The sequence below is a fragment of the Bacteroides ndongoniae genome (assembly GCF_900108345.1).
Taxonomy (GTDB): Bacteria; Bacteroidota; Bacteroidia; order Bacteroidales; family Bacteroidaceae; genus Bacteroides; species Bacteroides ndongoniae.
This window is the reverse complement of record NZ_FNVV01000013.1, coordinates 57,672-114,070: the sequence shown is the minus strand read 5'-3', so window position 1 is coordinate 114,070 and position 56,399 is coordinate 57,672. Positions and strand designations below refer to the sequence as shown.

Below are 56,399 nucleotides of genomic sequence, written 5' to 3'. Positions count from 1 at the left end.
TGCTGTGATGTGGTCCGGGTTTATCTGCATCGGGTACGCAACGGAAAGAACCCGTTCTTGCCGGATAAGAACCATATCCACCATAAACTACTTGCTGTCGGAATGCAGCAGCGAAGTGTCATGATTATCGTCATATCCGTATCGACCGTATTCATACTGTTTAATATTCTTCTCTCCCTTTATCTGAATGTAAACTGGATCGTACTAGTCGATATCCTGATATGGACTTTCACCAATATCCGACTGACGAAACGTATCGGACAGCTTCAGTCGAGACAGGCAACCAACAAATAAAAATCAATGAAATATGAAAATCAGATACATTTTACTCTTATTGACCGTGGCTTCCCTGCTAGGATCATGTGCCGCGCCGAAAGTCGCTTATTTTACGGACCTGAAACCGGGTATGGCAGAGCAGGTTCTTAATCCATTGGAAATCAGGGTACGTCCCGAAGACAAGATTTCCATATTGGTCAACAGCAAAGACCCTTTGTTGATGGACCTTTTCAACCTTCCGATTATATCCCGACAAATCGGTATAAGATCAGAAGCATCCAACAATCAAGGAATGTCAGGATACACGATAAACAAGGATGGAAATATCGATTTTCCCGTGCTGGGGCATATCCATGTGGCGGGAATGACACGCGAGGAGATTGCCTTGTGCATAAAAGAAGAGTTGATCTCGAAAAACCTCGTAAAAGATCCGGTAGTAACAGTGGAATTCATGAACCTGACCGTTTCCGTGTTGGGTGAGGTCGCCAACCCCGGACGTTTCAATATCGACAAGGACAGGCTGACGCTCCTGGACGCTTTAAGCATGGCCGGGGACCTTACCGTCTACGGGAAACGGGAGAACGTGCTGGTACAGCGGGAGGAAAACGGCAAAAAGACCCTGTACCGGGTCAATCTGAATTCGGGATATGACCTTTATGCTTCTCCCGTGTACTACCTGCAACAGAACGATATTGTTTATGTCGAACCTAACTCGGTCAGGGCAAGACAATCGACAGTCAATGGGAACAACGTGCGGTCTACCTCTTTTTGGTTATCGTTGGCCTCGCTGCTGACCACCATTACCGTGTTGATCGTGAAATAAATATAGAATCTGATATGGCCGTAAATCAAAAGAATACAAAACCGGGACAGCCGGATGATTTCCTGCGGATACAGGATCTGTTGTACCTGTGCCTCGCGAGGTGGAAGTGGTTCGTCCTGTCTTTGGCGATAACGACAGGTGTTGCTGCTGTCTATCTGCTGTGTACCCCTGCCGTATATACACGCACTGCTTCGGTGTTGATCAAGGAGGATTCCAAAGGCAAGTCGGTTTCCCCGGATCTGGAATCCTTTTCGGAGTTTGGGTTGTTCCAGTCCAGCACCAATGTAAATAACGAACTCATCACCTTTCAGTCGCCGGCTTTAATGACCGAGGTAGTTAAACGATTTCGTTTGGATATGAATTACTTCGTTCCGGGGAAATTCCACCGTCAGGTGGCCTATGGACTGACATTACCAGTGGATGTAACGATAAGTGACTTTCCTGAAAACGAATCGGCTGGGTTTACATTGGAAGTACAGCCAGACAGCACATTACTCTTATCCGACTTTACACGTAACGGGACGGAGCTCGACGGAAAGGATATAAAGGGCCGCTTGCTCGACTCCATCACTACGCCATTAGGGAAAATCATTATCCATGCAACCCCCAATTATGTGAAAGGCGAGACATACACATTGTATGTAGGTAAATCCAGTTTGTATGATGCTGTAAACTCCTGCTCGTCCAATCTGTCCGTTTCATTGAATAATGAGAAAGCGTCAGTTATCGACCTGTCATTCAGGGATAATTCTGTACAACGGGCGGAGGATGTATTGAGCATGTTGATTTCCGTTTATAATGAGAACTGGGTGAAGGACAAGAACCAGATCGCTATCAGCACCTCGATGTTCATCAACGAGCGTTTGGGCGTAATCGAACAGGAACTGGGCAACGTGGACGAGGACATTTCATCCTACAAGTCCGAACATCTGTTACCCGACGTGCAGGCGGCTTCGAGCATGTATATGGCGCAGAGCAGCCAGACGAATGCGCAGATTCTGGCTTTGAACAACCAGCTCTACATGACCCGCTACATCCGGAACTATTTGTCCAATGACGCCAACCGTACCCAACTGCTTCCGGCCAATTCCGGCATTGAAAGCGCCAATATTGAATCGCAGATTGCCGAATACAACAAACAACTGTTGCAGCGCAACAGCCTGGTTGCGAACAGTAGTACGGAAAATCCGCTGGTCGTTGATATGGATCAGGCCCTGGCATCCATGCGTGGGGCGATAATCAGGTCTATCGACAATCAGATAGTAACCTTGAATTCGCAGATAAAAAGTTTGCGGCAGACGGAGCAACAGACAACATCACGTATAGCAGCTAACCCTACACAAGCCAAATACCTGCTCTCGGTGGAACGCCAGCAGAAGGTAAAGGAGGCTCTTTATTTGTTCTTACTGCAAAAGCGTGAGGAGAACGAACTCTCACAGGCATTTACGGCCTACAATACCCGTATTGTTGCCCCGCCCCACGGTAGCATGTTGCCGATGTCACCCGTGCGCAAAAACATCTTAATGGTCGCGTGTGCTTTGGGACTGCTTATTCCGGTAGTCATTATCTTTATATGTGAGAACATGAATACCCGTGTACGGGGAAGAAAAGATCTGGAAAGCGTAACCGTACCGTTCATCGGTGAAATTCCGCTGTTCACAAGAAAGAAGAAAGGAATATTCAGAAAGAAACCACAGGAAGTCAGGGCCATTGTTGTCAAGGAGGGCAGCCGTGACATCATCAACGAGGCATTCCGTGTATTGCGTACCAACTTGGAGTTCATGACTGGCAAGGATAAGGCATCGAATGTCATCATCGTGACCTCGTTCAATCCGGGCAGCGGCAAGTCGTTCCTGACCATGAATATCGCCGTGAGCTTTGCCATTAAAGGGAAGAAAGTGTTGGTAATCGACGGTGACCTGCGTCACGGCTCTGCGTCATCCTATATCGACTCTCCTACCAAGGGGTTGAGCGACTATCTTGGCGGCAGGATTGACAATCTCAATGAAATAATTGTCACCAATCCGAAACAGAAATATCTGGACATCCTTCCTGTCGGCACCATACCTCCCAACCCCACCGAACTGTTGTTCGACGACCGGCTGAAACAGGTAATAGATACCGTAAGGGAACAATACGAATATGTGCTGATTGACTGTCCGCCCATCGAACTGGTGGCCGACACGCAGATAATCGAGAAGCTGGCTGACCGTACTATTTTCGTGGTTCGTGCAGGATTGCTTGAACTGAGTATGCTTGCTGAACTGGAGAAAATCTACGGGGAGAAAAAATACAAGAACATGTCCCTGATCCTGAATGGAACCGAGGGAAGCGGTGGTCGCTACGGATACCGTTATGGCTATCGGTATGGTTATCACTATGGTTACGGTTCGGAATATCACTATGGTTCCGATGAAAAATATATAGAGTAAATCGTTGATTATCAAGCAATTAAATACGGAGTAAGAATGTAAATTTGATTTCCCTATTGTTTCACTAAAAATCACAACTATGGCACAGAACGATTTTACAGAAGACAAAGCGACCTTATTCGGTGCGGGTATGGTTACTGTAGGTGTATTTGGTAAAACAGCATTGATTACCAAAGGAGTCGGAGTGGTTGCCGCAACAAAAGCCGGAGTATTGGCTGGTGGATTTATCTGTCCTCCTGCGGCTATCTGTATCGGTTTAGCTTGTGTTGGGGCCGGGTTGATAAATCATTTCGGCAAGCGAAACTGGTGGTGAAGTTTATCACCGGGACAATCAATTCATTCCCGGATTCCGCATATATGTCATGTGGAATCGGGAATGATTAAAAAGTTTTATGTCATTATATGTGGTTTTTTAAAAAAAGGGAAAAACAAAATATAATAAAGCTAATCGGTTTTACAGACTATCATTCGCATATTCTTCCGGGCGTGGATGACGGTGTACAAACGATGGACGAATCTTTGGAAATTCTACGTTTGTATGAGGAGCAAGGGATCAAATCCGTATGGCTCACACCGCACATCATGGAAGACATTCCCAATACGACTGCCCATCTTCGCGACCGTTTTGCAGAATTGCAGGCTGCTTACACAGGTGGCGTACAACTGCACCTTGCAGCGGAAAACATGCTTGACAATCTCTTTGAGGAACGGCTGGGAAAGAATGACCTGCTACCTTTAGGCGAGAATGGCGACCACCTGCTGGTGGAAACCTCTTATTTCAGTCCTCCGATGGGCTTGAAAAATATCCTGCTTCGCATCAAATCTAAAGGATACCACCCTGTTCTCGCCCATCCGGAGCGTTATGCTTATATGGATGAATCGGATTACCGACAGCTAAAAGACATGGGTGTGAAATTCCAGATTAATCTTCCATCAATAGCGGGTATGTATGGCAACCGGATTAAGAAAAAGGCCATGTTTCTTATGAGAGAACAGGCTATTGCTTATATAGGGACAGATATTCACAGTTACAGTATATTTCAAAAGTTCATTTGTACAAGCGTTACAAGAAACGTACAAAAACTGCTTGATTTATAGTCAAGATTATTGCGGCTATGGATAGCCAAGCTATAACAAAAATTCCTATTAATAAACAACAAGATGACAAGCGGAGAAAAGGCTCTTTATCATTCCATTATAGAGCAGTTAAAAGATAAGGAACTTTCCGATAGCCAAAAAGACAATTTTGTGAAAAAGCTGGATGAACTGTTCAAAAGTATGAATGACCAATCAAAAGAATTTCAATTAAACTCAATTTTATGAAAGCATGTTTTATGGGCTTGGGCTATATCGGATTGCCTACAGCCATTATCGCAGCAAAGCACGGAGTACAGGTAACGGGTGTTGACATCAACCCCAAAGTTGTAGAGCTGACCAATCAAGGTAAGCTCCACATCATTGAACCGGGGATGGAAGAAATGCTGCAAGAAGTTGTGAAAAACGGGACATTGCACGCAAGCACGAAGCCGGAGACAAGTGACGCTTACTTTATGGTTGTTCCCACCCCGTTCAAAGGTAATCATGAGCCTGATATTTCGTATGTAGAGGCGGCAACTCGTGCTGTACTTCCTTTTCTCAAGGAAGGTGACTTATATGTAATTGAAAGCACATCACCCGTTGGTACGACTGATAAAATGCGTGACTTAATTTTCGCTGAGCGTCCTGAATTGGAAGGTAAAATTTATATCGCCTATTGCCCCGAGCGTGTACTTCCGGGCAATGTGATTTATGAGTTGGTACATAACGACCGTGTCATTGGCGGTATGAACGAAGAAAGTACAACAAAAGCAATCGAGTTCTACTCGCAGTTCGTACAGGGGACGCTGCATCGGACTAATTGCAAGACCGCTGAAATGTGCAAACTGACTGAGAACAGCAGTCGTGACGTGCAGATAGCTTTTGCCAATGAACTTTCATTGATTTGCGACAAGGCAGGGATTAATGTTTGGGAACTTATCAGGCTTGCCAACAAACATCCGCGCGTAAATATCCTGCAACCTGGCTGTGGAGTCGGAGGTCATTGTATTGCTATCGATCCATATTTCATTACAGCGGATTTTCCGGTTGAAAGTCGCATAATTTCTACAGCACGCGAAATCAACAATTATAAATCGTTCTATTGTGCTGAAAAAGTAAAGAACGCCATGTTTGAATTTGAACTGAAAAATCACTGTAAGCCTGTGGTAGCAATGATGGGGTTGGCATTCAAACCGGACATTGACGATTTGCGTGAATCTCCAGCAAAATATATCACAACTAAAGTAATGCAAGGATGTAATAATGCCAACATTTTAGTGGTAGAGCCAAATGTGAAAGAACATAACGTGTTCAAGTTGACAGACTATAAAGAGGCTTATGACAAAGCCGATATTGTTGTGTTCCTTACAGCCCATACACCTTTCAAAGAACTACCGTGGAAAGATGATAAAGTGATACTTGATTTCTGTGGAATATTTAAGCAATAGAGGTAGACAATCATTAAGTTTACCAAGACTTACCCTCCCAATAAACGTACACATATACTGATTGCAGATTTACAGAAAATCTATTGCTTTAAGAAGATGACATTAAGCCAAGTTTTCAAATCAAGATTGTTGTCAAATATTTGGAATCAGTTTCTCCTTTATGGTTTCAGTAGCATTATACCAATTCTACTAATTCCATATTTGTTGAACGTTATAGGAGTAGAAAAATACGGTCTTGTAAATTTTGCCATTATATTTAGCTTTTACTTTCAGATATTCAATGAGTTCGGTTTCGATTTATCTAATGTCAGGCATGTCGTCAATAATAGAGACAATCAAGAAAAATTGGGAAGGATAGTTTCTTCTATTCTGCAATGTAAGTTTTTTCTCATACTCTGTTCTCTATTTGTTTATATTTTAGTTGTAGGGTTGATTCCTTCACTAAGGAATGAACTCACGCTTTATATATTAGCCTTTATTCGTTTGATAGGGGTTGTCATTGCTCCCTATTGGCTTTTCCGTTCAATGGAGGACATTAAATATATAACACGTATCAGCGTGCCAATAAAGCTATTATGTATATTGCCTATTTTTTTAATCGTTAAGTCTACTGATGATTATGCATTGGTGATGTTGTGCTATGCTCTTGAAACATTTGTTTCAGGTATTGTCGCTTTATTCATTGCCCAAAAAAGATACGGGATCAAACTTCAAATAGTCTCGGCACAAGAAGTGAAATTTTATCTTAAGGATAGTATTCCGTTTTTCTCATCAACTTTTTTGATGAGAGCCTATAAAACAATGAATACCTTAGTGCTTGGCTTTATTCTTGGAGATTTTGCAGTCGGATTATATACAGCTGCGGAAAAACTTCATAATGCGTATTCATCATTTGTTTCTCCGCTTTTATCTCAGATATTTTACCCATATTTCACAAGGATAAAAAATATGGGTAGAGCGACTAAGATGGTATTGCTTTTATGTATTGCCAATACAATCGCTTTAGCTTGTATATATTTCTTATCACCGTATCTTATACCGATTTTTATTAAGACTGAAACAGCAAGTATAACCACGTATTTCAACCTATTCTTGCTTTTATTGGCGATTAGTGTGCCAGCTGACATGTTCGGTTTCCCTTATTTGGGCGTACTTGGAAAAATCAATGAGGTAAATATGACAACCATTTATTCTGCAATCATATACATCATTGTTGTCCTTGTCTTGATTCTTACTCACAGTATTAGCATAGGAAGTGTTATTTGGGCTTTGATTATAGCGAACGTGGGATGTTTGGTTTTGCGCCTATATTTAGCCAATAAAGTAAGAGTTGGTAATGTTGATAAACAATAGGATATACAATATAGATACTAATTCTCGACATTGGGCTATTTCTTTAGCCTTAATTGTAATCTTGTCTGTAATAATGACATTTATTCCTTTTGTAGGACTGTGTTTGTCATTAATGTTTTTCAGACAAAGGTTTGCCCCCATTCTATTTATTATCTTTTCTTTCTATTTTGGTTGGTTTTATGAGCCACAAATGGATTTGTTGGTTCATTATGAGCATTTTCATCGTATTGCCGACAAATCATTGGTTGAGCAATGGATGGACTCTGGAACATCAAAATATGGCAAAGAAATATATCCTGTATTATTTAAATATTTCATTGGTTTAATTGCTGATAACCGGAATTTTTTCTCTGCTTGTGCGTGTGTGGTATATACTTCTCTATTTATATTTGGAGTCGTAAAACCACTCCAGCCATTATATATGCAGAAAATGTCAATTCCTGCATGGCTACTCTTCCTGGGAGTGATTTTTACTGTAGAATACTATTGGTTTCTCGGTTTTCGCTTTTGGAGCGGAGCATTTGTTTTTACTGGCTTCTATTTGAGATACCTTAATTCAGGAGCCGTTAAGTACCTTTGGTTATCTGCGTTATGTATTTGTTTTCACTATTCACTACTCGCCTTATGTGTCGCGGCTGTATTAAACCTACTCTTGCGATATAGGTTTAAAGTGTACTATTTAATTCTTATCGTATCATTCATCGTTCGCTTTGCGAAAATCGCGTTTGTCACTAATATCGCACAATTTGGCATATTTGAAAACTACGTCAAAGAGAGCGTTAGGAATCAAAATATCATACAGTCTGTTGGAAAGTATGCAGAGGAAATACGCGAGTATGGTAATCAGTTCTATTTGCTTCGTGAAACAATTGCCGTTTTCGGTGTCTTGGCTGTGATCTATATACTATATAAAAAAATAGGGAAAGAATTTTGGGAGCAGAATGTCAAATTCTGGGGGTTCTGTATTCTCCTATTGTCTTTTGCCAATTTCGGATATGTCAGTTTGACTTTTTATGATAGATTCTTCAAACTTGCCGTGCTATTCTTATATGTTTTTACATATATGTGGGTTATGGATATTCAATCCAAATTGAGTTTTAAGTCCCAGCTACTAATAACTATGGTTACAATTATACCGGTATTGTATTTCATTGTTACACCATTAGTTGAACAGAGGCACATGTTGTTCCAACTAAACTTATGGTTTAGTAATCTATGTTCATGATGAAAAATTTTGTAATCTGAATTTCTCATCGTGCTGATGTATGGTCTATGGATAGCTACCAATACGAACAACCAAAAAGGCATAACATCAGAAAACGAAAATAGATTAACCGTTGATGTTCAATGTTCTTAATTATTTTAATCATATCAATTGAAACACTAACAATGAGGGTATTAATAACTGTTCCCACTAAATCCGGATATGGAGGAGTAACTAATTATTATTTAGGGATTAAAGAGTATTGGAAAGAAAATATTGAATATTTTTATTTCGGTCGTAAGCCTTGGCGTAATATATTTTATCCATTTTTAATTATCCGTTTTATAATCCGATTGATTTGCTTTAAACCTGATATAGTACTACTTAACCCATCGCTTGGAGATAAAGCCTTAAAACGAGATTTTATATATTTAAACATTTGCCGATTTTTCAGAAAGAAAACATCCGTATTTATTCATGGTTTCAATTTCGAGTATGCTAAAAATGCAGATTGGAAATGGATAAGTGCCAATTTGAATAAGGCCTTGTGTATTTTTGTGTTATCCCAAGATTTCAAGAATGAATTGATAAGGAGGGGGATAAAATCTGATATACATCTAACTTCGACAAAAGTACCCGATTATTTTATTTCAGGTTTTGACCTTTCGATGAGACAAGGAAAAGCCGAAAACATTATGTATAGCGGGCGAATAGAAAAGGCCAAGGGTGTATATGAAACAGTCGATACATTTTCAATACTTAAGTCACAATACAAGGATCTGACATTGACCTTTGTCGGTGATGGCTCAGAACTTCCTATGTTGAAACAATATGTTGAGAATAAGAAAATAAAGGATGTCCGTTTTACTGGAGAGTTACGTGGGGAAGATTTTAAAAAGGAATACATTAACGCCGATATGTATTTGTTTCTAAGTTATACGGAAGGTATGCCAACTGTGGTTTTGGAAGCAATGATTTTCGGACTCCCTATTTTTACCAGAAAAGTGGGTGGCCTAATAGATTTCTTTGAAAATGGAAAGATGGGATATATATCAAGTTCGTTAGATCCGGCAGTTTTTGCAGAAGCAATGAAACCATATATCGAGAATCCTGCTAAAATGAGGAGTGTATCAATATATAATTCCGAATATGCGAAAACCCATTTTGTTGCATCCGTTGTTGTCCGAAAATTTGAAAATACACTAAAGAAATATATTGAGCTATGAATATTCTGAGAATCAAGAAGCTAATATTTTTACACCTCCAACATCTACCCATGAAATCAAGGGCATGGAGACCATTAGTTTGCAAATGGGGTGGAGTGCAGATAATCAGCCCCAAAAGAACGTTTATCGGTGAGGGCGTCATATTTGACACAAATTATCCACAAGATATTTTTATCGAAGAAGGTGTTCGTTTGACATCGGGGGTGAAAATAGTAACACATTTCATGAATCCTAATACTGGAAGTTACGACAGGGGGAAGGTTCATATCTGCAAAGGCGCCTATCTCGGAATGAATACTTTGGTGGTAAAACCTGTAACAATTGGAGAGCGAGCTATAATTGGAGCAGGTTCTGTTGTGACCAAAGATATACCAGCCAATGAAGTTTGGGCAGGAAATCCCGCAAAATTTATAAGAAAACGGTAGGATTAATTCATATGGACATTATATCATTCTATAGGGTAGAACGTTGGCTATTTGAACGCCATATTCCGGTTTTGCCCAAAATCGTACAACTATTGATTTTTCTCATTTTCAATTCAAAAATAACCGCTGATTCAAAAATAGGAAAAGGGTCATACTGTGTGTGCAAAGGGATTAGCACTGTCTTAATACCGGGAACAGAAATCGGAGAAAATTGCGTATTAGGATTGCGATTTTCTACTGTACGGCAGTTTCCATATAAAGAAGTTCCTTGTCTAAAGAATAATGTTTGGGTGGGACCTAATGTTATTATTGCTGGCCCTGTTGTAATAGAAGATGATGTGGTAATCGCTGGAAATTCATTTGTCAACCGAAGTGTTCCCAAAGGTGCTATTGTAGCAGGATGTCCGGCAAAGATTATTGGCTGGAGAAAGAATCTTGATTATGCGATTGAGACAAACCCAAAGTATAAAGATGGCCGTATGCCATTCTTGACAAAATGAATAACACCAATGAATGATATTGCAGATGCTTTTTATAAGCTAAAAATTTATTGTGAGACTGAACATTTCAAGGGTTGGGATCCGTATGATGGTCTCAACTCTAAAATTTTTCAGGCAATTCCGCTGCTGAAAAAGTCTGTATTGTGCAGATTGATGGTCATACAAGGTTTCAAGCGTTGCCCTTTCAATATGAGACGGATGGCTTTCGTTCCGAAAGAGTATAACGCAAAAGGTATCGGGCTGTTCTTGTCCGGATATTGCAATCTGTATAAAGTTGTGGAAAATCATCCGCAATTATCCGAAAAAATGGGAACGTTGGAGATGATAAAGGCTCGGATTGAAGAATTGGCAGAGTTGCTTATATCCTTACAATCTAAAGGCTACAGCGGTGCTTGCTGGGGGTATAACTTCGATTGGCAGGCACGCCGTCTGTTTCTTTTTCCCAAATTCACGCCCACAGTAGTTGCTACAAATTTCTGTGCCACGGCACTGATGCAGGCATATGAAATAACTAGGAACAAACACTATTTGGAGATTGCATTAAGTGCAGCGGATTTTGTAATAAAAGATTTGCATCGCACGCCGTATAATGGTGGCTTTCTCTTTTCTTATAGTCCGTTAGAGGGTAATGACACTGTGTTCAATGCTTCGCTGCTCGGTTCTCGATTGTTGAGTTATTGTTTTTATTATACACAACAGGAGGAATACAAAAGACTAGCGGAGCTATCCATTAAAGCCTGTTGTTCCGGGCAACGGGAAGACGGGGCTTGGGTATATGGAATGCTCCCCGTACAGAATTGGGTAGACAGCTTTCATACAGGATATAATTTAGATGCGCTGATCGCTTATCAAGAGTTGACAGAGGATCATGCTTTCAATGGTTACATCGAAAAAGGTTTCGACTACTATGTCAATCATTTTTTCGAAGCGGACGGAACTCCTAAATATTATGATAACCGAATGTATCCTATTGACATCCATTGTCCAGGGCAGCTATTGATAACATTGACCCGCCTACATAAGATGAAAAAATATGAGGAACTTGCCAAAAAAGTATTGCAATGGACAATCCGAAATATGCAAGATAAAAAGGGGTATTTCTACTACCAATTAAAACCTGGCATCAGTTCTAAAATCTCGTATATGCGATGGAGTAATGCATTTATGTTTAATGCAATGTCGCATTATTTACTCGCAATATAAAATTTCCAACATAAATGAATAAAGTTTCTTTAAACGGAGTCGAAATATATCCGTTCGATTCCGAACAGTCTTTGTTGTCTTTTGTAAACGATAATAAGGGCATATTAGTAGCCATAAATGCTGAGAAAATTTTACATGCTACAGATCAGACACGAGGAATTATCAATCGGAACATAGGGTATTGCGATGGAGCCGGCGCACAAATGGCTCTCAAACAAAAAGGTTTTGAAAATGCGTGTAAAATTCCCGGTTGTAAGTTGTGGCTCAAAATTGTAGCTCAATTTTATAGAGAAAAGACTTTTTATTTGATAGGTGGTAAACCTCAAATCATAGAAGAAACTGTGTCTAAACTGCGTAAAGAATATGCAGGGATTCACATTATCGGTTATCGGGATGGATATATCAAGGCAAACGAGGAACGGGAAAGACTTATAAAAGACATAACCGAAAAAAGACCTGATGTGGTATTTGTGGCTATGGGGTCTCCTAAACAGGAATTACTGATGGAAGAAATACAGCATAGACACAAAGCCATCTTTCAAGGATTAGGCGGCAGCTTCGATGTATATACTGGCCATGTGGAAAGGGCTCCTAAATGGTGGGTGAACCACAATCTTGAATTTGCCTATCGGTTGCTCAAAGAACCGAAAAGAATAAAACGGCAAATTCACTTGATAAAGTATGCCTGGTGGCTGATAACTAAAAAATTATAGAACAATGAAGAAGGTAATGCTGGTCTTCGGGACTCGTCCGGAGGCCATTAAGATGGCTCCGTTGGTGAAGGAGTTCCAAAAAAAATCAGCAGACTTTGAAACAATCGTCTGCGTGACGGGGCAGCATCGTGAAATGCTCGATCAGGTGTTGCAGATATTCGATATCAAGCCGAATTATGACTTGAACATCATGAAGCAGGGGCAAGATCTGTATGATGTAACCGCCCGTGTGCTGACCGGGATGCGTGATGTGTTGAACAAGGCGAAACCTGATGTGGTATTGGTGCACGGTGACACAACCACTTCTACTGCCGCCGCACTCGCAGCTTTCTATCAGCAGATCCCTGTAGGTCATGTAGAAGCGGGCCTGCGTACCCACAACATATACAGCCCTTGGCCGGAGGAGATGAACAGACAAATAACAGGGCGCATTGCCACCTATCACTTTTCTCCGACCGCTTTAAGCAAGAAAAATCTGTTGACGGAAGGTGTGCAGGAGGACAAGATAACCGTAACAGGGAATACGGTCATCGATGCCCTTCATATCGTTGTTGATAAAATAAAGACTGACGGAGCTCTACAACAAGAACTTGCCGGGGTGCTGGAAAAAGCGGGTTACGATACCTCACGGCTTGCTGATGGCAAGAAACTCGTTTTGATAACCGGACACCGACGTGAAAATTTCGGAGACGGATTCATCAGCATGTGCACAGCCATTAAGGATCTGACGGCAAAATATCCATATGTGGACTTTGTCTATCCGATGCACTTGAACCCCAATGTCCGCAAACCTATCCATGAAGTATTCGGGGAGAATTTGAATAGTTTGGGAAATATGTTCTTTATCGAACCATTGGAATATCTGAGTTTCGTGTTCCTGATGGAAAAAGTGACCCTTGTCCTTACCGACAGCGGTGGTATTCAGGAAGAGGCTCCGGGGTTAGGCAAACCGGTACTGGTGATGCGTGACACCACCGAACGTCCGGAGGCGTTGGATGCAGGAACGGTAAAATTGGTAGGAACCGATTATAACAAAATTGTCTCCGAGGTATCGATTTTATTGGATGATGCATCTGCTTATGAGCAAATGAGTAAAGCCATTAATCCTTACGGTGACGGAAAAGCGTGTATGCGTATAACGCAAACACTTAATGTTCGGTTGTAACTTTTGTATTTTCTTGACACATTCACCAGAAGAAATATGTTAGTACCGAAGGTGAATGTCGTATTGCAGGCGGACAAAGACATCGGCAGCATAACAGAGGCAGACATTTGGCTCAATTGTATGGACGGCAACGGTAACTTCTTGTCTGTGGCTGCGGAAGACCATACCGGCGACGGACATTACATTGCCACCTTGCCGTTAGACTACAGCCCGGTAGAGCCTTTCATCCAAGTTCACTTGAATGAAATGGTCTATGATTACCTGTCCATTCCGAATTTCAAAGCGGGACAGGAATGTCAAATCTCGCTTATACTCGGTACGGACGGGCTTCGCACACCGGGAATAGGAGCTGAAATCGACGACTGGGAAGTTGTGGAAGGAGATGTCACATTCGTAAAATGACAAAATATAATAAATGACGCCTGCTGGTTTTGTTATCATTGGCAGGCGTTTCACTTTTTATCCCTCATTCAGGAATCCCGGCATTTACCGAGTGTTCCGCTTGTTCTGCACGTCTTTTTCCCATTTCGATGTGAAGGATTTACCACAAAGGGCTTGGAGAAGAAGAAACACATAGCAGAACTGAAAATCCGACCTAGCTAAAAAGAAAAACAGATTTCTTATTTATGCCTTCAGACTCCGGACAAATTAACTCTATAGTTTTTTGAGCATTCCTTCGTTCGTATTGGGATTTATGGTTATTTTTGTAATTCAATCAATAATATGACGATAATGGCAAAGACATACCAAAGGACTAAATTACAAGAAGTCACGATCAGAGGATATAAATCCATAGCCTATGACAGACCTGTGACCTTGAAGCTGGGTGATGTCAGCATCTTGTTGGGTGCCAACGGTGCAGGCAAGAGCAATATCATCAGTTTTTTCCGGATGCTGAGCTACATGATGAGCAAGTCATTCGGGAGATATGTGGAAATATCGGGCACGTCTCATGCCTTGCTGCATTACGGCATTAAACGGACACCGGTCATGTCCGGAGAACTGAAGTTTGCCGACAGCAATTCCATGGATGTTTATGGCTTTTCATTGGCCAATGCCACTCCCGACAGGCTGATTATCACGGAAGAGCGGATTACATGGCATCGCAAGGGGGAGAAAAAGCCCTATGAGATAGCACTGGAACCGAATTTCAAGGAGTCCGCTCTCGCAGAGTGTGAGGATCCGGTTGCCAAAACTATTTTCCAGATGCTTTCTTACTGCAAGGTATATCAGTTTCACGATTCATCGACAGAGGGGCCGCTACGTCAGGCTTGTCCCGTCGAGACGGCCAATTACCTCCAGTCGCACGGAAACAATCTGCCTTCTTTCCTGCTGTTCCTGCGGGAGAACTACAAGGATGCCTACAACCGGATTGTTGACTATGTCCGTGACGTAGTTCCCCAGTTCCAGGACTTCTATCTGGAGCCCGTGGGTGGTATCATTTCTCTCCGGTGGATAGATAATTCTGCCACGGACTATCGTTTCAATGCCTACCAGTTCTCCGACGGATCTATCCGTTTCATTGCCCTGGCCGCCTTGCTTCTGCAGCCTGCCCAGACAATGCCCAACGTCATCATTTTGGATGAACCGGAACTTGGCTTGCATCCCTATGCCATCAGCCAGCTGGCAGAAATGATTAAGGATGCGTCCATACACGCACAGGTCATTATTGCCACGCAGAGCAAGGATTTGGTCGATCATTTCGACATCGGCGATATCTCTGTGGTGGAAATGAACAAGGAAACGCAGGCAACCTCTGTCACTCACCTTGACGCCAAAGAATATCATCTTTGGCTTCAGAACTATACGGTGAGCGAACTTTGGGACAAAAACATCATAGGAGGACGTCCCGTATGAAAGCGAAGATTATTCATGTCCTTTGTGAGGGACAGACGGAACAGGGATTTGTGGAGGAAGTGTTGCGTCCCTACCTGCAAGCGCAAGGTGTGGCAGGTGTAAAAAGCATCCTGATTACCACTAACAAGAAAAAGAATGCCCGTGGTGGAATGCTGAGCTATGCTCAGGCGGTGACAGACCTAGAACTGTTGCGGAAAATGAAGATGGACGGCGAATACGAACGTCATGTTTTCACAACGATGTTCGACCTCTACGCATTGCCGGATGATTTTCCCGGTTATGAAGCAGCCAAAGCAATCGGTGAGCCTTACGCCCGTGTCGCAGCATTGGAAACGGCGTTTGCTGAAGCAATCAACGATAGTCGTTTCATTCCCTATATTCAGCTGCATGAATTTGAAGCTCTGCTCTTTTGCGGTATTGACTATCTGGCAAAGCGTTACCCCGGTTGTGAGAAACGCTGCGAACAGCTGAAAAAAGACCTGGAGAAAACCAGCAACCCCGAGCTGATAAACAATAGTCCGGAAACGGCTCCGAGCAAACGTATTATCAAGGCGATAGAAGGAGACAAAAAACAGCATTACAACTACAATAAGCCGGCTACCGGCAAAGATGTTACCAAAAGTGTCGGCATGGATGAACTTCGTGCCCGGTGCAGTCACTTCAATGAATGGATAGAAAAGTTGATAGACTGCTGATTCTGTAATCAGATAATATCAAGGTTCTGACAGACAGGTTCGAGTGTTTATCTCAAAAATGGAAGAGATGGGGATTATACAGAAAGAGGGTGTAGGAAGAAATACTCGCTATATAAAGACTGCGAGTTTCCCATCTTTTAATTGAGAAGACAATTTTTGCTCTGTCCAAAAAACAAGTTTTTGGTCAAAAAACAGCACAAATAACTGATTATCAATTATTCTTTCAATGCCCGAAAATCTGTTTTTTTGTACGAAAGAGTTCTTTCACTTTTCTATCCCTCATTCCGGAATTCCGGCATTTACCAGATATTACTAATTAAAAAATTTAGATAAGTAACGAGATGCTAGATTTGATTAGTTGCTCGTAAGGTATAAGGCATCGACATTCTTCTGTTATTTAGTCAGTTGAAAAAATGTAACAATTATTTCTCTGATACCTAATACTTTTTCTATTTACACCATCCACGGATTCTTATACGGATCATAATCCGTCTGGAAAGTAGCCAGTTGCCAGTCGGTGACAGGTTTCTTCGAGTCATCGACTTTGCGGGGAATCTGCGGATTAAGCCGTAGTTTGGCGGCATCATTGAGCCATTTCATGCTATCCTCGTAATCGCGCATGCGGACAACACTGACATTATTCGGAGCAATGAGTTTCGTGAGTTCGTAGATGGCCAGCCGGACCATGTGCTTCTTGAGATTGTAGTTGCGGGGGTCATGCAACGAGAGGTTCTGCCCGACTTGCGGTGTGTCCGCGTTCACATCCGTTTCCGGGTAAAATACCCGTCCGTCATAAACGACATATTCGTGTTCCGACAACTCATAGGCATTGTATGATGAATCGTAATCGGCTATGGCTCCCCAGCAGTCGGAAACCATCGGGTCAAGATTGTAATCGAAACCTTCAAGCGTCATCAAAGTATAGAATGCTCCTTCATACTCGACGACTGCCCACAGAGGATACTCGACAGGCTGCCATAACGAGGCTTCCGCCTCGATCCAACCGCCGACCAACGGGATACGGACATCATCGAACTTGTACCCGTTTTCATTAAGACAAGTATAAACAATGCCGTTATAATTCACTTTATCTCCCGGATAATAGGTGTTGAACTGGGAATAATTTACAACTTGTCCCGCATCGACACGGATATCAGAACTCTCTTCCCAATAGACAACCGTTGCCGGCTTGCGATAGCCGCTGACGGAGCGTATCACCTCATGGATTTGTCCCTCGAAATAGACATGCACACCCACGGGATAGGTAATCCGACGGTCGTATTCGGCGATATATTTTCCTTTTGCAAGTTCCTTTTCAATCTCGTAGTTCTCCGACAAATATTCCACGATACTCATCTCCGTCGATTCTTCCGCCTGGATGAATCGTGCATCATTGCCCCGCGTGAGTTGTGCCAGGGCTTCCGGAGTAATTATCCCAAGATAGTCGTCATTATTGAGAAACCGTCTGTACATATCCTTGTTCCGTTATTAGTATGAAAATCCTTCCTGAATTACCGATGTGGATACCACATACCCGTTCCCGTCGCCTCCGCTCTTGAACTTGTACCAGCTGTCACGCAGGTAGTAACAGAGCAGGTAGTCAAGGCAGTCGGACAAGTGCCCGTACCGTTCATATTTGACACCGGTTTTCGGGTCGGTGGTCTTCTGTTTGCTCTTGGTACCGTCCTCGTTACGAAGCTGGTAAATCAGATCCTGGGTAAGTTTGCGACATTTGATATCGATTTGTATCTCCCAGCCTTCATAGCCCCCGAATACCTCGTTGACGAACTCGCACCGTGTAGCCTGCGGAGGCTGCTTGCGTAATAGCTTTACCTTCGGTCGCAGGATTCCTCTGCCGAAAGTGTCCGTGATGATGGTATAGTTGTTGATGCCGTCCTCGTTGGTGGTGGAGCGTTGTAACCCGGAAGGGTCACCGGTCACATCCACTCCGCCGATATGCTTGTCCCGGTAAAGTTTTAAGCGTACTTTCCGTGCCAACGCAGGTGTGTTGTTCTCCTTTTCCTCCGGCTTGCCGAGTATCTCTTCCAGTATATAGACCTTCCTGTTTTCATAGTCTATTTGTGCGGAGAGCACCGACATTTGGGGGGCAACATTGAAGTCCCACACCGTGATGAGCGGCTTGGTCGGATCGTATGCTTTTTCTTTCAGTCCGGTAACGAGATGCCGGGAGCCGTCGAAACTGTTATAAATCGCCATATCGTTGGCTTCCACGAAATCCCAGTTGCCATAGAGCAGGCGTTCCTTTGTCGCCTGATCCCGGATCTTGTTCAGGGCCGCCTCGTACACCTGACGGAAAGCGATATTCGGGTTGTCAAACACGGAAAAAGGTATATACGCTTCACCCTCGCGGCAGATGACCTTGTCTCCGTTTTCGTCCTGCACGAAGCGGGAACGCACCCAGTTAATCGTCGGATTGGTGGTGAGCAGCATTCTCGGAGTCTTGAATGTCTCATGGGTTCTCCAGCGGAGACGGGAGAACAGCACTTCGACGGCCCGTTCCGAGATTTCCGACACCTCGTCCACCATGGCGATGGTGTATTCCGAAGAGCCGAAACGCTCGAAGTTGGGGTCGCTGGGGATATCCGCCATCTCCTTCATGATGATGACCGAGTCATTCCAGAATGTGAGCGTGCCTTCGAGGTTGTTTATCTTGTAGTTTGTATCCTCTTTCAGTCCCCAATCCTTCAGAATCGACTTGATGGTATTCCATGTCGATTCCTTCAACGACTTGAGTGTCTTACGGGCCACCACCGCACGGATATTCTCGAACCGGATACATGAAGACACCAGCCAAACGCTGCCGATATACGATTTTCCGCCGCCGGCCGCTCCGCCTCCCAGTATCAGCTGCGGCAGGTTCTGCGACTTGCAATGCCTGCATTGGGGCCTGTACTGAGGGTTGCCTTGCTGGTCATAGCCGATAAGGATTTGCTCGATCTCCCCGCCACAATGGGGACAATAGTTCGGTTGCAACAGTTTCCAGAGTTCATACTGCCGTGGGGACGGTTTGAACTCGATGCGCAGGTTTCTGGGTGGTTTGAGCCTGTTGACCGCCATTAGATTTATACAATCTGAATGGTTATGTCCCTTTCGGACTCGAGTATAGCATACAGTTTTTGGAATGTAGTACGGGATTCCAAAACTTTTCCCTTGACCGTATTCTTTCCCACGATGATACAGCCGGCGGAATCGACTTCGGTATTGCCGGAATGGATCAGGATGCCGAGGAAATGCGGCACATCATGCAGATATGGCATTTTCTTCTTGTACCTGGGACTGTACTGAAGAGTGACTTTATAAGTCCCGGCAGGAATGGCAGTCTTGGCATAGACCTTTTCCTTGCAGGTACAGGAACGGCCGCGAGGAGTATCCGGACAGGTTGCCGGAAGTTCCCTCACGGCATCTTCGATGGTATTACAGAAAAATTTGCCGTCGATGGACAGGTCACCTATGGTATAGGTCTGACCTTTGAATTTGCGGTTGAGTGTCAGCTTCATACTTCGATACTATTTGTATCGAAAGAGTAGAGACGGACGCCGGCTAATGTTTATTATATGTGTTTGTAAAAGGAGGATATTTCAGGAAATGATGTATCTTTGTGAACGGATTGACAGTATTTAATCAAGAGTTAATATGACAAAAGCGGATATCGTCAGGGAAATAGCAACGCAGACCGGTCTGGAGAAGCAGGTCGTGTTACAAGTTGTCGAAGGATTCATGGATAGCGTAAAGTCTTCCATGATAAACGGCGAGGAGGTTTATCTTCGCGGCTTCGGCAGTTTCATCATCAAGCACCGTGCGGAAAAGACAGCACGCAACATAAGCAGGAATACCACGGTGATAGTGCCTGCCCACAATATCCCGGCATTCAAGCCGTCAAAAGCCTTTGCAGGAAGGATGAAATCAGACAAATAAGGTGATTATATGCAACAGGAGCGTTATTCAGATGATCCTGTTACTTTATACAGGGCAACGAGGTTGGCATTGTCCGATTGGAACAGGAAACGGCCGTTGCTTAAAAGGCATTCGTGGATGGTGTTGTCATTAGGATCCGACTCCAATAAAGCCCCCGCCTTGTTTTCATCGATAAGAAGCATTTCTATGCCTTGTACGGTGGCGGCAGTTGCATCAGCAGGAATTTTCAAAAGTTCATCCATCAGATTCATGTCGTTCATAATATCTCCGTATTTGGCTTGAGTCCCGTCAAGCATTCAATGTACCAAGACCAAAAAGCGTGGGACATAACCCGTAGCACCGAGGTTCTGGTAAACCTATCCGCAAACAAGTTAAGCCCACGCAAAAGCATAGGCGAAAACTGTTTGTCCTGCGGATAAGTGAAATTTACCAGATTTACGCATTATATGTATAGAATGAAAACAACATCCAATAAATTGATAACAAATATCCTGTAAATCAAAGTTTTATAATCTTATTTTTATTTTCGGTTGTTTTCAGTACTTTCAGTAGATTGGCTCTTGTTTGGTGCAATTTTGTTTCTCATTTGTTTCTCAAATTCGATACTTATTCGTATATTTGCAGTAGAAAAAATGAGAAAGGAATCCCTATGGCACGAGTTAAGAATCATACAAAAGTCAAAGAGCCAATTCGTCTTCGGATGAAGTCGCTGAGCAATGGCAGCAAGAGCCTGTATCTGGATATATACCGCGACGGAAAGCGGACATATGAATACCTCAAGATGTATATTATCCCGGAAACGGATAGCAACTCCCGCAGGCAGAATCAGACGACAATGGACGCCGCCAATGCCATCAAGTCGAAGCGTATTATCGAACTGACCAGTAATGAGGCCGGGATTGTATTCCGTAAGGACAAGACTTTCCTGCTGGATTGGATGCAGGTTTATATGGAGGCTCAAGAGAGTGCCGGTAAGAAAGATGGCAGTCAAATCAAGATTGCCATGCGCATACTGAAAGACTATGCCGGAGAAATGGTCACACTGGATCAGATTGACGGGGACTTTTGTCGTGGCTACATCACTTATCTGCTGACGGAATATCATCCGAAAGGCAAGGACATATCGAACTACACGCTTCACAATTATTACCGTGCGTTGAACGGTGCGTTGAACTCTGCCGTCAGGAAGAAAAAGATGAAGGCCAACCCTTTCAACGAACTTGAGAAGTCGGAGAAAATCCGCAAGCCGGAGAGTATGCGGTCGTACATGACCATCGAAGAGGTACAGGCGTTGATTGACACTCCTATGCCCCACGAGGAATACGAGATTGTAAAATGCGCATATCTGTTCTCCTGCTTTTGCGGATTACGCATCAGCGATATAATCAAGCTGAAATGGAATGACGTGTTCGTTGACAGGGGACAGTACCGTTTGGCCGTGTCCATGAAAAAGACCAAAGAGCCTATTTACCTGCCCCTCTCTCCTGAAGCGTTGAAGTGGATGCCGGAACGTGGGGGCAAATCATCAGAAGATAATGTGTTCGACCTGCCGTCCGCCAATACAATCAGAATGCAGCTCAAACCTTGGGCGAAAGCAGCCGGAATCTCCAAGCGGTTCTCCTACCACACCAGTCGCCATACGTTTGCCACCATGATGCTGACGCTCGGAGCGGACTTATATACTGTCTCGAAGCTGCTCGGCCATGCCGATGTGAAAATGACACAGGTGTATGCCAAGATTATCAATAAGAAAAAGGACGAGGCTGTGAATCTTGTAAACGGTTTGTTTCACTAATTGAAGGCATTCTGTGGTCCATGTCTAATTTACAAACATATATTTACGGCATTTCTCCGGTTGTAAATGCAACCGAAGTTAATGCTTCCATCACATATTATAAACTCAAAAAGGTAAATCGACATGAAAAGACCTGAAGACGGCCTTCTCTCTTTTTGGAGGGAGCCAACACCTGCAGCACTTCGCTGCGGACAAGGATGTGGCGAATGAACTTTTCGCCCTGCTTACCGAAGCAAAAACAGTTTATCTCCACGATGTTGTGTTGGGTGGTAAACAGTACCACCGCTATGTGGACGATTTCGTAAACGGACACCGGTACATAGACTGTGACCATGCGGCCTGCCGGAACTGCCACGAAATGAACATCCACATTGTCAAGGGGCTGCTGACCGAGTGCGCCAGTTCCGTCCAGCCCTGCTTTGCCGCACCGGATTTCACGTTTAATGAGTGCATGAAGTTGAAACGGATGTATGACACCTCGGAATCGTTGTCTCCGCTTGGTCCGCCCCGTATCAACCGACCTGCGGCTCTCTCTCTTTCTTTTGGTTGTAATTTTACCCCGGAACAGATGAAAAGTATAGTGGCTTGCGCCAATACTTATCATCTGTTCTGTGTTTCTGTACGCATTGAAGACATGGAGGCTCTCTTCGCCTGCAAGAAGGGCTTTTCCATCCGCGTGAACAATATCCGCCGTGTGGTAATCCTGTTCGATGCGCTTCTTGAAAACTCGTTCATCCAATCTCGGTGGCAGAATGTTCTCGGCAAGGGCGCATTCCTGCAGTCCAAGGACGGGACACGCTCCGTTTCGGTGTCAACCCTGTCTTCCGCGCTGTCATCCATCAAGAACAACATGACATCGGTCGCATACAGCATCCGAAAGGTCATTGATCGGCTGAAAGAATGACAGAAAGTGACAAGAAGCGAAGTATGTGAAAGGTAAAAGCATGAGAGTTACAATGACACGTGCATAGTATCATTCCCCAAATCACGGCATCTTCGTTTACAGGACATACCTTTGACCTCCGTTAGCGCGCTGCATAACGGAGGTTTCATCTCCATTGTCAAAAATCAAACTGTGTTATTATGCCGAATAGAATGACATTCATGGAGCGGATGAGCGGACGGCTCGCCGCCATCGAATCGGTACTGAAGAAATTGGAACCGGTCGAAAGTCTCTTGGAGCGTATTACGCTGCTGGAAAATACCATCTTCACGACCAAGAGAGTTTTCACATTTCAGGAAGCCTGCATGTATATCGGGGTTTCTGAAAGTATGCTGTACAAGCTCACATCGAGCAAGGAGATACCGCACTACAAACCGCGCGGTAAAATGGTTTATTTCGCCAAGGAGGAATTGGACGAATGGCTGTTGCAGAATTATGAACCTACCATGAACGAGGCAGTGCGCAGGGTGACGGAAGCCGCCGCCACAGAACCGTTCCTTAACAAGAGACGCTATGGAAAACGAAAGAAGGATTGACCGCACAACCAGCATGGGGATGGATGAACACCGCCTGTCGGACATCCTCCATGCCTCGCAAATCAAGGCGACGGACATTTATGAGACCCCTCCGCAAATCATCTGGATAGATAACTCAACGATTGCCACGCTCGGCAATTTCAGTGCATCGACTGGCAAGGCGAAATCGAAAAAGACGTTCAACGTCTCTGCGCTTGTCGCCGCATCATTGGCGGGGAAACAAGTATTGAACTACCGTGCACATCTGCCCGAAGGCAAACAGCGTATTCTGTACGTCGATACGGAACAGAGCCGTTTCCATTGCCGCTCGGTATTGGAGCGTATATTGCGGCTGGCCGGGTTGCCCACGACGACCGATCCGGAGAATCTCGATTTTTTCTGCCTGCGTGAATATTCGCCGTCGGTGCGTATCGAGGTCATCGACTATGCGCTGCGCCAACAGAAAGGCTACGGACTGGTCATCATCGACGGCATTCGCGACCTGATGCTCGACATCAATAATGCCGGTGAATCGGTGGAAGTCATCAACCGGATGATGGAATGGTCTTCGAGATACGACCTGCACATCCACTGTGTGCTTCATTTGAACAAAGGGGACAACAACGTGCGCGGACATATCGGAACGGAGATGAGCAACAAGGCGGAGACCGTGCTGGTCATCAGCAAGAGTAACGAGAATCCCGGCATCAGCGAAGTCCATGCGCTCCATATCCGGGAAAAAGAGTTCAAGCCGTTTGCATTTACCATCAATGAAACAGGACTGCCCGTCATTGCGGAAGTACACTCGTTTGGCGAGCCCCCGAAGCCCAAGGCAAGAACGGGGTTTACGGAACTGAGCATCGAACAGCACCGCGAAGCTCTCTCTGCCGCATTCGGGGAAAAGCCCATCCGGGGATTCGACAACCTGCTGCAGAGCCTGATGGTCTCCTACGAGGCAATCGGGTTCAAACGCGGCCGGAGTGTCATGATAAAACTGATGCAATACCTGATAGACAACCTCAAGCTCATCATCAAACGGGACAAGTTGTTCTATTACGACATGACGCCTACCGAGGCCATGCTTTTTGATGAAGAATGAAGTCGTGCGCGGGCTTATATCATTTAGTATACTTTAGTATTTATATATATAGGGGAAAAACTAAACTAAACCTTTTTTTGAAATCAAGTGAAAGAAAAATAGATGACCATAGCAGAAGCAAAACAAGTACGCATCGTGGATTTTCTGGCACAGCTCGGCCACCATGCACAGCATATAAAATCGGAACAATACTGGTACTTCTCACCGTTACGGAACGAGCGTACCCCGTCGTTCAAGGTGAATGACCGAATCAATGAATGGTACGATTTCGGCGAGGCGACCGGCGGCGACCTGGTGGAACTGGCAAAATACATTTGCCGGACGGACTGCGTGAGCGAGGCACTGGCGTATATCGAGAGGCTTGTGAATGGCGCATCACTACCGAGAACCCGTATGCCGACCGCTCCACCCCGACCGGTGGAGGCTGAAATGAAAGACGTGATCGTGATTCCACTCCGCCATCACGCCCTGTTCTCTTACCTCCAATCCCGGCTTATCGACGCGGACATCGGCCGTATGTATTGCAAGGAGGTGCATTATGAACTGCGAGGCCGTCATTATTTCGCTCTCGCATTCGGCAATACCTCCGGTGGTTACGAGGTGCGCAACGCCTATTACAAGGGATGCCTGAACAACAAGGACATCTCATTGATAAGACATCTGACAGAAGAGACACAGGAAAATGTCTGTGTTTTCGAGGGCTTCATGGATTTCCTTTCCTATATGACACTGAAACTGGCAGGCGACCGAACGGTCTGTCTTGCCATGCCATGCGACTACCTCGTGATGAACTCGGTAAACAACTTGAAAAAGACGCTGGCACGTTTACAGGAATATTCGGTCATCCACTGTTATCTCGACAATGACCTTGCCGGGCAGAGAACCACAGAGACCATTGCCGGGATGTATGATGGACGTGTCAGCGATGAATCCTGCCACTATGCGGAATACAAAGACCTGAACGATTACCTGCGCGGAAAGAAACGCTGATATTCAGTGTTCTCCTTTGCCACCTAAAGCTCTCCACCACGAGAGCTTTTTTTATGCCCCGATTTCTCCATTTCCCTCCATAGAGACTGCAATATAGTACGATTTAATAGTTCGATTTTTGGAAATTACATAAATCTCATTAACGAAATAGATGTTTAATGCTCAATTATTTTATGGTTTTATATTTCGTGCGTTTCTTTGCAAAATCATACTAATACAAATTTTAATATTCATACTAAATACATGAACTCATATTTCATTTTTGCCATCGTCCTGACGGTTGCCTACATCATTTACTACGCCGTCATCATAGCGCATGACATCTACGGGAAAAAGGGGACGGACAAACCGAACGAGGAAGTTTTCGACCTCGGCGCACCGGAAGAGGAAGAGAGTGTGGCTGTCACGGAAAGCGAGACCGGCTTCAGTATCGGTAGCGAGAACTACGAGACGGAAAGTACGGCTACCTCTTCCGAAACATCCCTTGAGGATGTCAAGGACAAACCGGGAACGGCGCAGGAGAAACTGGAACGGCTGAAGGCCGAGGCGGAGGAACAGATGGAAGAGACCACGCCTTACCTGTCGGACGCACGCACGTCGGAGGAGATGTACAAGGCTATGATTTCCAAGGGACGGTTAGACAACCGACCGGAAATAAAGTGGAACCCAATTCAAGACCGGTTGTGAGATGTCGAAAGCTAAAAAGATTCTATGTGCGCTGTGCCTCCCGTTCCCCTACACGACTTTTGCCAAAAGCGGCAGCGTGAACTATAGCTGGGGAGCGGATGCGTTGGCCACGATGCACGACTTCGTGGTGACGATGATGCTCTATGTCCAGTATATCTGTTGCGCTATCGCCGGAGTTTACGTCATCGTGTCCGTCTGTCAGATATACATCAAGATGAACACGGGCGAGGACGGCATCACCAAGTCGATAATGACGCTTGTAGGTGCGTGCCTGTTCCTGATCGGGGCATTCTATGTTTTCCCGGTTTTCTTCGGCTACCGCATATAACCTTACTTGTATCAGGTCGCAGACAAATAAAGTATTCACTAAAAAAGTAAACGTATGTTTCAGAAAACCAAACAACTGTGCCGCAAGGCATTCGGATTCGTCAACGGAATCCCTACCAAAGTAATGATGTTCTCCTTCATGCTGCTGTCCGGCATGGTGGCGAAAGCGCAGAACTCCGCAGGCGACTATTCCGCCGGTACGAGCGCATTATCCACTGTCGCGGAGGAGATTGCCAAGTATGTGCCTATTATGGTGAAATTGTGCTACGCCATTGCCGGCGTTGTGGCCATCGTGGGTGCAATCTCGGTATATATCGCCATGAACAACGAGGAGCAGGACGTCAAGAAGAAGATCATGATGGTCGTGGGAGCCTGTATCTTCCTCATTGCGGCGGCCAAGGCGTTGCCTCTGTTCTTCGGTATTGCCGCTTAAACATCAAGGATAAGTATGAAAGGCAAGGACGAACGCTATCCGGACTACCCGCTGTTCAAGGGACTGCAACGGCCTCTTGAGTTTTTGGGCATCCAAGGCCGGTATATATATTGGGCGGCGGTGACGACGTGCGGAGCCATTGTCGGCTTTGTCGCCGCCTACTGCCTGCTCGGTTTCATTGCCGGGCTTGTCGTGCTGGCAGCCGTCGTATCGGCCGGTATCGTGCTCATCCTCCTCAAACAGCGGAAAGGACTGCATAGCAAGAAGGTCGTTCCGGGTGTGTATGTGTATGCCCACTCGCGCAAGATCTGACGAAAGAAAAACCATCACGGCAATGTGCATGGCTTTATTGATTGTTGAACGCGGGCGGGTTTGTCTTGAAGCAAGGCGAACCTGCCCCTATTTAATTACACGTATATCGAAATGACCCTATACATCATTTTATGTTTTGTCGCTTTGTGCGCGGGTATGGCCTTGTCGGTCTATGCGTTCGGTACGGGCGGCAAGCGCAAGCGAATCTTTCAGGACATCTATTTCTCGGCGGAGGAAACGGACGGTGTGGGTGTGCTGTACACCAAGACCGGCGAATATTCCGCCGTACTTAAGATAGAGAATCCGGTACAGAAATATTCGGCGGACATTGACAGTTACTACGACTTCACACACTTGTTCACCGCCCTTGCGCAGACGTTGGGCGAAGGGTACGCCATCCACAAGCAGGACATCTTCGTCAGGAAACAGTTTGCGAGCGAACCGACTGACGGTCAGGAGTTCCTGTCTTCATCCTATTTTCGTTATTTCAAGGGACGTCCTTACACGGACAGCCTTTGCTACCTGACCATCACGCAAGAGGCGAAGAAAAGCCGTCTGTTCTCGTTCGATAGCAAAAAGTGGCGCGACTTCCTTGTGAAAATCCGTAAAGTACACGACCAGTTACGTGACGGCGGCGTACAGGCCAGATTCCTGAACAAAGCCGAAGCGAGCGAGTACGTCGATCGTTACTTCGCCATGAACTTCAAAGACCGCACCGTGTCGATGACGAACTTCAAGGCGGACGATGAAACCGTGTCGATGGGCGACAAACGCTGCAAGGTGTACAGCCTTGTGGACGTGGACTGTGCCGCACTGCCCTCACAGATACGTCCGTACACGAATATCGAGGTCAACAACACGGAAATGCCCGTCGATTTGGTGTCGGTGGTGGACAGCATCCCGAACGCCGAGACGGTGGTCTATAACCAAATCATCTTCCTGCCCAACCAGAAGCGTGAGCTGTCGCTGCTCGACAAAAAGAAGAACCGCCACGCGAGCATTCCCAATCCGAACAACCAGATGGCGGTCGAGGACATCAAGCGTGTGCAGGAAGTCATCGCCCGTGAGAGCAAGCAACTGGTATATACACACTTCAACATGGTGGTGGCCGTGTCTGCCGGTGCAGACCTGCAAAAGTGTACGAACCACTTGGAAAACGCTTTCGGGCGTATGGGTATCCATATCAGCAAGCGGGCATACAACCAACTGGAACTGTTCGTCGGTTCGTTTCCGGGCAACTGCTACACGCTCAATGAGGAATACGACCGTTTCCTGACCCTTTCCGATGCGGCGATGTGCCTGATGTACAAGGAGCGTGTGCTGCACAGCGAGGAAACGCCGCTGAAGATTTACTACACCGACCGTCAGGGCGTGCCGGTGGCTATCGACATCACGGGAAAAGAGGGAAAGAATAAACTGACTGATAATTCCAATTTTTTCTGTTTGGGGCCTTCGGGCAGCGGCAAGAGTTTTCATATGAACTCGGTCGTGCGCCAGCTCCATGAGCAGGGAACGGATGTGGTGATGGTCGATACGGGGAACTCATACGAGGGACTGTGCGAGTATCTGGGCGGCAAGTATATCTCCTATACCGAGGAACGGCCTATTACGATGAATCCGTTTCGCATCAACCGGGAGGAATACAATATCGAGAAGATAGACTTCCTCAAGAACCTTATCCTGATGATTTGGAAAGGGTCGGACAGCCAGATTCCCGAAATCGAGTTCCGCATTGTCGAGCAGATAATCATAGACTACTATGATGCCTATTTCAACGGATTTACAAGATACACCGACGAGCAACGGGAGGTACTGCTGAAAAACCTGTTTGCGGCGGCCAGCCGAAAGAACCCAAACAAACCACCCAGAGAGGTGGATGAGATGGTGCGCAAACAGATAGAGGTGCTTGAGGCACGGCGGGCGGCTCTCAAAGTGTCGGAACTGAACTTCAACTCATTCTTTGACTACTCATTCGACCGTCTGGAGCAGATCTGCACCGAAAATGACATCACGACAATCAGCTACTCGACCTATTCGACCATGCTGCAGCCGTTCTACAAGGGAGGCGCATATGAGAAGATTCTCAATGAGAATGTGGATTCGGCACTGTTTGACGAGACATTCATCGTCTTTGAAGTGGATGCAATCAAGGAAAACAAGAAACTGTTTCCCATTGTCACACTGATTATCATGGACGTGTTCCTGCAGAAAATGCGCATCAAGAAGACCCGTAAAGTCCTTGTCATCGAAGAGGCGTGGAAGGCCATTGCCAGCCCGCTCATGGCGGAATACATCAAGTTCATGTACAAGACCGCCCGTAAGTTTTGGGCTTCTGTCGGCGTGGTGACGCAGGAGATACAGGACATCATCGGCAGCGAAATCGTGAAGGAGGCCATCATCAACAACTCGGACGTGGTGATGCTGCTTGACCAGAGCAAGTTCAAGGAACGCTTTGACGAAATCCGAAAGATTCTTGGTCTGACCGAGGTGGATTGCAAGAAGATATTTACCATCAACCGCTTGGAGAACAAGGATGGGCGCAGCTTCTTCCGCGAAGTGTTTATCCGTCGGGGGACGACCAGCGGCGTGTACGGCGTGGAAGAGCCGCACGAGTGCTACATGACCTACACGACCGAACGGGCGGAAAAGGAGGCACTGAAGCTTTACAAGAAGGAACTTCGGTGCAGCCATCAGGAAGCTATCGAGGCATATTGCCGGGACTGGGATGCCAGCGGTATCGGGAAGGCCCTGCCTTTTGCACAAAAAGTAAACGAGACGGGGCGTGTGCTCAACCTCCGTCCCGTGCATGAATCCAAATAAACATTGCAGCCATGAAACGACTACTCCTTATCCTGACCATCGCCTCGGTCACACTCTGCCAGACGGTTCACGCCCAGTATTACAGCGTGAACTACGACACCCGTACCGTTGCGGCGATGGTGGCTGCCTTCGGTACGGAAGCGGTCGCCGAAGGGTACTACCGGGAGCAGGTCGATGACGTCCTCAAGCACTACACGGCAGCGGAGGTCGCTACCGCCGGGATATTCGCGGCCAAGTTCTTGGAGCATAAAGCCCTGAGCGACCTCGGCATCTGGAACAGCCGTACGGAAAACTACTACTACCGGCGCATCTACCGGATGGTGGCGGAGAAAATCATGCCCAAGATATGGGTGGTGGCGAAGCAGATGCTCCATTCGCCGCAAACGGCTATCTATTGGGGCAGTTACCTGATGAAAGTCTGCGATGATACCAAAAGTCTGTGTATGCAGTTCGAGAGCGTGGTGACCAACAGCACGCTGACCTTTTCGGACATCGCCTTTCTCGAAATCAATCCGGAAATTGCCCCCTTGCTGAAACTCTCCGAAACGGGAAACATCGACTGGCAGCGGATGATGGACAACTTCGCCCGCATACCGGGCAACTTCACCCACGAGAACCTGAAAAGCGACCTCGACAACCTTTATAACACGGGGGTCGGCCTTGCAACGGCAGGCATTGCCAATCTTGGTGACGCCCTGTTGCAAAGCAGCTCGTTCCATGACCTGCTGGGTGGAAAGGTTGAAGAAATCGGCAACCTGTATGAACACTACGGGAGTCTATTCGAGCAGGCGGAACATGACATCAGCGGCTTGCTGATTGACATGGTGGGTGGTCCGGACAACGTGGCCGGTCTGTTCAACTTCAGCAACTACAACCTCACGGCATGGATGACCGACTACCTGGACGAAGCGATGGGGAACTATTACACGCAGCGGTGGTACATTGCCCGGCGTGACCAAGGGAGCGTATCGCTGTGCGACTACTATCCTCCGACGGACGACAACAGCATCCTGAACGGGGGCGCATGGGTGCGGTTCAACACGAGCGACCCGAATTTCTATCCTGATGCCTCGCAACGGGAACAGGTACTTGCCAACTCGGAAGGATATGCCGGTTGGTCAAGAAACCGCGTGCAGCAGTTGAACAACCAGAACGACGGGTTCAGCTACAGCATCAACTATTGGATGAGTGCCTATATCATCAGCAAGAAAAACAAGCAGACCAAAAAGGCATACGCATACGAAATCCATGTGAGCAAAAACTGGAACAAAGAAGAGGTCGTCTATGAGGAAGTCTTCGATTCCTACTCGATGGACTTGAACACGTTTCGGGCGCAACTGAATGTCCGGCTTGCGGAGTTCAACGAGAACGAGGACGGCTACACCTATTATATATCTTCCGGTGCGCGGAACTATTACCAAGCAACGGACGCAGCCAAATTGAAGGGATGCGAGAGCGTGACCATCAGCGTGACCTGTTCCGACGGGGTTACGCTCGGACAAGGCTCGACACAGTACAAGTGCCGCAAGTGCGGCAGCTCGTTGAATGCCCACACCAAGGAGTGCGCCATGCAGACCTCGGTGACGGAAAACGACCTCGACCTTTCGGAACTGGACGCGCTATTGAACGAGGCGAACAGCCAAGCGGCCAATATTGAAGCGCAAATCGGGGCATTGGAAAACGAGAACGCTGTCCTGCTGAAGAAAATCAGTACGGCGAGCATTGAGGATGCGGCGAATTACCGGCAGCAGTACAACGCGAACAAGACACGGATAGACCGTCTGAAAGGAGAACTCGCGGAATGGAAGAAGAAACAGTCCGACTATGCCCAAGCAAAGTCGGATGCCGCAGACGACAACAGCGTGGCGACGGATGACTATTACCGCATCCCTGCCATCATGCAGGACTGCAAGGCGGCATACGGTCTTACTTGGCAGGACGGCGGAGCATGGAACGGCTACTCGTATGTACGCAAGGCGACCATGCCGAATATCAACGGTATCATCACATTCAGGGCTACGGTCTCCATTGCCCGCAAGCCGAAATATTTTCTCGGCATAAAAATACACCGTACCATTATCCAAATCAAGTGGGAACTCACTTCGGAATATACGGACACACACGTCGCTGACGTGCTGACCCTTGATCCGGGACTTTCGGATGCGGAAAAGGCTAAACTGGTAAACGACCGGATAGCCGAAATCGCCCGTGAACATCCGTCCTGTAAAATCACGACGGAATACGCCCGCAGCGCACCGACGGAAGAAACGCCATCAGGCGACGTGTACCATCTGCTGTGGTCAAGCGACCGCCTTGAGATAGCGCGAGAGGTGGACAGCAGAATCACCAAGATATATGCCGACTTGGTATCGCTGGAAAAGATGATGCACTACAAGCGGAGCATCCTTGACGTGATGAAGGATGTGCAGCCCGGACTGGACACGGACGAAGGCCGTAGGCTGACACTCGTGGAGGAATGCCATGACCGCTGGGTGGAGAATGCACGGACGCTTCGGAGCGGCAACAGCAGGAATAGCAGAAAGGAGGTACGGCCATGAAACGTACCATACAGATTGCCGTCGTGCTGTTCGCCCTGCTGCCCGGTATCGCCAAGGCGCAGTGGACTTTCGATATAGTCTCCGTCGAAGCCTACATCAACGACCACAAGAAGCAGCGCAGCCTGCTGTTGGCTCGTAGCACCTTGGAGTACAGCAACAAGCTGTTGCACGAGTACAGCTGTAAAGAAATTGGGGACTATAAAGAGTTGAATATTGACCTTGACAAATACACCCGTGCGTTCGATGCCATCGACGTCATGTACCAGTCGTTGCGCACGGTGTTGAACGTCAAGAATACCTATACATCGGTCAGCGACCGTATCGGCGACTATAAATCGTTGTTGGAGGATTTCAATGCGAAGATCTTGAAACGTGGACGCATCGAATCCGCAGATACCCTGATTATCTCCATCAATGCGAGGGGGCTGAGGGCGATTGCCCGTGAGGGGGAACAGCTCTACAAGTCCGTGAGCGACCTCGTGCTGTATGCCACCGGAGCGGCAGCCTGCTCGACCTCCGACCTGCTGATGGTGTTGGAGGCCATCAACCGCTCATTGGACAACATCGAGCGGCATCTGAACCGGGCCTATTTCGAGACATGGCGGTACATTCAAGTGCGCATCGGCTATTGGAAAGCAAAGGTATATCGCTCCCGCACCATGCGGGAGATTCTCGATGACGCCTTCGGGCGTTGGCGCGGAGCCGGAAGACTGGATTATTAACGACAAAAAGAGAAGAATATGAACAGAAAACTATTACTCATGGCAGTGGCGGTCACCGTAACGACAGCCGTACACGCACAGTATGTAACGTACAACCATGATTCGCCGAAGCAGAATCAGGTAACGGTCATGGAAACCGGTACGGGCGCACTCTCGCCCGACCTCTATTATTCCGTGCTGCACAACAAATACAAGAAGTCGGCGGCGGCCAAAAACAAGCTCTCGTTCCGCACACTTGCCGGTATCAATCTCTACAACCAGGTGGACGAAGCGGAAGCCATTGATTCGGCTTTGGTCAAGCGGGCGAAGGTCGAGGCGTTGAACGTTGCCGACCGGCAGGCGGACATCGCGTGGCTTGCCGAGGGCGATAAGGTCAGCAGACAGATGGACCGGTTCCGGCGCAACATCGACCGTATTCTCCTGTCCGGCGGTACTCCGGCCGACAAGGAACGGTGGACGGAATACTACCACGTCTATCAGTGCGCCATCAACGCCACGAAAGACGCCTATATGCCAAACGCCCAGCGAAAGAAGGAGTATCTGCGCATCTACGAGGATGTGGCACGGCAGAACGAGATTTTAGTGAGCTACCTCGCCAAGCGTCAGAACGCAACGGCAACAAGCACACTGCTGAACGCAACGGACAACCGTACCCTGCATAAGGGCGGCATTGTCCGCAATGCCATGAGCCGGTGGCAGGAATCACGCCTTGCGGTGCGTGGCTCGCAATCGGGCGGCAACGGAAACGGCGAAGATGACAACGAGAGTGTAAACAGAGGGAAATAAAAAGACAGGGCTATGGCAAACGGAGATATACTTTCGGATTTCGGCATCAACCTGTTGGAGGAGGAAATAGATGATGTCATCTTTCAGACCAACGAGTTTCTGACGGACGCGACTTTTACCGGTGCGCAGGGTCCTTTTTGGTGGATATTGCAGATGTGCATGGCACTCGCGGCACTGTTCTCCATCGTCATGGCGGCAGGTATCGCCTACAAGATGATGGTAAAGCACGAGCCGTTGGACGTTATGAAGCTGTTTAGGCCGCTTGCCGTGTCGATTATCATCTGCTGGTGGTATCCGCCTGCGGACACGGGTATGGCGGGGAGCCGGAACAACTGGTGTTTTCTGGACTTTCTGTCCTACATCCCGAATTGCATCGGGTCGTACACCCATGACCTGTACGAAGCTGAAGCTTCACAGATATCGGACAGGTTCGAGGAAGTTCAACAGCTCATCCATGTGCGTGACACGATGTACACGAACCTGCAGGCGCAGGCGGATGTCGCCCACACGGGCACATCCGATCCCAACCTGATAGAGGCGACAATGGAGCAGACCGGCGTGGACGAAGTGACGAGCATGGAAAAGGATGCGGCGAAGTTGTGGTTCACGTCTTTGACGGCAGGAGTCATCGTGGGGATAGACAAAATCATCATGTTGATTGCTCTCGTGGTGTTCCGAATCGGTTGGTGGGCAACGATTTACTGCCAACAAATCCTGTTGGGAATGCTGACGATTTTCGGACCGATACAGTGGGCGTTCAGCATCCTGCCGAAATGGGAAGGTGCTTGGGCGAAGTGGCTGACACGCTATCTGACGGTGCATTTCTACGGGGCGATGCTCTACTTCGTGGGCTTCTATGTGCTGCTGCTCTTTGACATTGTATTGTGCATCCAAATCGAGAACCTGACGGCGATAACCGCCAGCGAGCAGACGATGGCTGCCTACCTGCAAAACTCGTTCTTCTCGGCAGGCTACCTGATGGCGGCTTCGATTGTAGCCCTCAAGTGCCTGAACCTTGTTCCGGACTTGGCGGCATGGATGATACCGGAGGGCGACACGGCATTCTCTACCCGAAACTTCGGCGAGGGCGTGGCACAGCAGGCGAAGATGACGGCAACCGGAGGGTTGGGCGGCATCATGAGATAATCCGCAAAAGATAATATAAACCCAATAAAAATCATAACAACATGAAATTGCAAGAGAAAATCAAAAGTTGGTGCAAGGATGAGAAATTCATGTCCTTTGCACAGGAACGAGCGAGAAAAGAGGTTTGCGAGGTGACGGAAAACCACCGCATCGACCCGCAGTATGAAGAACTGGACGAAGCCTTCGAGTACGACGACCGGTACATCGCCCCCTTGGTGACGTACCTGACGTACAAGCTGCGTCTTGCCCTGCTGCAGCGGAACGCAGGTAAGCGCAAAAGAGGAATCTGGTGGGTGCTTGTCCACGTGGAGATGCAGGGCTATTACGTGGAGATATTCTCGGCGGAGTTCGAGAATCTTTTGACGGAACTTCGGGATGCGGTCATACCCATGCTGCACACGGAATATGTACAGATGTTGAACGGTAAAAGGGAATAACCGATGGTCATCAAGAATTTGGAAAACAAAATAAGACTGGTGGGCATCATCTGTACCGCTTTTCTCGTGGGATGTGTCATCATCAGCTTGTCAAGTATCTGGACAGCCCGGACGATGGTCTCGGATGCGCAGAAGAAGGTGTATGTGCTGGACGGCAACGTGCCTATCCTCGTGAACCGCACGACAATGGACGAAACGCTTGACATGGAAGCTAAAAGCCATGTGGAAATGTTCCACCATTATTTTTTCACGTTACCGCCAGATGACAAATACATCCGCTATACGATGGAAAAAGCGATGTATCTGGTGGATGAGACGGGGTTGGCACAATACAACACGCTCAAGGAAAAGGGTTTCTACTCCAACATTTTGGGTACGAGTTCGGTGTTCTCCATCTATTGTGACAGCGTGGCTTTCAACAAGGAGAAGATGGAGTTCACTTACTACGGACGGCAACGCATTGAGCGGCGGAGCAACATCCTCATGCGGGAACTGGTCACGGCGGGGCAACTTAAGCGTGTGCCCCGAACAGAAAACAACCCGCACGGATTGCTTATCGTGAACTGGCGAACCCTGCTGAACAAGGACATCGAACAGAAAACGAAGATCAACTACTAAACAACGGAGTTTATGAATATCAAGGGATTCAGGCGGATGCTCTTCGGTGAAAAGATGCCGGACAAGAACGATCCGAAATACAAAGACCGTTACGAGCGGGAGGTGTCCGCCGGACGAAAGTTCGCCCAAGCGACACGCATTGACAAGGCTGCCGCCAAGGTGCAGGGATTCGCCAACGCACACCGGATACTTTTTCTGGTCATCGTCTTTGGTTTCGCTATCGGAGGGTTCACTTGGAACATCTATCGCATTACAATGGCATACCGCAACAGCCGGCCGACACGCACGGCGACGGAAATGCAGGATTCGGTGCTACGGGAAAGACACAAGAGGCTGCAAGGGGGTGAAATAAGGGAAAATCGGAACGAGAACAAGAAATATGAACCGCAATAAAGGAGTGCTTATGAATACACGATTTGAAAAATCAGTCCGCTCGTCGGACGAATGGTACACCCCGAAGGAGGTGTTGAAAGCGTTAGGCAGGTTCGACCTTGACCCTTGCGCCCCTATCCGTCCGTTGTGGCCGACCGCCGAAGTCATGTATGACCGGAACATGGACGGATTGTCCCTGAAATGGGAAGGGCGTGTATGGCTCAATCCTCCGTACTCGCGTCCCCTTATCGAACAGTTTGTCCGAAAGCTGGCGGAACACGGCAACGGCATCGCGCTGTTGTTCAACCGTTGCGATTCCAAAATGTTTCAGGACGTCATTTTCGAGAAAGCGACGGGCATGAAATTCCTGCGCCACCGCATCCGGTTTTACCGCCCGGACGGAACACGCGGCGATTCTCCCGGTTGCGGCAGCATCCTGATCGCATTCGGAGTGGAAAACGCAGAAGTGCTGAAAAACTGCAGCATTGAAGGCAAGTATGTACAACTCAATTAAAAGATGTATGATGAAGATATTTGATAAAATCAATTTCAGGGAGCCGAAGTATATGCTTCCGGCTGTCCTGTATATCCCGCTTCTGGTTGCATCGTACTTCATCTTCGACCTGTTTCATACCGAAACGGCGGAGATTCCGGACAAGACGCTGCAGACAACGGAGTTTTTGAACCCCGATTTGCCGGATGCCCGGCTTAAAGGCGGTGACGGCATAGGCAGCAAGTACGAGAACATGGCCAAATCATGGGGTAAGATACAGGATTACTCCGCAGTGGATAACATAGAACGAGATGAACCCGATGACAACAAGGAAGAATATGAATCGCAATACACGGTGGACGACATCGCCTTGCTCGATGAGCAACAGCAGGAAAAGGCTGCGGCAGCGCAAATTGCCGATGCCAAGACACGCGAGCAAGAAGCTCTCGCGGAACTGGAGAAAGCCCTTGCCGAAGCAAGGTTGAGAGGACGCAATGAGGTATTACCGGCGACCGATACGGACAGTACCGCATCGGCGCAACCCCCGACGGCAACCATAGAGGTCAAGGGAAAAATAGAGGAAGAGAGCCGTTCGGTAAAAGCCCCGTCAGAGAACGAACCGCCCAGCGAAGTGGTACGCAAGGTAAAGACGGCTTCGGATTACTTCAATACGCTTGCGGTCAATGCCCGTGAACCGAAACTGATAAAGGCCATTATCGACGAGGACATCAAGGCGGTGGACGGCTCGCGTGTGCGGTTGCGTCTGCTCGACGACGTGGAGATCAACGAGTGCGTGGTCAAACGAGGGTCGTATCTGTATGCCACCATGAGCGGCTTCTCGTCGGGGCGTGTGAAGGGGAACATCACCAGCATTCTCATCGAGGACGAACTGGTGAAGGTCAGCCTGTCCCTTTACGACACGGACGGCATGGAAGGGCTTTATGTACCGAACAGCCAGTTCCGGGAAACGAGCAAGGATGTGGCAAGCGGTGCGGTGTCGGGGAATCTGAACATGAATACCGGCAGTTACGGCAACAGTCTCTCGCAATGGGGAATGCAAGCCGCTACGAATGCCTACCAGAAAACGAGCAATGCCATCGGCAAAGCTATCAAAAAAAATAAGGTAAAGCTGAAATACGGCACTTTCGTCTATCTGGTGAACGGACGTGAGAAACAGTAAAAACGGAAGCCATGATAGAGATTGACAACATATATAATATGGACTGTATCGAGGGTATGAAGCTCATGGCGAACGGCAGTGTCGATGCCGTGATAGCGGATTTGCCTTACGGCGTGTTGAACCGTAGCAACAAGGCGGCACACTGGGACAGGCAGATACCGCTCGAAGCGTTGTGGAAACAGTACCGCAGGATCACCAAGCCGGGAAGCCCCGTTATCCTCTTTGCGCAGGGCATTTTCTCGGCGCAACTCATGCTCTCGCAACCCCGGATGTGGCGGTATAACCTCGTGTGGCGGAAAGACCGGGTAACGGGTCACCTGAATGCCAACCGGATGCCGCTACGCCAGCATGAGGACATCATCGTGTTCTACGACCGTCAGCCGGTATATCATCCTCAAATGACGCCGTGTCCACCGGAACGGAGGAATCATGGACGCCGCAAGACGGACGGTTTCACGAACCGCTGTTACGGTGAAATGAAACTGGCTCCGGTGCGTGTTGCCGAAGACAAGTACCCGACCTCTGTCATTTCCATACCCAAGGAACACAAGACAGGAGCATTCTATCATCCGACACAGAAGCCGGTAGCCTTGATAGAGTACCTGATACGTACCTATACCAACGAGGGCGATGTGGTGCTGGACAACTGCATCGGTTCGGGTACGACCGCCATTGCCGCCATCCGCACGGGGCGGCATTACATCGGATTCGAGATTGAACCGACGTATTGCGAAATTGTCGGACGACGGATTCGGGAGGAACTGGAACGTGGTCATGGATTAAAGAAAGCGAAATAAGGGAAATAAAGAAATAAACAATATCAACAGAAACGATATGAACAAGAAAATAATTGTAACTGCATTTCTTCTGGCGGCAGGACTTTTTGCCACACGGAACGCACAGGCTCAGCGTACATACGAAGAGATGGAACGGCTGACTGTCAATGAACAGGTAACGACCGTCATCACAGCCACGGAACCGGTCCGCTTCGTGGATATTTCCACAGACAAGGTGGCGGGCGACCAACCCATTGAGAACATCATCCGGTTGAAGCCCAAAGAGACGGGACACGAGGACGGTGAAGTGCTGGCCATCGTCACCATCGTAACGGAACGCTATCGCACGCAGTATGCACTCATCTACACCACGCGGATAAGCGAGGCGGTGGCAGACAAGGAAATTCAGCTACAGGAACGGGATGCCTACAACAATCCTACGGTCTCGATGTCCACAGCCGACATGGTGCGTTTTGCAAGACGGGTGTGGAACTCGCCCGCGAAAATCCGCAACGTGGCGACCAAGGCGCACCGAATGGTAATGCGCCTGAACAATATTTACTCGGTGGGCGACTATTTCTTCATCGACTTTTCCATCGAGAACAAAACGAACATCCGTTTCGACATCGACGAGATACGGGTGAAACTGTCGGACAAGAAACTTTCGAAGGCAACCAACGCGCAGACCATCGAGCTGACGCCTGCCCTGGTATTGGAACACGGCAAGACGTTCAAGCACGGCTACCGGAACGTGATTGTCGTGAAAAAGATGACCTTTCCGAACGACAAGCTGCTGACCATCGAAATGACGGAACAACAAATCAGCGGGCGCAATATCAGCCTGAACATTGACTACGAGGATGTGCTGTCGGCCGATTCATTTAACACCGCTTTATTGGAGGAGGAATGACGATGAAAAAGACGATAATACTGATGCTTGCCTGCATGTGCGTCTTCATGAATGCAAGTGCGCAGCGTAACAGCGGCCGCCTCTCGCTTGGAGTGGGATTGCTGTATGAGAACGGCATGGACGTAACGCTTGCTTACGAACATGAAATGAACTACCGCCATGCGTGGGAGTTTTTCGCCAACGGCTATCTGAAATGGACGGAATGTAAATCTTGCGGTCATATTTGTCCGGAATCCTTCTGGCGCAACTATCGCACTTACGGTTTCGGTGTGGCGTACAAACCTTGTGTGGTGCGTGGACGCAACCATTACGGCAACTTGCGTATCGGAGCTTCGGCAGGGAGCGACACGAACAAGTTTCTTGCCGGAATCCATGTGGGTTACGAGCACAATTATGTGCTGCGGTCGGGATGCACACTGTTCTGGCAGGTAAAGAGTGACATGATGATAAAAGGGGCGGATTTGCTGCGGACAGGTATCGTGCTGGGGGTGAAACTGCCGATAAAATAAAGGAAAAACAAAAAACGAAAATAACATGATACGAAAGATTCAATGGTTTGCAATGGCAGTGACGGCGGTATTGTGCGCTGCCTGTGACGCCCATATCGACGTACCTGATACGGCGGTACGTCCGGGACATATTCTCTGCGAGGACGGTACGGCTTTATCCTACGTACAGTATGAACAGTCGGGAAAACGGGCAATAGCGGTTGTCTTCGATACCGAACACCGTGAAGGTACGGAAGGGAACGGCTATGCGGTTTACCTGTGGGACATTGCTCCGGCAGCTTTTGCCGACAGCCTCGGTGTCGCACAAGGGACGTCGGCCGACATCGAGGCTTTGGACGGGAACATGAACACCTTTGCGCTGTACGACACACGGGAGACGGCTTCGCCTATGGCGGAAGCGGTCTTTGACCTGTGGCGGTACGGACAGAGTGCCTATATCCCGTCGGTGGCACAGATGCGGCTGCTGTATGCCGTCCGGGAAACCGTCAATCCTGTCATCGAACGGTGTGGCGGCCATCCGCTGCCGTTGGATGAAAACGACTGCTGGTACTGGACATCGACGGAGGTAACCGGACAGGAAACGGCGAAAGCGTGGCTTTACTCGACAGGAAGCGGTGCGATGCAGGAGACCCCGAAGACACAGGCGCACAAGGTGCGGCCGATTATCACACTGAACAGGTAGGAACGAAAAGAGGGAAAGGACAAAGACAATGGAAGAAAGCAAGGAACTACAAGGATTTTACAAAATATTCCGTGCGGTCATCTATATCTCCGTGCTGATGGAGTTCTTCGAGTATGCCATAGACCTTGCCATGCTCGACCACTGGGGCGGCATATTGATTGATATACACGGGCGCATCAAGCGATGGATGATCTATAACGACGGCAACCTCGTGTATAGTAAGATAGCGACCTTCCTACTCATCTGCATCACTTGTATCGGCACACGCAACAAAAAACACTTGGAGTTTGACGCACGCAGGCAAGTGTTATATCCACTTATCTGCGGATTGTTCTTGATTGTGTTCTCCGTGTGGCTGTACCATCATACGATGGAAACGAGGCTCTACACCCTGCCGCTGAACATCATCTTCTATATGGCGGCTACGCTGGTCGGTGTGATATTGGTGCATATCGCATTGGATAACATCTCGAAGTTCATCAAGGAGGGACTGGGTAAAGACCGGTTTAACTTCGAGAATGAAAGTTTCGAGCAGAGCGAAGAGAAGGATGAGAACCAGTATAGCGTGAATATACCGATGCGGTACTATTACAAAGGTAAATTTCGCAAGGGATGGGTGTCGATAAGCAACTGTTTCAGAGGAACATGGGTGGTTGGAACTCCAGGTAGCGGTAAGACGTTCAGTATCATAGAACCGTTCATCCGCCAACATAGTGCCAAGGGCTTCGCGATGGTGGTCTATGACTACAAATTTCCGACACTTGCCACTAAACTTTACTATCATTACAAGAAAAACCAGAAGCTCGGCAAAGTGCCAAAAGGATGCAAGTTCAACATCATCAACTTCGTGGATGTGGAGTACAGCAAACGGGTGAACCCCATTCAGGCAAAGTACATCAATAATCTTGCGGCGGCGAGCGAAACGGCGGAAACCCTGTTGGAATCCCTGCAGAAAGGCAAGAAAGAGGGAGGCGGAGGCAGTGACCAGTTCTTTCAGACTTCTGCCGTGAACTTTCTTGCCGCCTGTATCTACTTTTTCGTGAACTACGAGCGGGAACCCTACGATGCAAACGGAAAGAAACTGTATGCGGAGAAACGGCAAGATCCGCAGACGAAGTTCTGGAAGCCGACGGGTGTCGTTCGTGACCGTGAGGGTGGCAGCATCGTGGAACCTGCCTATTGGCTTGGAAAATACTCGGATATGCCGCATATCCTTTCATTTCTCAATGAGAGCTACCAGACTATTTTTGAGGTACTTGAGACGGACAACGAGGTCGCGCCGTTGCTCGGCCCGTTCCAAACGGCCTTCAAAAACAAGGCGATGGAACAGTTGGAAGGTATGATAGGTACGCTGCGTGTCTATACCAGCCGTTTGGCTACAAAGGAATCTTACTGGATATTCCACAAGGATGGGGACGATTTCGACCTGAAAGTTAGTGACCCCAAGTCACCCAGTTATCTGCTGATAGCCAACGATCCGGAAATGGAAAGTATCATCGGAGCGTTGAACGCTCTGATATTGAACCGTCTCGTTACCCGTGTGAACACCGGGCAGGGGAAAAATATTCCGGTCAGCATCATCGTGGATGAGCTACCGACACTGTATTTCCACAAGATAGACCGACTGATAGGTACGGCGAGAAGCAACAAGGTAAGCGTAACGCTGGGTTTTCAGGAGTTGCCGCAGTTGGAGGCTGACTACGGAAAAGTGGGAATGCAAAAAATCATCACGACAGTGGGCAACGTGGTAAGCGGTTCAGCTCGCGCAAAAGAGACACTGGAATGGTTGTCGAATGACATTTTCGGCAAGGTGGTACAGGTCAAAAAGGGCGTGACGATCGACCGGGACAAAACGAGTATCAATCTCAATGAGAACATGGACAGTCTTGTACCCGCCTCGAAAATTTCGGATATGGCGACGGGATGGATTTGCGGACAGACGGCACGTGATTTCGTGAAGACGAAAACCGGTACGGGAGGCTCGATGAACATTCAGGAGTCGGAAGAGTTCAAGACTACAAAGTTCTTCTGCAAGACGGATTTCGATATGAGGGAGATAAAAGCGGAGGAAGCGGCCTATGTACCGCTACCGAAGTTCTACACTTTCAAGTCGAGGGAGGAACGGGAACGCATCTTGTATAAAAATTTCATACAAGTCGGACAGGATGTAAAAGACATGATAGCGGATGTACTGAACAAGCGTGGGGCGAAATAAATCAAAATCCCTGCAATAATTTACGTGGTTATTGCAGGGATTTTTGTATTCCATTCAGCTACCCGAAATCTTGCGGACATAAATGAATCATCTGACAGTTTCCGATTTGGAATCGTTTTCCGACAGCAGATTTTGTAATTTGTCGATGTCCGGTAGAGTCTTGCGCAAATTTTCCGGCATTTCTTGGGCTGTGCGGTATGTCGCCACGCCCATAGGCTTATCATAGTCGCGCACCATGATTTCGACAAATTGGCGGTTGGCATCCTGACATAGGACAATACCGATTGAAGGGTTCTCGTGCGGTTTCTTGTCGGTCATATCATATACAGTCAGATAACCGCTAAGCTGTCCGAGATAATTCGGGCGGAACTTGCCCCGTTTCAATTCCACGATTACGCTGGCATTCAGTTCTCTGTTGAAGAATACAAGGTCAGCAAACATTTCCTCTCCGGCAACTATCAGGCGATGCTGACTGTCGATAAAAGTGAAGTCGTTTCCAAAACGGAGAATGAACTGCTTGATATTGGTTACGATTTGGTTTTCGATGACCTTTTCGTTCCAGTCCTGTTCGCGTTCTCCCACATTCTCCAGATTAACCATTTCGAGCATATACTCATCCTTGAACGCCAATGTCGCTTTTACGGCATAAATGGCTTCGGGCAGCACTTGAAGGAAGTTGCTCGGCAAAGATCCGCGATTTGAATAGATGTCTTCTTTCAAGTAATTTTTGAGAGAGGATAGCGACCACGCATTTTGAGCGGCACAATGGATATAGAACAATCGTTCTGCGATGTCTTTTGAACGAGTCAGGATTTCAATATGATGTGAAAAGCTAATCTTGACAAAATCGTCCCAGGTAAATTCGGTATTGACCGGTTGCCCGATAAGTTGCAGCAGTAGATGCTCGTCAATATCCAATTCGCCCAACGCTGTTGGATGAATTAAAGCCGTACCCTTTTCCGACGAATGGTTTTCCAATTCGCCCAACACTGTTGGACGAATTAAAAACGTCCTCCATTCCTCATAGAATGAGCGCATCCGTTTCAACCCCGATTCAGAAAAGCCGTGCAGACCGGGCAACTCCCGTTGAAGGAGCTTTGATATGGTAGGCAATGCTTTAGTACCCCAACAGCCGATGCGGGAATTTTCAGACACGAATTTCCCCACTCCAAAATACAACGAGAGAGTTTCTTTGTTGACCGCAGCCGCACTTCTATACCGGCAGCGTTCGATGGCATGTTTGATTATCTCTACTGCCTCTGCATATTGTGTATAATCCGATGGGATAACTTGTTGTTCCATATACATACGTTTTTGTGCCGCAAAGGTACGAAAAATACGGGATATACAGGGCAGAATGCCAACATATTATAGTGCCGTGTGGGTCTTATTCGGTATTTTTAGCGTTCCGGTTTCCTGCACTCGCTTTGCTGCCAATCTACTCACTTAGATGTTCATGTGTCTGGGGCGTGCCGAGAAAGCCGGTAGCGGTGTGGATAAGATTGTGAGCGGTTGGCAGTCTTTGGGTTGGCCGCTTCCTACTGTAGCCGAGGAAACACGTCCGGACTATGTTGTGCTGACCTTGCAGTTAGGGATGAAAACCCGACAAGAAAACCTCGCAAGCAGGATTTGAGAAAAGAGCAAATCTTGGAGTTCTGTGTTGAGCCGCAATCCCTATCTGATATTTTGCAACATTTAGGATTGAAAGATAGGGAAAATCTTATGGAGGTCTATATCAATCCGATGATTGGTGCAGGGGTATTGGAAATGACGGAGCCGGACAATCCCACAAGCCGTAACCAGATGTATGTAACGGTAAAAGTGGAACAAGAATTTCAAAAGTAAGTTTATAATAGGATATTGCGGCTTGGACGCATCCAACCTCATACAAATAACACTGCCCGCGTGAAAATGGGGGCAGTGTTATTTATATGGTAGTTCGCTTATTTAAGCTCGTGTACCGCTTAAAAGTTCGGCAAGTTGCCGGTCGCAGAATTTATCGTATTCCTCCTTGTCTGTACCGCTTTCGATAGCCCGGTCGATAACATCGCCCAGTTCGTCGAAGCAGACTTCTTCATTGACACACTTTGCATTGCTATCATCTTCTTTCAGTAGATAGACCTCGTAGTAATCAGAGCCGTTGAGAGCGATAACGACATATCCGGCGTGTAACCGTCCGTTTACTTTCAGCCGCAGTGCCGGTAATTCTTGGAATACCGTAGCGACAAATTCGCTGACTCCCCACGACATAAAGACGGGTATGGGGGTAAATGACAGTAATTGTTCTTTGATGGTCTGTGCGATGTGCATTACATACTCTTTATCCATAACTTTGATTTTTAATATGATTATTGATTTATGTTAGTTGAACCATTCGGGGTTATCCTCTTTTAATTCCGTGATGAGTTCATCGTCCGGTAATTTGAGGGTCTTCGCATCGGCGAAAAAGAAAACCTCGTCATATATTTGTTCGGCTTCCTTACTTGCAAAACCTTCGCTCTCGTCCTCGAAACTGCCCGGATGAAGTGCATCGAGCAGAGCGGTAGAGCCGATAAGTAGTTCTTCACCTTCGTTGGATTTCACGATACGGCAGATGTAGATATTGCCGTCAAATTGTAGTTCTTTCGTTTTCATACGCCTGTTATCTTAATGGGATATGTCTCCCGTTTGCCTTGAGGTATTCCATGATACACTTCGCTTCTTCGTGCGATGCACGGTTGCGGTCATCGTAATTGCGTGTCTCGTCTGCCATGACCACGATACACTCCTTTACCAACCTGTAAAGGCTTTGCTGCAGCGTGGGGTGCATTTCGGGGATAGCGGCTGCAAACCGTTTGGGATTGAAGCCGTAATCGTTCACTGCTCTTTCCCAGTCTTTGGCGAGCTGGTACTCCTTGCTTTCCTTGATGTTGTCCATAATCTTGAATTTTAATGATTTGTTTTTTATTCCCTCCGTTCGATTCCTTTCTGTCGGAACCGCTTTGGGATTTTATAGATGCGGTAAACGGTTGTCGGTACAGCTTCATACGGGAGGCTTTTCCTGCCAATTACTCTTTCTGAGGGAAGGAAGAATTTGCAGGAAATACATTTCAAGCCGCCGGATCAAGCGCGACGGCCGACCTTTGCATCTGATAAAACCAAACCGGGGCTGACAGGGAATGAAGCTGGGGAAACGCTATAAAAGGGAAGTTGAAAATGGTAAAAAAGAGAGGAAACGAAAGCTATGAATGGAGGAAGGGTGGGTGGTGACGGGTTCGTCAGAAAGTTAAAAGAGGTACTTGGGTCCTTTGTCCGGAGCATACAAAAATGAATAGAGGGCGGATTTCCCCCCCCCTATTCGTTATGACAACAACATTTGTCAGGCAGCTATTTCTTCCGTTTGCGGTTCGGTCTGTGCTTCCGCTTCGGGTTGCGGTTCATCGGGTTGTTCCGCTTCCTGCGTGGCTTGTTCCTGCAAAGCGGCTTTTTTTTCCTTAATGCGTTGGTGCCGCTTTTCGTACACTTCATTATATCCGTCTTGGATATTGGCAAGTTCTTCGGGCATATGCTTTTGGGCGAAGCCAAGCAACAGGGAGGCTGTGGCGTTGTTACCGAATGCGTCCTTGAAATTGGCAATCAGATAATCCCTGCGGATAACGGCTTTCTGCTTGGCGGTAAGGTTCTCGATGATGCGCATTTTGTCCTCGCTCGTAAGGTAGTAATAAGAACCTTTATCTTCAATTCCCACCTCATTGAAATGCTCTTTGCGGAGTGAGGAGAGCAGGAAGAAATACACCATTTTCTCCTCGTCCTGTCCAAATTTGCGCTCTGACATATCGACCTCTAAAATCCGCTTTTTGGTGTCTTCAACGGTCTTTTCGAGGGCAATCTCCTTGTTGCGTTTGTCCTGCTTTTCCAACTTCTCGATAGGTGAAAGCGGCATTTCGGTTGCTGTACCGTTTACGGTGGTAGCGGTATTTGCAACATAGCACAGTGTAATGTCGTTGCTCTCAATACGGAGATAGAGGGAGATTTCTCCTGCTTCGCTTCGGGTGCGGATTGCTTCGCATTTTTCGGTGTAACCGTTCAATTCCTGCCCGTAATCCTTTTCTGCATCCTCGTATTCCTCGGTGGTATCATAATCCTCTTTTTGAGGTGCTTGGGGGCTTTCGGGGTATTTCGTTGCATAGGTTTTAAGGCTTTCCACTTCGTAGCCCATAGCGGTAAGTCGGTCGATGACAGCTTCATTGTAATTGTAGCTTTCGTGGCAGAGGGGAACGGCAGGGTGCTGTTCCATGAGCCGCATAGCCTTTTCGGTAAGGTGCGATGTGTTCATTTCCACCAAGCAAGCGCGGTTGGCGCAATTTCCGCAACCACCCTCACAGAACAACATCATATTATTGGTATTGTGAGGGCATGAAAGACAAAGGGTTTTGTCGAATGAATAGCGATTGAGGTCTGCGGTGTATTGCCGTTCGATGCTTTGTGCCACCTCGGAAGCTTTCATGCCTCGCCAACTATTGTACTGCACCCCCTCTTTCAGATGTTGGTCGTACACCTCACGCTGTATCTCTTCCCCATAACGGCAGATTTCACTTGCCACGCTGATTGTGATTTCGTCCTGCTCCAACAGCAAAGCGATTTCGGGTATCAAGGAAACGAATTTAAGTCGTGTACGGATATATGCCTCCGTCTTGCCGAACTGCACGGTCAAGGACTGTACATCGTGGCGACCGCTGTCTATGAGCTTTTGGTAGGCGTTGGCTTCCTCAATCGGGGTCACATCCTTACGCTGCAGGTTCTCGGTAATCGCCATTTCCTCGGCTGTCTCGTCTGAAATTTCCATGACGATAGCCGGAATTTCCGCCAATTCAGCCATGAGGGAAGCACGGTATCTGCGTTCTCCGAATACAATCTCGAAACGGTTGTCCGCAATAGGGCGCACACCGATAGGCTGAAGCACTCCCTGCTGACGGATGCTCTCGGCAAGTTCCGCAAGGCTTGTCTCGTCAAAGTTCTTACGTGGGTTGTAGTTACTCGGCTGAATGTCTGCCAATGCTACCGATGTGATGTTCTTCTCTACTGCTTGAACTGCTGTTGTTGCCATAATCATAAAATTTAATTGGTTGATATTTGATTTTTTTATTTTCCCTTTTTTCGGTTCTTTTCTCTGCCTGAACCGCTTGGGATTTACAGATGCTTCAAGGGACTGACGAACAAGCTATTTTCAACGCTTTTTCCGGAAAATTACTCTTTCGCAGGAAGGAAGAATTTTACGAGAAATGCACTTCAAAGCGGTGAAATCAAGCGCGGCAGTCCAAATTTGCGTCTGGAAAACCAACCGGCGATGGCAGGAACGAGGCCGGACAAGCGGCAAGTGGAATAAATAAAAAAGTAATACAACCATGCGGTTATAAGAGGTAATAGAACAGGAGAACACCCAGGAGGGTATAAACAGGAAAAACGCTACCTTGTGGACGTGCCCATAAGATAGCGGTATGCTATAAAAGGTATATCGGATGGGGACTACAACCGCCGTACCGGTTATTTCTCGTGCTTTTCCAAATACTCTTTCATCGCCTCGTTCACGATGTCCCGTAGAGACATATTCTTTTCGATGGCGAGGTACTTCATCCGGGTATGAATACTTTTGTTTATGACAAAGTTGCAATGTACAGCAGGCTCTTTTTCCGTTTTGACCGGTGCAGGTTCTTTCTTTTGCGTGGACTTCCCGGTGGATGACAGCAAGCCGTCCAGTCCGCTTCTCATGCCGTTTTTCAATGAATCACTTTTGCCCATATCGTTTTTATTTTAATTTCAACACTTCTTTTGCTAACTCCATGTAGTCCTTTGCCCCGTTGCTGTTCTTGTTATACTCAAAGATATTCATGCCTTTTATCGGAGCTTCGGCCAATGATACATTGTCCCGGATGACGGTCTTGAATACCTTGTCGCAGAACGATTCGCTGATTAGTTCCGCCACACTTTTGTTGAGCGTCTTGCGCTTGTCAAACTGGGTGATGACAATGCCGCCGATATTTAGGTTTGGGTTCAAACGTTCCTTGACAATCCCGACCACATTTGTAATCTTTGCCATTCCGCGCATGGCGAGGAACTGCGCCTGTACCGGGATAATCAGGAAATCCGCCGATGTGAGGGCGTTCAGTGTCAGCAAACCCAGCGAGGGCGGACAGTCAATCAGGATATAGTCGAATTTACGGGTTTCAAGCAATTTTGCAATCAGCCCTTTTAGTATTAATTCCCGCCCCGGCTCGTTGATAAGCTCGGATTCTGTCGCCGACAAATCGAGGCAGGACGGTACAACGGAAAGACCGTTTTCCAACTCGAATACCGGTAAGGTATATTCGCCTTTCATCGCTCCGTACACCGTCCGTTCCTCTTCGATGGAGAGACCGCAGGATTCCGTGAGGTTTGCCTGACCGTCCATGTCGATGAGCAGTACACGCTTTTTCTTCTGCTGCAATGCGGCAGCAAGATTGATGGTGGTAGTTGTCTTTCCGACACCGCCCTTGTGGTTCAAAACTGCGATTATTTTTGTCATAATTTCGTGTCTTTATATCTGATACAAAGATAATACTATTTTTAGTATTTACTATTATTAGTGTATACTATTTTACTACTTTTGTATATTTTAGTATTATAGCATCTACTACTATACTAAAATACTGATTGACTAAATGTAGTGCATTCTATCATTTCTGATGGGATATTTCCTAATATCCTACTTTACTAACCTTAGTATATACTACATTTAGTATTTGTTGTATAACAGCAAAATAAGCTCATTTTGGAATTAGTCTTATAAATCATCATCATGCGCATTAGATAAATTCTGTCTCAAGTGCTTCCAACAAGTCGTGTATTTGTTTTTCCGCTTCCTCCATATCCGATACAATGTCCTTGATGTGGTAAGGTGCGCCATTTTTACCGTGCCCATCATTTCCAATCCATAGATAGGCTTCGTAATCCGGGTCAAAACCCTCGAAATATTGTTCCATGTCAGCAATGAGGGTATCAATGTCCTCACATTTCATTTCGGCACTGAAATTAAAATCCTGCCCATAGTTGGTATAGCGTTGGAAGTCGAACTGAATATTTGATTTATTTTTGTCATCCACACTTATACTCCAGCCTTTGCTTTGGGATATTTCCGTTACTTTTTGTATCTTTTCTTGAGCGGTCATAGTTTTGAGTTTATAGTGGGGAGACTTCACACCGTCCTACCGATTGCTTTAATCCGTTATTTGAAAGTAATACTCCTGCAGCTCGTCTGGCCATTCGGCGGTCATAGAGCGTGGCTTTCTGGTTGTCCCGCTCGTGCCATTGCCAAATTTTGTGATTAAGTACAAGGCACAGCTCTGTCCAATGCTTGTAGTTATCTTTCCATTCTGCCTTAACCTTTCTGTATGTGTCAGCTATGGCTTCATTCCCGAACTTGTCTGCCATAGAGAAGTCCTGCCAAAAGGTTGTCATCGGGTCATAGCCAGTAATTTCCGCTATATTCCACTTGGGAATTACTATTTTTAATATTTCCATACTTATTATTGTTTTTGTAATACTCATGAATCAAGATTACTATTTCCCTTTGTTCGGTCTGTTTGCGACCGCCGGGAAGATTTTTCTGCTTTCAGAAGGTGGCGGGGAACAATCGGACAAGGCTGATCCGGAAAAATACGCTCGACAGCGGAGAGGAAGATTTTTACGTGTCATTTGCGGCAGTATGCCGGCATTGGCAGGATTGGAGCCGCCGGTTACCTTTGCGGAAAATTCTGTTCCGTAGGTCGCACGGCAGCGGACTTGGGTTTAATGGGAATCCGTTAGAAAAGGAAAGATTTATGAATAAAAGAGTGAGGCGGCCAGCCGGGACGGACTTTCCGATGGACTGTCTTGGGACTACAGAGGGCAGGATTTATCCCGCCCCCTGTAATGCCAAGTCTGTCCGTGTCCGTCCTTTTGCAAAAAGGGGCTTCACGCACTTTATGTAACGTGTTACACAAAATGCGTGAGGCTGCTTGAAGCAAACTGGCCGCAGGATGTAAGGCTATATGAGGGAGAAAGGAATTTTATAAAAGGCCGTTGGTCGATCGGAACAACAAACCGTACCGAGACTTTGCCCGATACGGTCTTGCATATAACTCAGTCTATGTCATAGCCTATCATGTATTCATCGTTGATAAGCAGATAATAGTAGCCGTTGCCACAATTCCTGTATTCTTTGCTGAATCCAGCCGCCATATCTCCATTTTCGCGTGGCTCACACCATAACGTACCGTCATAGCCACAAAAGTCGAAGCGTCCGGTGGAAAACTTTTCGCCTTGCTTCAGTGCCGTTCTGAAACGAGCCATATCCCAACTGCTGCAATACTTCTCGATGGTGGCAAGTCCGATACACTTGCCGTCGATGCGTGTGCCGGTCGTGATGCGGTTCTCGTAGAGGGATTTATCCAAATCGGCATTAGCGATTTTGCGAAGCCAATCATTCGTATGCGTGGCAAGTCGGGCAAGTTTCTGGTATTTCAAGACCTGTTTCTTTCCTATGTCCGCTGCATCTTCGGGAGAGGATGACGGATAGTATATCTTCTCAATGCTTGCCCAATCCGTGAAGATGTACCCGCTTTTTCGTTTTCTTGGCGCAATAATGCCGATGACGTTTTCATTGCGGTTGATGAATAATCGCCTACGTTGTCCTGCAATCCTTACATATAAAGAGGTGGAATTCTGCTCGTTTCGGAGATAGGCTTCTGCCGGATGAATAGTTGTTGTTTCCATATTTGTATAAATTTTGATTTTTGCTGTTCCTATTTTGGTTTACCTGTTCAAAGTTCCGGGATTGTGCCGTTCTTATATAGAACACCGTCCCGATAATGGGACACGATGCCCGGCTTAAGTCCCATTTCCTCAAAGGCTATATGCCTGATATAGTCCTTGTATTCTTTGCCAATGAAATTCTTTCCACAAAGGTTGTTGAAAATCATAGGGACGGAAAAACCGTCTTCGCTCGATAATATCACTTTGTCGTCTTGTCTAATTTCTTCTACCATACTTGTTTACTTTTAATTGGTTGAACTATCATGCTGATTTTTCTTTTTCCCTGCTTTCGTTTGCCGTGCAGGTTTGTTTTCAGCTTTTTGAGGCAGCCAGAGGATGAAGCTGTGGCATCATAAGCCAAACCCGGATAGAAAACCGACCGTGTAACAGTCTGTTTTCGTCATCCGAATGCAATGCGGCTTGGCGATTATGCGCTTCGTCCTACATTCGCCGACGAAAAGAGTAAAGAATGACCTGCCGGTAAAAGCAAGGATTTTGTAAAAAAGAAGAGTCGTATATGATAGAAAAAACGGCTTGGGATGTGAGAAAATACCCTGAAAAATTTGCGGTGTATCGTATTTTATGTAATTTTGCAGTTGTATTTCAAAATTGCATAAACAGTATGGAGGCAAAATATATCCACAGGGAGCTATCCGCCGTGATAGAAGAGGCTTACCGCTATTTTTCAGTCATTACGGTAACAGGACCGCGCCAGTCCGGAAAGACGACGCTGCTCCGCAACTTGTTCTCATACCTACCGTATTACTCGTTGGAAAATCTTGATGTCCGGAGTTTCGCCGAAAACGACCCGGTCGCTTTTCTGAACCAGCACACGGAGTGCATGATTCTTGACGAGGTACACAACGCTCCGAACCTGCTGTCGTATATTCAGGGTATGGTGGACAATGATGCCGACCGGCGGTTTATCCTTTCGGGCAGTTCGCAGTTTGCCATGCTGAAAAAGGTTACACAGTCTTTGGCAGGACGTACCGCCGTTTTCGAGTTGCTCCCCCTGTCATACTCCGAAATACGGGAGCAGATCACCGATACGCCTCTTGACAACCTGCTGTTTAACGGGTTTTACCCTGCCATTTATTCGGGCCGTAACATACCCAAATTTCTTTATCCGGCGTACATGAAAACCTATCTGGACAAGGACGTGCGCGACCTGCTACAAATCAAGGACATGATGCAGTTCCACACATTCATCAGGCTTTGCGCCGGACGTATCGGATCGCTGTTCAAAGCCTCTGAACTGGCCAACGAAATCGGTGTCAGTTCACATACCGTTACGGCATGGCTGTCCGTCTTACAGGCATCTTATATTGTTTTCCTGCTACCTCCCTATTTCGAGAACACACGCAAACGGCTGACTAAAACTCCCAAGCTCTATTTTACGGATACAGGGCTTGCCTGTCACCTGCTCGGCATCGAATCGCCGGAACAGCTTGCACGGGACAAGATGCGTGGGGCGTTGTTCGAGAACTTCATCGTAACGGAAGCCTTGAAGCGGCGGTATAACCAAGGCAAGGAAAGCAACCTCTATTTTTACAGGGATTCGAACCAGAACGAGGTCGATTTGCTGTTGAAAAAACATTCGGGGCTATACGGTATTGAAATCAAGTCGGCGATGACCTACCATGCGGACTTCGAGAAGGCGTTGAAACAAATGGACGGCTGGGTCAAAGAAACCATACTGGGTAAGGCGGTGGCCTATGCGGGTACACTCGAAAATACTGCTGGAGAAATCAAACTTCTGAATTACAGTCACCTGGATGAGGTGTTGGCTTAACAGCCCTATAACAGTCCAGCTAATGCCGACACACACTCCTGCTGCATGGATTTGATGTAATCGAAGAGAACCGAGGGATTGATATTCTTGCCATTTAGCTTGCAGGTGACGTGCAAGTGCTCGCCTGTACTTCGTCCGGTCGAGCCGGTAATACCGACGGCATCGCGGGGACGGACTACCGTACCCTTGGCGGCCAGCACCCGTGAAAGGTGGCAATAGCTGACGGTGTAATTTCCGTGCCGCAGTGTCACATACTTGCCGGACGTCTTGTCTTGTCCCACTTTGACGACCACCCCCTCCATCATGGCCAATACCTGCTCGCCCCGTGCGTGCAGGTCGATACCCCCGTGAAACTTCCTCTTCCCGGTAAACGGGTCTTTCCGGTAGCCGTATGGCGATGTAATTCTGATGCGCTGCAATGGATAAGACACACTGAGATAACGGTCAATCCACAACTTCTTACTTTCATCGGCAGGTTTTGTCGAAGTCTCCTGTGCAGGAGCCATGCTTTCGGGTGTCGGCTCCGGCTTTTTCATACCCTCCTGCAAGGCTTCTACCTTGTATCTTTCTGGTGTCTTGGCAATCGTGTTGAACTGCGCCTGAACGGGCATCGTGCAGAATGAAATACCCGATATTGCTATCAGTAGAATTTTTCTCATTCGGCAAAGTTATAACGGGAATTTTCATGTCGGAAACAAACTACCGTCATTTCTTGTATTGGTTTGATATTTTGCGTCTATTAGTACGATTTTGATTAGATAATTGTACTAATGAAGATAAAAACAGCATATTACAACCATTTATATAGCTGTATTTTTGTCCGTCATAATAAGATGTCTCTATCTTTGTATAGTACAATTTTATAATATGAATATAGTATGAAAAAAGTTCAGATTGAATTTGATGAATTACCCTTTTCGACACTGGAACGATTCGGTCTTACAAGGGAAATGATCGAGGACTTGCCGATGCGTGTGTTGGAAGACATCTGCAACGGCCGGCATTCTCCCGTGCTTCCCGTGCGTGTCACTGACGAGCATGGCGGGCAAATCGAGAGCCGCAGCCGCTTTGCCTTTATCCGCATGGACGACGGTCAGGTGGATGTGGTGTTCTATCCGGCACTGAAATCCTCTCCACTGGAGCGGTATGACGAAGCACAGCAGAAACAGTTGCTCGACGGCAAGGCGATTGTCGCCGATGTGGAAATGTCGGACGGACGGAGCAGCAAGGCTTTCGTACAGATTGACGCCGAGACGAAACAGGTGATGTATGTCCCCACGCCCATCATCGCACGCAACCTGAAAGTGCTGGCCGAGGTCATGCGCCTCGGTACGGTGGAGGTAAACGGGATGCAGCACGGCGAGCCGCTGACGGTAGTCGTGGGCGGCGAGCCTGCCACAGTGGGCATCGACCTTCATGCCAAGACCGGCATCCGCATCTGTTCGGGCGACGCGCAGCAATGGCGCAACCAACCCAAGCGAGAGTGGGACAAATACACCTTCGGGTGCTACGGCTGCTGGGTCATGGACGATGACGGTAACCTTGACTACGTTTCGGAGGAAGACTACACCGAAGAGCTGTGGAACGAACAGAAGAAGAGCGGCGAGCGCAATCGTGCGACAGCTCTCCATAAGTAAAACATCAATCCGTACATTATGGCACAGAACGAATATTATCCCGAAGACGTACTTGTCGGGAAGATGCAGAGCGGCGAATACGGCTGGCTCGATTACGTCAATCATTTCTCCGCCGACTGGCAGGAGGAATACGCCCGTTACTGCGAGGAAAAAGGGCTTGCAGTCGGCAACGAATCCGCCGCCGAGTTCGTCCGCTTCAAGGACGAACAGTTGGAGGCAGCAATGGAAAGCGGAGACGCATAACGAAAACAATCAGACTATGGCGATACGAACGAATACCAATCCCCGGCAGATGGACTTGCAGCCCGAAATGCGCGATATGCTGATGCGCAACGGGCTTCAAGCCCATGTTGCACTTGACGATGCAGGGTATCGGCTGATCGTGCAGGGACATGACTCGCCCCTGCTGGTCTATCCGATCACCGAACGTCAGATGTTGGCACTCACGGACTGGGGAACGAACACTGCCAACAAGAAGGCCTACAACGTGCTGACGAGCATCGT

General features: G+C 47.2%; 65 protein-coding genes and 1 pseudogene (2 of these 66 cut by a window edge). 50 read left to right on the top strand and 16 right to left on the bottom strand.

What is annotated here, in order from left to right:
• From BQ5591_RS04700 to BQ5591_RS04620, 18 genes and pseudogenes are all read left to right on the top strand, one after another.
• A pseudogene (locus BQ5591_RS04700) lies at nt 1-294 on the top strand (undecaprenyl/decaprenyl-phosphate alpha-N-acetylglucosaminyl 1-phosphate transferase); its annotated part reaches 180 nt to the left of the window's first position; the annotation flags it as partial.
• A gap of 13 nt (nt 295-307) precedes the next feature.
• Nucleotides 308-1,099 (top strand): polysaccharide biosynthesis/export family protein, encoded by a 792-nt coding sequence (locus BQ5591_RS04695; protein ID WP_004293532.1) that lies wholly within the window; start codon nt 308-310, stop codon nt 1,097-1,099.
• 14 nt (nt 1,100-1,113) lie between these two features.
• Complete coding sequence (locus tag BQ5591_RS04690) at nt 1,114-3,531, top strand: GumC family protein (protein ID WP_004293531.1); 2,418 nt, start codon at nt 1,114-1,116, stop codon at nt 3,529-3,531.
• A gap of 79 nt (nt 3,532-3,610) precedes the next feature.
• The gene (locus tag BQ5591_RS04685; protein ID WP_004293530.1) at nt 3,611-3,844 is read left to right on the top strand and encodes a hypothetical protein; all 234 of its coding nucleotides are present in this window, start codon (nt 3,611-3,613) and stop codon (nt 3,842-3,844) included.
• 89 nt (nt 3,845-3,933) lie between these two features.
• Nucleotides 3,934-4,629, top strand: a complete 696-nt coding sequence (locus BQ5591_RS04680; protein ID WP_004293529.1) for a tyrosine-protein phosphatase — start codon at nt 3,934-3,936, stop codon at nt 4,627-4,629.
• A gap of 63 nt (nt 4,630-4,692) precedes the next feature.
• A complete protein-coding gene (locus BQ5591_RS21540) occupies nt 4,693-4,854 on the top strand; it encodes a hypothetical protein (RefSeq protein WP_004293528.1) in 162 nt (53 codons plus the stop codon).
• Nucleotides 4,851-6,056, top strand: a complete 1,206-nt coding sequence (wecC, locus tag BQ5591_RS04675) for a UDP-N-acetyl-D-mannosamine dehydrogenase (RefSeq protein ID WP_004293527.1) — start codon at nt 4,851-4,853, stop codon at nt 6,054-6,056. The genes BQ5591_RS21540 and wecC overlap by 4 nt, the downstream gene beginning before the upstream one ends.
• Before the next feature lie 96 nt (nt 6,057-6,152).
• Nucleotides 6,153-7,409, top strand: a complete 1,257-nt coding sequence (locus BQ5591_RS04670) for an oligosaccharide flippase family protein (protein ID WP_004303994.1) — start codon at nt 6,153-6,155, stop codon at nt 7,407-7,409.
• Entirely contained in the window at nt 7,393-8,634 is a 1,242-nt protein-coding gene (locus tag BQ5591_RS04665) for a hypothetical protein (protein ID WP_004293525.1), read from the top strand. The genes BQ5591_RS04670 and BQ5591_RS04665 overlap by 17 nt, the downstream gene beginning before the upstream one ends.
• 122 nt (nt 8,635-8,756) lie before the next feature.
• Entirely contained in the window at nt 8,757-9,839 is a 1,083-nt protein-coding gene (locus BQ5591_RS04660; RefSeq protein WP_004293524.1) for a glycosyltransferase family 4 protein, read from the top strand.
• The gene (locus tag BQ5591_RS04655) at nt 9,836-10,264 is read left to right on the top strand and encodes an acyltransferase (RefSeq protein WP_004303995.1); all 429 of its coding nucleotides are present in this window, start codon (nt 9,836-9,838) and stop codon (nt 10,262-10,264) included. The genes BQ5591_RS04660 and BQ5591_RS04655 overlap by 4 nt, the downstream gene beginning before the upstream one ends.
• 11 nt (nt 10,265-10,275) lie before the next feature.
• Nucleotides 10,276-10,764 (top strand): serine O-acetyltransferase, encoded by a 489-nt coding sequence (locus tag BQ5591_RS04650; RefSeq protein WP_004293522.1) that lies wholly within the window; start codon nt 10,276-10,278, stop codon nt 10,762-10,764.
• Between the two features lie 9 nt (nt 10,765-10,773).
• On the top strand, nt 10,774-11,967 hold the full coding sequence (locus BQ5591_RS04645; protein ID WP_004293521.1) for a glycoside hydrolase family 88 protein: 1,194 nt from the start codon (nt 10,774-10,776) through the stop codon (nt 11,965-11,967).
• Nucleotides 11,968-11,981: 14 nt separating this feature from the next.
• Nucleotides 11,982-12,680, top strand: coding sequence for a WecB/TagA/CpsF family glycosyltransferase (locus tag BQ5591_RS04640; protein ID WP_071148617.1), 699 nt, complete (start codon nt 11,982-11,984; stop codon nt 12,678-12,680).
• 4 nt (nt 12,681-12,684) lie between these two features.
• Nucleotides 12,685-13,845 carry a non-hydrolyzing UDP-N-acetylglucosamine 2-epimerase gene (gene wecB / locus BQ5591_RS04635; protein WP_004293519.1) on the top strand — a complete coding sequence of 387 codons (1,161 nt, stop codon included), beginning with the start codon at nt 12,685-12,687 and terminating at the stop codon, nt 13,843-13,845.
• 36 nt (nt 13,846-13,881) lie between these two features.
• Entirely contained in the window at nt 13,882-14,247 is a 366-nt protein-coding gene (locus tag BQ5591_RS04630) for a hypothetical protein (protein ID WP_004293518.1), read from the top strand.
• 330 nt (nt 14,248-14,577) lie between these two features.
• Entirely contained in the window at nt 14,578-15,702 is a 1,125-nt protein-coding gene (locus BQ5591_RS04625) for an AAA family ATPase (protein WP_004293517.1), read from the top strand.
• Nucleotides 15,699-16,397, top strand: a complete 699-nt coding sequence (locus tag BQ5591_RS04620) for a DUF4276 family protein (protein WP_004293516.1) — start codon at nt 15,699-15,701, stop codon at nt 16,395-16,397. The genes BQ5591_RS04625 and BQ5591_RS04620 overlap by 4 nt, the downstream gene beginning before the upstream one ends.
• 453 nt (nt 16,398-16,850) lie before the next feature.
• Here the strand turns inward: BQ5591_RS04620 and BQ5591_RS04615 are convergent, their stop codons facing one another.
• Genes BQ5591_RS04615 through BQ5591_RS04605 form a run of 3 tightly spaced genes read right to left on the bottom strand, consistent with a single transcriptional unit; the run spans nt 16,851 to nt 19,915 of the window.
• A complete protein-coding gene (locus BQ5591_RS04615) occupies nt 16,851-17,870 on the bottom strand; it encodes a hypothetical protein (RefSeq protein WP_004293514.1) in 1,020 nt (339 codons plus the stop codon).
• A 15-nt stretch (nt 17,871-17,885) separates the two neighbouring features.
• A complete protein-coding gene (locus BQ5591_RS04610; protein WP_004303996.1) occupies nt 17,886-19,475 on the bottom strand; it encodes a phage terminase large subunit in 1,590 nt (529 codons plus the stop codon).
• A gap of 5 nt (nt 19,476-19,480) precedes the next feature.
• Nucleotides 19,481-19,915 (bottom strand): DUF5675 family protein, encoded by a 435-nt coding sequence (locus tag BQ5591_RS04605; protein ID WP_004293512.1) that lies wholly within the window; start codon nt 19,913-19,915, stop codon nt 19,481-19,483.
• Nucleotides 19,916-20,051: 136 nt separating this feature from the next.
• On the opposite strand from BQ5591_RS04605, the gene BQ5591_RS04600 reads away from it, so the two are divergent.
• A complete protein-coding gene (locus BQ5591_RS04600) occupies nt 20,052-20,333 on the top strand; it encodes an HU family DNA-binding protein (RefSeq protein ID WP_004293511.1) in 282 nt (93 codons plus the stop codon).
• Between the two features lie 23 nt (nt 20,334-20,356).
• Here BQ5591_RS04600 and BQ5591_RS04595 read toward each other — a convergent pair whose 3' ends face one another.
• Nucleotides 20,357-20,593, bottom strand: a complete 237-nt coding sequence (locus BQ5591_RS04595) for a hypothetical protein (protein ID WP_004293510.1) — start codon at nt 20,591-20,593, stop codon at nt 20,357-20,359.
• 389 nt (nt 20,594-20,982) lie between these two features.
• Between BQ5591_RS04595 and BQ5591_RS04590 the strand changes: the two genes are divergently transcribed.
• The 24 genes from BQ5591_RS04590 (at nt 20,983) to BQ5591_RS04475 (ending at nt 43,658) form a co-directional block, all read left to right on the top strand.
• Nucleotides 20,983-22,128 carry a site-specific integrase gene (locus BQ5591_RS04590; protein WP_004320429.1) on the top strand — a complete coding sequence of 382 codons (1,146 nt, stop codon included), beginning with the start codon at nt 20,983-20,985 and terminating at the stop codon, nt 22,126-22,128.
• Nucleotides 22,129-22,327: 199 nt separating this feature from the next.
• Nucleotides 22,328-23,032 carry a hypothetical protein gene (locus BQ5591_RS04585; protein WP_005679961.1) on the top strand — a complete coding sequence of 235 codons (705 nt, stop codon included), beginning with the start codon at nt 22,328-22,330 and terminating at the stop codon, nt 23,030-23,032.
• A gap of 200 nt (nt 23,033-23,232) precedes the next feature.
• Nucleotides 23,233-23,607 carry a helix-turn-helix domain-containing protein gene (locus BQ5591_RS04580; protein WP_008645392.1) on the top strand — a complete coding sequence of 125 codons (375 nt, stop codon included), beginning with the start codon at nt 23,233-23,235 and terminating at the stop codon, nt 23,605-23,607.
• A complete protein-coding gene (locus BQ5591_RS04575) occupies nt 23,585-24,685 on the top strand; it encodes an AAA family ATPase (protein ID WP_007487638.1) in 1,101 nt (366 codons plus the stop codon). The genes BQ5591_RS04580 and BQ5591_RS04575 overlap by 23 nt, the downstream gene beginning before the upstream one ends.
• Nucleotides 24,686-24,787: 102 nt before the next feature.
• Entirely contained in the window at nt 24,788-25,675 is an 888-nt protein-coding gene (locus tag BQ5591_RS04570) for a toprim domain-containing protein (protein WP_004320436.1), read from the top strand.
• 243 nt (nt 25,676-25,918) lie between these two features.
• On the top strand, nt 25,919-26,362 hold the full coding sequence (locus BQ5591_RS04565) for a hypothetical protein (protein WP_004320438.1): 444 nt from the start codon (nt 25,919-25,921) through the stop codon (nt 26,360-26,362).
• A 1-nt stretch (nt 26,363) separates the two neighbouring features.
• Nucleotides 26,364-26,690 (top strand): DUF4134 domain-containing protein, encoded by a 327-nt coding sequence (locus tag BQ5591_RS04560; RefSeq protein WP_005679963.1) that lies wholly within the window; start codon nt 26,364-26,366, stop codon nt 26,688-26,690.
• A 54-nt stretch (nt 26,691-26,744) separates the two neighbouring features.
• Nucleotides 26,745-27,122, top strand: a complete 378-nt coding sequence (locus BQ5591_RS04555; protein ID WP_004320444.1) for a DUF4134 domain-containing protein — start codon at nt 26,745-26,747, stop codon at nt 27,120-27,122.
• Nucleotides 27,123-27,137: 15 nt separating this feature from the next.
• Nucleotides 27,138-27,434: a DUF4133 domain-containing protein gene (locus BQ5591_RS04550; RefSeq protein WP_004320446.1), complete on the top strand. Its 297-nt coding sequence runs from the start codon at nt 27,138-27,140 to the stop codon at nt 27,432-27,434.
• Nucleotides 27,435-27,545: 111 nt separating this feature from the next.
• On the top strand, nt 27,546-30,254 hold the full coding sequence (locus BQ5591_RS04545; protein WP_004320448.1) for a TraG/VirB4 family ATPase: 2,709 nt from the start codon (nt 27,546-27,548) through the stop codon (nt 30,252-30,254).
• An 11-nt stretch (nt 30,255-30,265) separates the two neighbouring features.
• On the top strand, nt 30,266-32,812 hold the full coding sequence (locus BQ5591_RS04540; RefSeq protein ID WP_004320450.1) for a GumC domain-containing protein: 2,547 nt from the start codon (nt 30,266-30,268) through the stop codon (nt 32,810-32,812).
• Nucleotides 32,809-33,534, top strand: a complete 726-nt coding sequence (locus BQ5591_RS04535; RefSeq protein WP_004320452.1) for a hypothetical protein — start codon at nt 32,809-32,811, stop codon at nt 33,532-33,534. Before BQ5591_RS04540 ends, BQ5591_RS04535 begins: the two co-directional genes overlap by 4 nt.
• Before the next feature lie 18 nt (nt 33,535-33,552).
• Nucleotides 33,553-34,320, top strand: coding sequence for a DUF5045 domain-containing protein (locus BQ5591_RS04530; protein ID WP_004320453.1), 768 nt, complete (start codon nt 33,553-33,555; stop codon nt 34,318-34,320).
• Nucleotides 34,321-34,332: 12 nt separating this feature from the next.
• Nucleotides 34,333-35,466: a membrane protein gene (locus BQ5591_RS04525; protein WP_008645383.1), complete on the top strand. Its 1,134-nt coding sequence runs from the start codon at nt 34,333-34,335 to the stop codon at nt 35,464-35,466.
• 41 nt (nt 35,467-35,507) lie between these two features.
• The gene (locus tag BQ5591_RS04520; RefSeq protein ID WP_004320474.1) at nt 35,508-35,903 is read left to right on the top strand and encodes a hypothetical protein; all 396 of its coding nucleotides are present in this window, start codon (nt 35,508-35,510) and stop codon (nt 35,901-35,903) included.
• A gap of 3 nt (nt 35,904-35,906) precedes the next feature.
• Nucleotides 35,907-36,521 carry a conjugative transposon protein TraK gene (gene traK, locus BQ5591_RS04515; RefSeq protein WP_004320476.1) on the top strand — a complete coding sequence of 205 codons (615 nt, stop codon included), beginning with the start codon at nt 35,907-35,909 and terminating at the stop codon, nt 36,519-36,521.
• A gap of 12 nt (nt 36,522-36,533) precedes the next feature.
• Complete coding sequence (locus BQ5591_RS04510) at nt 36,534-36,914, top strand: hypothetical protein (protein WP_004301338.1); 381 nt, start codon at nt 36,534-36,536, stop codon at nt 36,912-36,914.
• Nucleotides 36,915-36,924: 10 nt separating this feature from the next.
• Nucleotides 36,925-37,407, top strand: coding sequence for a DNA N-6-adenine-methyltransferase (locus BQ5591_RS04505; RefSeq protein WP_004320479.1), 483 nt, complete (start codon nt 36,925-36,927; stop codon nt 37,405-37,407).
• 7 nt (nt 37,408-37,414) lie between these two features.
• On the top strand, nt 37,415-38,566 hold the full coding sequence (traM, locus tag BQ5591_RS04500; protein ID WP_005680011.1) for a conjugative transposon protein TraM: 1,152 nt from the start codon (nt 37,415-37,417) through the stop codon (nt 38,564-38,566).
• 11 nt (nt 38,567-38,577) lie between these two features.
• Nucleotides 38,578-39,363 (top strand): DNA-methyltransferase, encoded by a 786-nt coding sequence (locus BQ5591_RS04495; RefSeq protein WP_004320483.1) that lies wholly within the window; start codon nt 38,578-38,580, stop codon nt 39,361-39,363.
• A 37-nt stretch (nt 39,364-39,400) separates the two neighbouring features.
• The gene (gene traN, locus BQ5591_RS04490) at nt 39,401-40,252 is read left to right on the top strand and encodes a conjugative transposon protein TraN (RefSeq protein WP_004320485.1); all 852 of its coding nucleotides are present in this window, start codon (nt 39,401-39,403) and stop codon (nt 40,250-40,252) included.
• Nucleotides 40,249-40,761 carry a hypothetical protein gene (locus BQ5591_RS04485; protein ID WP_004320486.1) on the top strand — a complete coding sequence of 171 codons (513 nt, stop codon included), beginning with the start codon at nt 40,249-40,251 and terminating at the stop codon, nt 40,759-40,761. The genes traN and BQ5591_RS04485 overlap by 4 nt, the downstream gene beginning before the upstream one ends.
• 25 nt (nt 40,762-40,786) lie before the next feature.
• On the top strand, nt 40,787-41,443 hold the full coding sequence (locus BQ5591_RS04480; protein ID WP_004320488.1) for an Lcl C-terminal domain-containing protein: 657 nt from the start codon (nt 40,787-40,789) through the stop codon (nt 41,441-41,443).
• Nucleotides 41,444-41,471: 28 nt separating this feature from the next.
• Complete coding sequence (locus BQ5591_RS04475) at nt 41,472-43,658, top strand: type IV secretory system conjugative DNA transfer family protein (protein ID WP_004320491.1); 2,187 nt, start codon at nt 41,472-41,474, stop codon at nt 43,656-43,658.
• An 87-nt stretch (nt 43,659-43,745) separates the two neighbouring features.
• Here BQ5591_RS04475 and BQ5591_RS04470 read toward each other — a convergent pair whose 3' ends face one another.
• Nucleotides 43,746-44,960: a PDDEXK nuclease domain-containing protein gene (locus BQ5591_RS04470; protein ID WP_004320495.1), complete on the bottom strand. Its 1,215-nt coding sequence runs from the start codon at nt 44,958-44,960 to the stop codon at nt 43,746-43,748.
• Nucleotides 44,961-45,108: 148 nt separating this feature from the next.
• On the opposite strand from BQ5591_RS04470, the gene BQ5591_RS04465 reads away from it, so the two are divergent.
• Entirely contained in the window at nt 45,109-45,291 is a 183-nt protein-coding gene (locus BQ5591_RS04465; RefSeq protein ID WP_008782490.1) for a hypothetical protein, read from the top strand.
• Between the two features lie 89 nt (nt 45,292-45,380).
• Nucleotides 45,381-45,503 (top strand): Fic family protein, encoded by a 123-nt coding sequence (locus BQ5591_RS21985; protein WP_004320497.1) that lies wholly within the window; start codon nt 45,381-45,383, stop codon nt 45,501-45,503.
• 102 nt (nt 45,504-45,605) lie between these two features.
• Here the strand turns inward: BQ5591_RS21985 and BQ5591_RS04455 are convergent, their stop codons facing one another.
• The 8 genes from BQ5591_RS04455 to BQ5591_RS04420 all read right to left on the bottom strand — a co-directional run bounded on the left by BQ5591_RS04455 (nt 45,606) and on the right by BQ5591_RS04420 (nt 51,194).
• Nucleotides 45,606-45,986 (bottom strand): hypothetical protein, encoded by a 381-nt coding sequence (locus BQ5591_RS04455; protein WP_004320499.1) that lies wholly within the window; start codon nt 45,984-45,986, stop codon nt 45,606-45,608.
• Nucleotides 45,987-46,019: 33 nt separating this feature from the next.
• Nucleotides 46,020-46,292 (bottom strand): hypothetical protein, encoded by a 273-nt coding sequence (locus BQ5591_RS04450; RefSeq protein ID WP_004320500.1) that lies wholly within the window; start codon nt 46,290-46,292, stop codon nt 46,020-46,022.
• Nucleotides 46,293-46,299: 7 nt separating this feature from the next.
• Nucleotides 46,300-46,575 (bottom strand): hypothetical protein, encoded by a 276-nt coding sequence (locus BQ5591_RS04445; RefSeq protein ID WP_004320502.1) that lies wholly within the window; start codon nt 46,573-46,575, stop codon nt 46,300-46,302.
• Between the two features lie 441 nt (nt 46,576-47,016).
• On the bottom strand, nt 47,017-48,744 hold the full coding sequence (locus BQ5591_RS04440; RefSeq protein WP_004320504.1) for a ParB/RepB/Spo0J family partition protein: 1,728 nt from the start codon (nt 48,742-48,744) through the stop codon (nt 47,017-47,019).
• Nucleotides 48,745-49,181: 437 nt separating this feature from the next.
• The gene (locus tag BQ5591_RS04435) at nt 49,182-49,436 is read right to left on the bottom strand and encodes a hypothetical protein (RefSeq protein ID WP_004320506.1); all 255 of its coding nucleotides are present in this window, start codon (nt 49,434-49,436) and stop codon (nt 49,182-49,184) included.
• A gap of 7 nt (nt 49,437-49,443) precedes the next feature.
• Nucleotides 49,444-50,199, bottom strand: coding sequence for a ParA family protein (locus tag BQ5591_RS04430; protein ID WP_004320508.1), 756 nt, complete (start codon nt 50,197-50,199; stop codon nt 49,444-49,446).
• Nucleotides 50,200-50,479: 280 nt separating this feature from the next.
• Nucleotides 50,480-50,842 (bottom strand): hypothetical protein, encoded by a 363-nt coding sequence (locus BQ5591_RS04425; RefSeq protein ID WP_004320510.1) that lies wholly within the window; start codon nt 50,840-50,842, stop codon nt 50,480-50,482.
• A gap of 10 nt (nt 50,843-50,852) precedes the next feature.
• Nucleotides 50,853-51,194: a hypothetical protein gene (locus tag BQ5591_RS04420; protein ID WP_004320512.1), complete on the bottom strand. Its 342-nt coding sequence runs from the start codon at nt 51,192-51,194 to the stop codon at nt 50,853-50,855.
• Nucleotides 51,195-51,219: 25 nt separating this feature from the next.
• Here BQ5591_RS04420 and BQ5591_RS04415 point away from each other — a divergent pair, with 25 nt between their 5' ends.
• Nucleotides 51,220-51,438, top strand: coding sequence for a hypothetical protein (locus BQ5591_RS04415; protein ID WP_004320514.1), 219 nt, complete (start codon nt 51,220-51,222; stop codon nt 51,436-51,438).
• Nucleotides 51,439-51,794: 356 nt separating this feature from the next.
• On the opposite strand, the gene BQ5591_RS04410 is transcribed toward BQ5591_RS04415, so the two are convergent.
• Together BQ5591_RS04410 and BQ5591_RS04405 are read right to left on the bottom strand one after the other, a co-directional pair.
• A complete protein-coding gene (locus BQ5591_RS04410) occupies nt 51,795-52,427 on the bottom strand; it encodes a hypothetical protein (RefSeq protein WP_004320516.1) in 633 nt (210 codons plus the stop codon).
• Nucleotides 52,428-52,474: 47 nt separating this feature from the next.
• Nucleotides 52,475-52,699 carry a DUF7688 family protein gene (locus tag BQ5591_RS04405; RefSeq protein WP_004320520.1) on the bottom strand — a complete coding sequence of 75 codons (225 nt, stop codon included), beginning with the start codon at nt 52,697-52,699 and terminating at the stop codon, nt 52,475-52,477.
• Nucleotides 52,700-52,983: 284 nt separating this feature from the next.
• Between BQ5591_RS04405 and BQ5591_RS04400 the strand changes: the two genes are divergently transcribed.
• Nucleotides 52,984-54,258: an ATP-binding protein gene (locus BQ5591_RS04400; protein WP_071148616.1), complete on the top strand. Its 1,275-nt coding sequence runs from the start codon at nt 52,984-52,986 to the stop codon at nt 54,256-54,258.
• A 5-nt stretch (nt 54,259-54,263) separates the two neighbouring features.
• Here BQ5591_RS04400 and BQ5591_RS04395 read toward each other — a convergent pair whose 3' ends face one another.
• Nucleotides 54,264-54,917, bottom strand: coding sequence for a M23 family metallopeptidase (locus tag BQ5591_RS04395; RefSeq protein ID WP_004320525.1), 654 nt, complete (start codon nt 54,915-54,917; stop codon nt 54,264-54,266).
• Between the two features lie 219 nt (nt 54,918-55,136).
• On the opposite strand from BQ5591_RS04395, the gene BQ5591_RS04390 reads away from it, so the two are divergent.
• The 3 genes in view from BQ5591_RS04390 to BQ5591_RS04380 are tightly spaced (at most 18 nt apart) and all read left to right on the top strand, a layout consistent with a single transcriptional unit that may run on beyond the window.
• A complete protein-coding gene (locus BQ5591_RS04390) occupies nt 55,137-55,895 on the top strand; it encodes a DUF4099 domain-containing protein (RefSeq protein ID WP_004320528.1) in 759 nt (252 codons plus the stop codon).
• An 18-nt stretch (nt 55,896-55,913) separates the two neighbouring features.
• A complete protein-coding gene (locus tag BQ5591_RS04385; protein ID WP_004320530.1) occupies nt 55,914-56,138 on the top strand; it encodes a hypothetical protein in 225 nt (74 codons plus the stop codon).
• Nucleotides 56,139-56,154: 16 nt separating this feature from the next.
• Nucleotides 56,155-56,399, top strand: partial view of a hypothetical protein gene (locus tag BQ5591_RS04380; protein ID WP_004320531.1) — the 5' end (the start) only. Its footprint extends 1,333 nt past the window's final position; 245 of the gene's 1,578 nt are visible here — the first part of the coding sequence; it begins with the start codon at nt 56,155-56,157; the stop codon falls past the right edge of the window.

Coding starts and splice junctions, on each gene's coding strand:
- BQ5591_RS04465 (WP_008782490.1), top strand. CDS start 45,109: ATGTTCATGTGTCTGGGGCGTGCCGAGAAAGCCGGTAGCGGTGTGGAT.
- BQ5591_RS04390 (WP_004320528.1), top strand. CDS start 55,137: ATGAAAAAAGTTCAGATTGAATTTGATGAATTACCCTTTTCGACACTG.
- BQ5591_RS21985 (WP_004320497.1), top strand. CDS start 45,381: ATGGAGGTCTATATCAATCCGATGATTGGTGCAGGGGTATTGGAAATG.
- BQ5591_RS04665 (WP_004293525.1), top strand. CDS start 7,393: ATGTTGATAAACAATAGGATATACAATATAGATACTAATTCTCGACAT.
- BQ5591_RS04680 (WP_004293529.1), top strand. CDS start 3,934: ATGTGGTTTTTTAAAAAAAGGGAAAAACAAAATATAATAAAGCTAATC.
- BQ5591_RS04415 (WP_004320514.1), top strand. CDS start 51,220: ATGAATCAAGATTACTATTTCCCTTTGTTCGGTCTGTTTGCGACCGCC.
- BQ5591_RS04690 (WP_004293531.1), top strand. CDS start 1,114: ATGGCCGTAAATCAAAAGAATACAAAACCGGGACAGCCGGATGATTTC.
- BQ5591_RS04435 (WP_004320506.1), bottom strand. CDS start 49,436: ATGGGCAAAAGTGATTCATTGAAAAACGGCATGAGAAGCGGACTGGAC.
- BQ5591_RS04660 (WP_004293524.1), top strand. CDS start 8,757: ATGTTCTTAATTATTTTAATCATATCAATTGAAACACTAACAATGAGG.
- BQ5591_RS04535 (WP_004320452.1), top strand. CDS start 32,809: ATGAAACGTACCATACAGATTGCCGTCGTGCTGTTCGCCCTGCTGCCC.
- BQ5591_RS04695 (WP_004293532.1), top strand. CDS start 308: ATGAAAATCAGATACATTTTACTCTTATTGACCGTGGCTTCCCTGCTA.
- BQ5591_RS04455 (WP_004320499.1), bottom strand. CDS start 45,986: ATGGATAAAGAGTATGTAATGCACATCGCACAGACCATCAAAGAACAA.
- BQ5591_RS04525 (WP_008645383.1), top strand. CDS start 34,333: ATGGCAAACGGAGATATACTTTCGGATTTCGGCATCAACCTGTTGGAG.
- BQ5591_RS04580 (WP_008645392.1), top strand. CDS start 23,233: ATGGAGCGGATGAGCGGACGGCTCGCCGCCATCGAATCGGTACTGAAG.
- BQ5591_RS04540 (WP_004320450.1), top strand. CDS start 30,266: ATGAAACGACTACTCCTTATCCTGACCATCGCCTCGGTCACACTCTGC.
- BQ5591_RS04605 (WP_004293512.1), bottom strand. CDS start 19,915: ATGAAGCTGACACTCAACCGCAAATTCAAAGGTCAGACCTATACCATA.
- BQ5591_RS04625 (WP_004293517.1), top strand. CDS start 14,578: ATGGCAAAGACATACCAAAGGACTAAATTACAAGAAGTCACGATCAGA.
- BQ5591_RS04485 (WP_004320486.1), top strand. CDS start 40,249: ATGACGATGAAAAAGACGATAATACTGATGCTTGCCTGCATGTGCGTC.
- BQ5591_RS04545 (WP_004320448.1), top strand. CDS start 27,546: ATGACCCTATACATCATTTTATGTTTTGTCGCTTTGTGCGCGGGTATG.
- BQ5591_RS04530 (WP_004320453.1), top strand. CDS start 33,553: ATGAACAGAAAACTATTACTCATGGCAGTGGCGGTCACCGTAACGACA.
- BQ5591_RS04450 (WP_004320500.1), bottom strand. CDS start 46,292: ATGAAAACGAAAGAACTACAATTTGACGGCAATATCTACATCTGCCGT.
- BQ5591_RS04685 (WP_004293530.1), top strand. CDS start 3,611: ATGGCACAGAACGATTTTACAGAAGACAAAGCGACCTTATTCGGTGCG.
- BQ5591_RS04420 (WP_004320512.1), bottom strand. CDS start 51,194: ATGGAAATATTAAAAATAGTAATTCCCAAGTGGAATATAGCGGAAATT.
- BQ5591_RS04645 (WP_004293521.1), top strand. CDS start 10,774: ATGAATGATATTGCAGATGCTTTTTATAAGCTAAAAATTTATTGTGAG.
- BQ5591_RS04590 (WP_004320429.1), top strand. CDS start 20,983: ATGGCACGAGTTAAGAATCATACAAAAGTCAAAGAGCCAATTCGTCTT.
- BQ5591_RS04495 (WP_004320483.1), top strand. CDS start 38,578: ATGATAGAGATTGACAACATATATAATATGGACTGTATCGAGGGTATG.
- BQ5591_RS04600 (WP_004293511.1), top strand. CDS start 20,052: ATGACAAAAGCGGATATCGTCAGGGAAATAGCAACGCAGACCGGTCTG.
- BQ5591_RS04475 (WP_004320491.1), top strand. CDS start 41,472: ATGGAAGAAAGCAAGGAACTACAAGGATTTTACAAAATATTCCGTGCG.
- BQ5591_RS04470 (WP_004320495.1), bottom strand. CDS start 44,960: ATGGAACAACAAGTTATCCCATCGGATTATACACAATATGCAGAGGCA.
- BQ5591_RS04655 (WP_004303995.1), top strand. CDS start 9,836: ATGAATATTCTGAGAATCAAGAAGCTAATATTTTTACACCTCCAACAT.
- BQ5591_RS04630 (WP_004293518.1), top strand. CDS start 13,882: ATGTTAGTACCGAAGGTGAATGTCGTATTGCAGGCGGACAAAGACATC.
- BQ5591_RS04615 (WP_004293514.1), bottom strand. CDS start 17,870: ATGTACAGACGGTTTCTCAATAATGACGACTATCTTGGGATAATTACT.
- BQ5591_RS04610 (WP_004303996.1), bottom strand. CDS start 19,475: ATGGCGGTCAACAGGCTCAAACCACCCAGAAACCTGCGCATCGAGTTC.
- BQ5591_RS04480 (WP_004320488.1), top strand. CDS start 40,787: ATGATACGAAAGATTCAATGGTTTGCAATGGCAGTGACGGCGGTATTG.
- BQ5591_RS21540 (WP_004293528.1), top strand. CDS start 4,693: ATGACAAGCGGAGAAAAGGCTCTTTATCATTCCATTATAGAGCAGTTA.
- BQ5591_RS04550 (WP_004320446.1), top strand. CDS start 27,138: ATGAAAGGCAAGGACGAACGCTATCCGGACTACCCGCTGTTCAAGGGA.
- BQ5591_RS04575 (WP_007487638.1), top strand. CDS start 23,585: ATGGAAAACGAAAGAAGGATTGACCGCACAACCAGCATGGGGATGGAT.
- BQ5591_RS04555 (WP_004320444.1), top strand. CDS start 26,745: ATGTTTCAGAAAACCAAACAACTGTGCCGCAAGGCATTCGGATTCGTC.
- wecB (WP_004293519.1), top strand. CDS start 12,685: ATGAAGAAGGTAATGCTGGTCTTCGGGACTCGTCCGGAGGCCATTAAG.
- BQ5591_RS04410 (WP_004320516.1), bottom strand. CDS start 52,427: ATGGAAACAACAACTATTCATCCGGCAGAAGCCTATCTCCGAAACGAG.
- BQ5591_RS04395 (WP_004320525.1), bottom strand. CDS start 54,917: ATGAGAAAAATTCTACTGATAGCAATATCGGGTATTTCATTCTGCACG.
- BQ5591_RS04650 (WP_004293522.1), top strand. CDS start 10,276: ATGGACATTATATCATTCTATAGGGTAGAACGTTGGCTATTTGAACGC.
- BQ5591_RS04405 (WP_004320520.1), bottom strand. CDS start 52,699: ATGGTAGAAGAAATTAGACAAGACGACAAAGTGATATTATCGAGCGAA.
- BQ5591_RS04440 (WP_004320504.1), bottom strand. CDS start 48,744: ATGGCAACAACAGCAGTTCAAGCAGTAGAGAAGAACATCACATCGGTA.
- BQ5591_RS04595 (WP_004293510.1), bottom strand. CDS start 20,593: ATGAACGACATGAATCTGATGGATGAACTTTTGAAAATTCCTGCTGAT.
- BQ5591_RS04670 (WP_004303994.1), top strand. CDS start 6,153: ATGACATTAAGCCAAGTTTTCAAATCAAGATTGTTGTCAAATATTTGG.
- BQ5591_RS04570 (WP_004320436.1), top strand. CDS start 24,788: ATGACCATAGCAGAAGCAAAACAAGTACGCATCGTGGATTTTCTGGCA.
- BQ5591_RS04560 (WP_005679963.1), top strand. CDS start 26,364: ATGTCGAAAGCTAAAAAGATTCTATGTGCGCTGTGCCTCCCGTTCCCC.
- traK (WP_004320476.1), top strand. CDS start 35,907: ATGGTCATCAAGAATTTGGAAAACAAAATAAGACTGGTGGGCATCATC.
- BQ5591_RS04565 (WP_004320438.1), top strand. CDS start 25,919: ATGAACTCATATTTCATTTTTGCCATCGTCCTGACGGTTGCCTACATC.
- BQ5591_RS04620 (WP_004293516.1), top strand. CDS start 15,699: ATGAAAGCGAAGATTATTCATGTCCTTTGTGAGGGACAGACGGAACAG.
- BQ5591_RS04640 (WP_071148617.1), top strand. CDS start 11,982: ATGAATAAAGTTTCTTTAAACGGAGTCGAAATATATCCGTTCGATTCC.
- BQ5591_RS04385 (WP_004320530.1), top strand. CDS start 55,914: ATGGCACAGAACGAATATTATCCCGAAGACGTACTTGTCGGGAAGATG.
- BQ5591_RS04425 (WP_004320510.1), bottom strand. CDS start 50,842: ATGACCGCTCAAGAAAAGATACAAAAAGTAACGGAAATATCCCAAAGC.
- traN (WP_004320485.1), top strand. CDS start 39,401: ATGAACAAGAAAATAATTGTAACTGCATTTCTTCTGGCGGCAGGACTT.
- BQ5591_RS04510 (WP_004301338.1), top strand. CDS start 36,534: ATGAATATCAAGGGATTCAGGCGGATGCTCTTCGGTGAAAAGATGCCG.
- BQ5591_RS04445 (WP_004320502.1), bottom strand. CDS start 46,575: ATGGACAACATCAAGGAAAGCAAGGAGTACCAGCTCGCCAAAGACTGG.
- BQ5591_RS04430 (WP_004320508.1), bottom strand. CDS start 50,199: ATGACAAAAATAATCGCAGTTTTGAACCACAAGGGCGGTGTCGGAAAG.
- BQ5591_RS04400 (WP_071148616.1), top strand. CDS start 52,984: ATGATAGAAAAAACGGCTTGGGATGTGAGAAAATACCCTGAAAAATTT.
- wecC (WP_004293527.1), top strand. CDS start 4,851: ATGAAAGCATGTTTTATGGGCTTGGGCTATATCGGATTGCCTACAGCC.
- BQ5591_RS04505 (WP_004320479.1), top strand. CDS start 36,925: ATGAATACACGATTTGAAAAATCAGTCCGCTCGTCGGACGAATGGTAC.
- traM (WP_005680011.1), top strand. CDS start 37,415: ATGATGAAGATATTTGATAAAATCAATTTCAGGGAGCCGAAGTATATG.
- BQ5591_RS04520 (WP_004320474.1), top strand. CDS start 35,508: ATGAAATTGCAAGAGAAAATCAAAAGTTGGTGCAAGGATGAGAAATTC.